The sequence below is a fragment of the Haloterrigena sp. KLK7 genome (assembly GCF_037914945.1).
Lineage (GTDB): Archaea > Halobacteriota > Halobacteria > Halobacteriales > Natrialbaceae > Haloterrigena > Haloterrigena salinisoli.
Window position 1 is genome coordinate 3198167 of the sequence record NZ_CP149787.1, and the last position, 55062, is coordinate 3253228.

The 55062-nt window shown below is 67.3% G+C and carries 55 protein-coding genes, 1 tRNA gene and 1 pseudogene (2 of these 57 only partly in view); 23 read left to right on the forward strand and 34 right to left on the reverse strand.

The genetic code is table 11. The annotated features are described in order from the left end of the window. Positions 1-129, reverse strand: partial view of an A/G-specific adenine glycosylase gene (locus WD430_RS15825; RefSeq protein WP_339103385.1) — the start only. The gene continues 831 nt to the left of window position 1, outside the view; the window shows 129 of its 960 coding nt (coding positions 1-129); its start codon is at positions 127-129; its stop codon lies beyond the left edge, outside the window. A 387-nt stretch (positions 130-516) separates the two neighbouring features. On the opposite strand from WD430_RS15825, the gene WD430_RS15830 reads away from it, so the two are divergent. Beyond that, the gene (locus WD430_RS15830; RefSeq protein WP_339103386.1) at positions 517-840 is read left to right on the forward strand and encodes a hypothetical protein; all 324 of its coding nucleotides are present in this window, start codon (positions 517-519) and stop codon (positions 838-840) included. Between the two features lie 72 nt (positions 841-912). On the opposite strand, the gene WD430_RS15835 is transcribed toward WD430_RS15830, so the two are convergent. The 3 genes from WD430_RS15835 to WD430_RS15845 form a co-directional block, all read right to left on the reverse strand. Next, on the reverse strand, positions 913-1371 hold the full coding sequence (locus tag WD430_RS15835; protein WP_339103387.1) for a response regulator: 459 nt from the start codon (positions 1369-1371) through the stop codon (positions 913-915). A gap of 277 nt (positions 1372-1648) precedes the next feature. Beyond that, positions 1649-3553 carry an OB-fold nucleic acid binding domain-containing protein gene (locus tag WD430_RS15840; RefSeq protein ID WP_339103388.1) on the reverse strand — a complete coding sequence of 635 codons (1905 nt, stop codon included), beginning with the start codon at positions 3551-3553 and terminating at the stop codon, positions 1649-1651. A 240-nt stretch (positions 3554-3793) separates the two neighbouring features. Further along, on the reverse strand, positions 3794-6046 hold the full coding sequence (locus tag WD430_RS15845) for an NADP-dependent malic enzyme (RefSeq protein ID WP_339103389.1): 2253 nt from the start codon (positions 6044-6046) through the stop codon (positions 3794-3796). A gap of 218 nt (positions 6047-6264) precedes the next feature. On the opposite strand from WD430_RS15845, the gene WD430_RS15850 reads away from it, so the two are divergent. Both WD430_RS15850 and WD430_RS15855 read left to right on the forward strand, forming a co-directional pair. Beyond that, positions 6265-6762 carry a Mov34/MPN/PAD-1 family protein gene (locus WD430_RS15850; protein WP_339103390.1) on the forward strand — a complete coding sequence of 166 codons (498 nt, stop codon included), beginning with the start codon at positions 6265-6267 and terminating at the stop codon, positions 6760-6762. A 111-nt stretch (positions 6763-6873) separates the two neighbouring features. Continuing rightward, positions 6874-7305, forward strand: coding sequence for an adenylyltransferase/cytidyltransferase family protein (locus WD430_RS15855; RefSeq protein ID WP_339103391.1), 432 nt, complete (start codon positions 6874-6876; stop codon positions 7303-7305). Between the two features lie 21 nt (positions 7306-7326). On the opposite strand, the gene WD430_RS15860 is transcribed toward WD430_RS15855, so the two are convergent. Further along, positions 7327-7482 carry a hypothetical protein gene (locus WD430_RS15860; RefSeq protein ID WP_339103392.1) on the reverse strand — a complete coding sequence of 52 codons (156 nt, stop codon included), beginning with the start codon at positions 7480-7482 and terminating at the stop codon, positions 7327-7329. 299 nt (positions 7483-7781) lie between these two features. Here WD430_RS15860 and ilvD point away from each other — a divergent pair, with 299 nt between their 5' ends. The 3 genes from ilvD (at position 7782) to WD430_RS15875 (ending at position 10392) form a co-directional block, all read left to right on the forward strand. Continuing rightward, positions 7782-9518: a dihydroxy-acid dehydratase gene (gene ilvD, locus WD430_RS15865; RefSeq protein ID WP_339103393.1), complete on the forward strand. Its 1737-nt coding sequence runs from the start codon at positions 7782-7784 to the stop codon at positions 9516-9518. A 254-nt stretch (positions 9519-9772) separates the two neighbouring features. Next, positions 9773-10180 (forward strand): hypothetical protein, encoded by a 408-nt coding sequence (locus WD430_RS15870; protein ID WP_339103394.1) that lies wholly within the window; start codon positions 9773-9775, stop codon positions 10178-10180. 5 nt (positions 10181-10185) lie between these two features. After that, positions 10186-10392: a helix-turn-helix transcriptional regulator gene (locus WD430_RS15875; protein WP_339103395.1), complete on the forward strand. Its 207-nt coding sequence runs from the start codon at positions 10186-10188 to the stop codon at positions 10390-10392. A gap of 42 nt (positions 10393-10434) precedes the next feature. On the opposite strand, the gene WD430_RS15880 is transcribed toward WD430_RS15875, so the two are convergent. From WD430_RS15880 to WD430_RS15890, 3 genes are all read right to left on the reverse strand, one after another. After that, the gene (locus tag WD430_RS15880) at positions 10435-11061 is read right to left on the reverse strand and encodes a molybdenum cofactor guanylyltransferase (protein ID WP_339103396.1); all 627 of its coding nucleotides are present in this window, start codon (positions 11059-11061) and stop codon (positions 10435-10437) included. A gap of 86 nt (positions 11062-11147) precedes the next feature. Further along, positions 11148-11954, reverse strand: coding sequence for a selenium cofactor biosynthesis protein YqeC (gene yqeC / locus WD430_RS15885; RefSeq protein ID WP_339103397.1), 807 nt, complete (start codon positions 11952-11954; stop codon positions 11148-11150). Positions 11955-12012: 58 nt separating this feature from the next. Further along, positions 12013-12717, reverse strand: a complete 705-nt coding sequence (locus WD430_RS15890) for a glycosyltransferase (RefSeq protein ID WP_339103398.1) — start codon at positions 12715-12717, stop codon at positions 12013-12015. 96 nt (positions 12718-12813) lie between these two features. On the opposite strand from WD430_RS15890, the gene WD430_RS15895 reads away from it, so the two are divergent. From WD430_RS15895 to WD430_RS15915, 5 genes are all read left to right on the forward strand, one after another. Further along, positions 12814-13797: a beta-ribofuranosylaminobenzene 5'-phosphate synthase family protein gene (locus tag WD430_RS15895; RefSeq protein ID WP_339103399.1), complete on the forward strand. Its 984-nt coding sequence runs from the start codon at positions 12814-12816 to the stop codon at positions 13795-13797. A 192-nt stretch (positions 13798-13989) separates the two neighbouring features. Next, positions 13990-14826, forward strand: a complete 837-nt coding sequence (locus WD430_RS15900; protein ID WP_339103400.1) for an HTR-like protein — start codon at positions 13990-13992, stop codon at positions 14824-14826. Between the two features lie 80 nt (positions 14827-14906). After that, positions 14907-15824, forward strand: coding sequence for a hypothetical protein (locus WD430_RS15905; RefSeq protein ID WP_339103401.1), 918 nt, complete (start codon positions 14907-14909; stop codon positions 15822-15824). Then, a complete protein-coding gene (locus WD430_RS15910; protein ID WP_339103402.1) occupies positions 15821-16273 on the forward strand; it encodes a hypothetical protein in 453 nt (150 codons plus the stop codon). The genes WD430_RS15905 and WD430_RS15910 overlap by 4 nt, the downstream gene beginning before the upstream one ends. Before the next feature lie 55 nt (positions 16274-16328). After that, complete coding sequence (locus WD430_RS15915; RefSeq protein WP_339103403.1) at positions 16329-16658, forward strand: transcription factor S; 330 nt, start codon at positions 16329-16331, stop codon at positions 16656-16658. Positions 16659-16678: 20 nt separating this feature from the next. On the opposite strand, the gene WD430_RS15920 is transcribed toward WD430_RS15915, so the two are convergent. Continuing rightward, positions 16679-17080, reverse strand: a complete 402-nt coding sequence (locus tag WD430_RS15920; RefSeq protein ID WP_339103404.1) for a DUF5518 domain-containing protein — start codon at positions 17078-17080, stop codon at positions 16679-16681. Between the two features lie 298 nt (positions 17081-17378). On the opposite strand from WD430_RS15920, the gene WD430_RS15925 reads away from it, so the two are divergent. The 3 genes from WD430_RS15925 (at position 17379) to WD430_RS15935 (ending at position 21166) form a co-directional block, all read left to right on the forward strand. Next, complete coding sequence (locus tag WD430_RS15925) at positions 17379-18140, forward strand: plastocyanin/azurin family copper-binding protein (protein ID WP_339103405.1); 762 nt, start codon at positions 17379-17381, stop codon at positions 18138-18140. A gap of 165 nt (positions 18141-18305) precedes the next feature. Continuing rightward, positions 18306-19706 carry a DNA polymerase IV gene (locus tag WD430_RS15930; protein WP_339103406.1) on the forward strand — a complete coding sequence of 467 codons (1401 nt, stop codon included), beginning with the start codon at positions 18306-18308 and terminating at the stop codon, positions 19704-19706. 143 nt (positions 19707-19849) lie between these two features. Continuing rightward, entirely contained in the window at positions 19850-21166 is a 1317-nt protein-coding gene (locus WD430_RS15935) for a DnaJ domain-containing protein (RefSeq protein WP_339103407.1), read from the forward strand. Between the two features lie 405 nt (positions 21167-21571). Here WD430_RS15935 and WD430_RS15940 read toward each other — a convergent pair whose 3' ends face one another. Next, positions 21572-22204, reverse strand: coding sequence for a uracil-DNA glycosylase family protein (locus tag WD430_RS15940; RefSeq protein ID WP_339103408.1), 633 nt, complete (start codon positions 22202-22204; stop codon positions 21572-21574). A gap of 235 nt (positions 22205-22439) precedes the next feature. Here WD430_RS15940 and WD430_RS15945 point away from each other — a divergent pair, with 235 nt between their 5' ends. Beyond that, positions 22440-23387 carry an isocitrate lyase/PEP mutase family protein gene (locus WD430_RS15945; RefSeq protein ID WP_339103409.1) on the forward strand — a complete coding sequence of 316 codons (948 nt, stop codon included), beginning with the start codon at positions 22440-22442 and terminating at the stop codon, positions 23385-23387. A 99-nt stretch (positions 23388-23486) separates the two neighbouring features. Here the strand turns inward: WD430_RS15945 and WD430_RS15950 are convergent, their stop codons facing one another. Beyond that, complete coding sequence (locus tag WD430_RS15950) at positions 23487-24203, reverse strand: bacterio-opsin activator domain-containing protein (protein WP_339103410.1); 717 nt, start codon at positions 24201-24203, stop codon at positions 23487-23489. 330 nt (positions 24204-24533) lie between these two features. On the opposite strand from WD430_RS15950, the gene WD430_RS15955 reads away from it, so the two are divergent. Continuing rightward, entirely contained in the window at positions 24534-25025 is a 492-nt protein-coding gene (locus WD430_RS15955; RefSeq protein WP_339103411.1) for a metal-dependent hydrolase, read from the forward strand. Positions 25026-25095: 70 nt separating this feature from the next. On the opposite strand, the gene WD430_RS15960 is transcribed toward WD430_RS15955, so the two are convergent. Next, the gene (locus tag WD430_RS15960) at positions 25096-25971 is read right to left on the reverse strand and encodes a cytochrome oxidase assembly protein (RefSeq protein ID WP_339103412.1); all 876 of its coding nucleotides are present in this window, start codon (positions 25969-25971) and stop codon (positions 25096-25098) included. Between the two features lie 171 nt (positions 25972-26142). Between WD430_RS15960 and WD430_RS15965 the strand changes: the two genes are divergently transcribed. After that, positions 26143-27255: a M24 family metallopeptidase gene (locus WD430_RS15965; RefSeq protein WP_339103413.1), complete on the forward strand. Its 1113-nt coding sequence runs from the start codon at positions 26143-26145 to the stop codon at positions 27253-27255. A gap of 96 nt (positions 27256-27351) precedes the next feature. Here the strand turns inward: WD430_RS15965 and WD430_RS15970 are convergent, their stop codons facing one another. From WD430_RS15970 to WD430_RS15980, 3 genes are all read right to left on the reverse strand, one after another. Then, entirely contained in the window at positions 27352-28050 is a 699-nt protein-coding gene (locus WD430_RS15970; protein WP_339103414.1) for a helix-turn-helix domain-containing protein, read from the reverse strand. 120 nt (positions 28051-28170) lie between these two features. Next, positions 28171-29256 carry a glutamate--cysteine ligase gene (locus WD430_RS15975; protein ID WP_339103415.1) on the reverse strand — a complete coding sequence of 362 codons (1086 nt, stop codon included), beginning with the start codon at positions 29254-29256 and terminating at the stop codon, positions 28171-28173. A gap of 149 nt (positions 29257-29405) precedes the next feature. Continuing rightward, positions 29406-30998, reverse strand: coding sequence for a fatty acid--CoA ligase (locus WD430_RS15980; protein WP_339103416.1), 1593 nt, complete (start codon positions 30996-30998; stop codon positions 29406-29408). Positions 30999-31402: 404 nt separating this feature from the next. Here WD430_RS15980 and WD430_RS15985 point away from each other — a divergent pair, with 404 nt between their 5' ends. Next, positions 31403-31936 carry a hypothetical protein gene (locus tag WD430_RS15985; RefSeq protein WP_339105831.1) on the forward strand — a complete coding sequence of 178 codons (534 nt, stop codon included), beginning with the start codon at positions 31403-31405 and terminating at the stop codon, positions 31934-31936. Positions 31937-32089: 153 nt separating this feature from the next. On the opposite strand, the gene WD430_RS15990 is transcribed toward WD430_RS15985, so the two are convergent. Further along, positions 32090-32725, reverse strand: coding sequence for a fibrillarin-like rRNA/tRNA 2'-O-methyltransferase (locus WD430_RS15990; protein WP_339103417.1), 636 nt, complete (start codon positions 32723-32725; stop codon positions 32090-32092). Continuing rightward, positions 32718-33611 carry an NOP5/NOP56 family protein gene (locus WD430_RS15995; RefSeq protein ID WP_339103418.1) on the reverse strand — a complete coding sequence of 298 codons (894 nt, stop codon included), beginning with the start codon at positions 33609-33611 and terminating at the stop codon, positions 32718-32720. The genes WD430_RS15990 and WD430_RS15995 overlap by 8 nt, the downstream gene beginning before the upstream one ends. Before the next feature lie 244 nt (positions 33612-33855). On the opposite strand from WD430_RS15995, the gene trkA reads away from it, so the two are divergent. Beyond that, positions 33856-35190, forward strand: coding sequence for a Trk system potassium transporter TrkA (trkA, locus tag WD430_RS16000; protein WP_339103419.1), 1335 nt, complete (start codon positions 33856-33858; stop codon positions 35188-35190). On the opposite strand, the gene WD430_RS16005 is transcribed toward trkA, so the two are convergent. The 5 genes from WD430_RS16005 to WD430_RS16025 form a co-directional block, all read right to left on the reverse strand. Then, a complete protein-coding gene (locus WD430_RS16005) occupies positions 35191-36738 on the reverse strand; it encodes a TrkH family potassium uptake protein (RefSeq protein WP_339103420.1) in 1548 nt (515 codons plus the stop codon). It lies immediately after the preceding gene. Next, complete coding sequence (locus WD430_RS16010) at positions 36735-37406, reverse strand: TrkA family potassium uptake protein (RefSeq protein ID WP_339103421.1); 672 nt, start codon at positions 37404-37406, stop codon at positions 36735-36737. The genes WD430_RS16005 and WD430_RS16010 overlap by 4 nt, the downstream gene beginning before the upstream one ends. A 14-nt stretch (positions 37407-37420) precedes the next feature. Beyond that, positions 37421-37858, reverse strand: coding sequence for a universal stress protein (locus WD430_RS16015; protein ID WP_339103422.1), 438 nt, complete (start codon positions 37856-37858; stop codon positions 37421-37423). 361 nt (positions 37859-38219) lie between these two features. Then, complete coding sequence (locus WD430_RS16020; protein WP_339103423.1) at positions 38220-39767, reverse strand: TrkH family potassium uptake protein; 1548 nt, start codon at positions 39765-39767, stop codon at positions 38220-38222. Next, entirely contained in the window at positions 39764-40435 is a 672-nt protein-coding gene (locus WD430_RS16025; RefSeq protein ID WP_339103424.1) for a TrkA family potassium uptake protein, read from the reverse strand. The genes WD430_RS16020 and WD430_RS16025 overlap by 4 nt, the downstream gene beginning before the upstream one ends. Positions 40436-40735: 300 nt before the next feature. On the opposite strand from WD430_RS16025, the gene WD430_RS16030 reads away from it, so the two are divergent. Continuing rightward, a complete protein-coding gene (locus WD430_RS16030) occupies positions 40736-41476 on the forward strand; it encodes a TrkA C-terminal domain-containing protein (protein ID WP_339103425.1) in 741 nt (246 codons plus the stop codon). 83 nt (positions 41477-41559) lie between these two features. Here WD430_RS16030 and WD430_RS16035 read toward each other — a convergent pair whose 3' ends face one another. Beyond that, a complete protein-coding gene (locus tag WD430_RS16035) occupies positions 41560-43872 on the reverse strand; it encodes an amino acid permease (RefSeq protein WP_339103426.1) in 2313 nt (770 codons plus the stop codon). A 248-nt stretch (positions 43873-44120) separates the two neighbouring features. After that, the gene (locus WD430_RS16040; protein WP_339103427.1) at positions 44121-44357 is read right to left on the reverse strand and encodes a hypothetical protein; all 237 of its coding nucleotides are present in this window, start codon (positions 44355-44357) and stop codon (positions 44121-44123) included. A gap of 199 nt (positions 44358-44556) precedes the next feature. Between WD430_RS16040 and WD430_RS16045 the strand changes: the two genes are divergently transcribed. Next, positions 44557-46095 carry a TrkH family potassium uptake protein gene (locus tag WD430_RS16045; protein WP_339103428.1) on the forward strand — a complete coding sequence of 513 codons (1539 nt, stop codon included), beginning with the start codon at positions 44557-44559 and terminating at the stop codon, positions 46093-46095. Between the two features lie 83 nt (positions 46096-46178). On the opposite strand, the gene WD430_RS16050 is transcribed toward WD430_RS16045, so the two are convergent. The 3 genes from WD430_RS16050 to WD430_RS16060 all read right to left on the reverse strand — a co-directional run bounded on the left by WD430_RS16050 (position 46179) and on the right by WD430_RS16060 (position 49310). Further along, positions 46179-47123 (reverse strand): glycoside hydrolase family 43 protein, encoded by a 945-nt coding sequence (locus WD430_RS16050; protein WP_339103429.1) that lies wholly within the window; start codon positions 47121-47123, stop codon positions 46179-46181. A 174-nt stretch (positions 47124-47297) separates the two neighbouring features. Further along, the gene (locus WD430_RS16055; RefSeq protein WP_339103430.1) at positions 47298-48422 is read right to left on the reverse strand and encodes a DUF63 family protein; all 1125 of its coding nucleotides are present in this window, start codon (positions 48420-48422) and stop codon (positions 47298-47300) included. A gap of 75 nt (positions 48423-48497) precedes the next feature. Beyond that, a complete protein-coding gene (locus tag WD430_RS16060; protein WP_339103431.1) occupies positions 48498-49310 on the reverse strand; it encodes an inositol monophosphatase family protein in 813 nt (270 codons plus the stop codon). A 332-nt stretch (positions 49311-49642) separates the two neighbouring features. On the opposite strand from WD430_RS16060, the pseudogene WD430_RS16065 reads away from it, so the two are divergent. Next, positions 49643-50602: pseudogene (locus WD430_RS16065) on the forward strand (formate/nitrite transporter family protein); the annotation flags it as partial. 128 nt (positions 50603-50730) lie between these two features. Here the strand turns inward: WD430_RS16065 and WD430_RS16070 are convergent. The 4 genes from WD430_RS16070 to WD430_RS16085 form a co-directional block, all read right to left on the reverse strand. Next, complete coding sequence (locus WD430_RS16070) at positions 50731-50940, reverse strand: dodecin family protein (RefSeq protein ID WP_339103432.1); 210 nt, start codon at positions 50938-50940, stop codon at positions 50731-50733. 227 nt (positions 50941-51167) lie between these two features. Further along, positions 51168-52517: a ribonuclease J gene (locus WD430_RS16075; RefSeq protein WP_339103433.1), complete on the reverse strand. Its 1350-nt coding sequence runs from the start codon at positions 52515-52517 to the stop codon at positions 51168-51170. Between the two features lie 313 nt (positions 52518-52830). Next, on the reverse strand, positions 52831-53241 hold the full coding sequence (locus tag WD430_RS16080; RefSeq protein WP_339103434.1) for a universal stress protein: 411 nt from the start codon (positions 53239-53241) through the stop codon (positions 52831-52833). A gap of 173 nt (positions 53242-53414) precedes the next feature. Continuing rightward, positions 53415-53497: transfer RNA gene (locus tag WD430_RS16085), tRNA-Leu, on the reverse strand. Between the two features lie 104 nt (positions 53498-53601). Here WD430_RS16085 and WD430_RS16090 point away from each other — a divergent pair. Next, the gene (locus WD430_RS16090) at positions 53602-53829 is read left to right on the forward strand and encodes a DUF5795 family protein (protein WP_339103435.1); all 228 of its coding nucleotides are present in this window, start codon (positions 53602-53604) and stop codon (positions 53827-53829) included. Positions 53830-53964: 135 nt separating this feature from the next. Here WD430_RS16090 and WD430_RS16095 read toward each other — a convergent pair whose 3' ends face one another. The 3 genes from WD430_RS16095 to WD430_RS16105 all read right to left on the reverse strand — a co-directional run. Continuing rightward, entirely contained in the window at positions 53965-54426 is a 462-nt protein-coding gene (locus WD430_RS16095; protein ID WP_339103436.1) for a hypothetical protein, read from the reverse strand. Between the two features lie 131 nt (positions 54427-54557). Next, the gene (locus tag WD430_RS16100; protein ID WP_339103437.1) at positions 54558-54869 is read right to left on the reverse strand and encodes a DUF4242 domain-containing protein; all 312 of its coding nucleotides are present in this window, start codon (positions 54867-54869) and stop codon (positions 54558-54560) included. Between the two features lie 78 nt (positions 54870-54947). Beyond that, on the reverse strand, positions 54948-55062 hold the 3' portion of the coding sequence (locus WD430_RS16105) for a UbiA family prenyltransferase (protein WP_339103438.1). The gene runs 719 nt beyond the window's last position; only the last 115 of its 834 coding nucleotides appear in the window; its start codon lies beyond the right edge, outside the window; its stop codon occupies positions 54948-54950.

Below are 55062 nucleotides of genomic sequence, written 5' to 3' on the forward strand. Positions count from 1 at the left end.
GAACTCGCGGTGGTCGTCCTCGTACCACGCGATCAGGGCCCCGCGGACGGCCTCGAGGTCGTCGGGGAGCGACCAGTCCCCGTCGCCCGCACCCGAACCGGCGTCGGCATCGTCGTCGCTCTCACTCATCGGTTGACCTAGCGACCCGCCGGTCTTACTGGTGGCGGTTCGGAATCGGTTCCGATGGCGAACCGACATCTCTCACCTCGCTCGTCCAGCGAGCCAGTGCAGTGGCGCACGCTGTCAGTCGCCCGAACGAACGTGAGGGCGACCGACGAACCCGTGCGAGGGATGAGCGAAGAAGCAACGCGACTGAGCGAATCGGCTGGGGAGGACGTGGAAGTCCCCGTTGCCACGGTAGCAGCGTGTTCGTCGCGGACCTCTCGAGTGCGCGTATCGGCCGCGTGTCGCCAGCTATGCCGTGACAGATATCCGATACTGCGATTCCGCTACCGACGATTCGAACGGCGAGTCGACCACGAAAGCCCTATCCCGTCGGCTCGAGTCCCCTCCCGTATGAGCCTCGACGATCTCAACGACGACGTGACGGACGCCTACGGCGCGCTGGACGATGACCTCACCGTCTCGCTCGACCGGGAGACGCGCAACGAACTCGCCTTACTCGAGACCGCCCTCGAGCCCGACGAGACGGACGAACTCGTCCGGCGAGCGATCCACATGCTCTTCCAGTCGACTATCGATACCGGAAAGCTGGACTTCCAGCTGCGAACGGCCTACGACGTCACCTACGACGAGTACCTCTCGGGGATGACCTTCGAGGAGATGACCGGCGCGGATCAGTACCCGGCGATGGACGACGAGCGGCGCTATCAGTTCTAATCGGGGGTCGAATCCCGCAGCCGACGCGACACGCTGCGGTTCGAATCGATCGCACCGGAGAACGATCTCTCCTTAGAGTCGATCGGTCCGGTTCGGGAGCCGTGCGGTCGCGAGCCAGAACTCGGCGACTCGCTCCATCGTCTCGGTGAGCGCCGCGGGATCTGACGGCGTCGGCAGGACGGCGTTGGCACCCCGGACGTAGGCCTCGGTGACGACATCGTCGTCGGGCGCGTCGGCGGTCGCGACGACCGGGATCCGCGCGAGTTCCGTCTGCTCGGCCGTCCGCTCGAGCACGTCGAGTCCGTCTGGACCCGGCTCCGGAAGCTCCAGCCGGAGGACGACGAGACAGGGGGCCGGCGCGTCGGCGTACTCGTCGCGTCCCTCGAGAAAGGCGAGCGCCGCGTCCCCGTCCGAGACCGCGTGAATGGCAGTCGAGCCCCCGCCCGAAAACGCGTCGCTCGTGAGGCGAGTGCGCTCGTCGGACGGCTCGACGAGCAACACGTCGGCCGCGGATGCGCTTCGATCGATCATCGGGTCCGGTCACCTCGAGCCCGTCGTCCGTCTCGCCGCTCGCTCTCGGCCGTCGACGGGACCGGGCGCTCGAGGCTGATCTCCCGTTCCCGATAGCGCCGGTCGACACGACGGTGCCGGTGCTGGTGCTGGTGCTCGTGCACGCCGATTCGGGGTGAGGCAGTCATGCTAATTCCGGTCGGTAGCCACCGCTGGGAAACGCGTCCGCCTCGAGTCGCGGACGAGCGACGACGGGCAGTCGACGGCCGGCGATCGCGACCGATTAGCGCGGGAGCCGTCAATCGTCGATCGGCGCCGCACTCGAGAGCGCTTCGTCGATCTCCGCGTCCTCCATCTTCTCGACTAAGGCGTCGATGACGTCCTCGCGTTTGCCCTTGACGAACTTGATCGAGCCGACGACGAGGTGGCCGCCGCCGGAGACGCCGCCGCCGGGGACCTCCTCCTCGAGTTCCGAGACCATGTTCGGAATGTCCAGTCGAACGCCGTCACTGCGGAGGACGGCGAAGTCCGGACCGTAGCCGACCGTGATCACCGGATCGCCGGTCTCCTCGATCTTGCGGTCGTGGATCTCGCCCGTGGTCTTGCCCGGCGCGGGGTAGGTAAAGCGGTGGGCGTAGTTCTCGACGTCGATCCGGTAGAGGTGGGCGCCGTTGTCCAGGTCCTCGTGCTCTAAGTGGGGCATCGCCGCGTCGAGTTGCTCGTCGACCTCCTCGCGGGCGCGGTCGGCGAAGAACTCGACGAGTTCGCGGTGGCGCCCCTCGTCGTCGGAGTCGATCTGGAGCAGGTCCTGAATCAGCTGGTCACCGGAGTTGTAGCGCAGCCAGAAGGCCGCGTAGTCCAGCGCCTCGCTCAAATCCTGCAGTCGATCCTCGTCGTAGCCCTCCTCGGAAGCGAGCTCGAGGTAGTCCTCCATCGCGTCGGCCTTCGAGCGGTCCGAGAGGCCCGCGACGGCGGGGACGTGTCGGAGTTCGTCGCCGAGGTCGGGGTAGATCATCCGCGCGAGTTCGACGCAGCACATCCCCGTCGTGATCCGGTAGTCCTCGTCGTGGAGGTAGGGGTTGACGTGGGCGTCGAGCAAGTCCTCGACGGCGTCGGGATCGGGGTGGTGGTGGTCGACGACCGCGATCGGGATGTCGTAGTGGGCCAGCGTCTCGTAGGCCGGGACGTCCTCGGCCGTCGAGCCGTTGTCAAGCATGAGCAGGAGGGGAAGCTGCTGGCCGTGTTTCTCGCGGTCCTCGAGGGCGAAGTTGAGGTCCCGCGTGGCGTCTTCCATCTCGTAGAACGGCGCCTTCGCGGGCAGGCGCTTGATGAGGTGGCGCGGCGCGTTCTCGTCCTCGTGGACGTCCGCGATGAATCGCTCGAGGGCGATCTGGACGGGCACTGCGGCGCACATGCCGTCGCCGTCGGCGTGGTGGCGCACCCGGATGGGCCGTCCCTCGAGGACGGTCCGACGGAGCAGTTTCGCGACCTCCCGCAGGTTCGGCCGCAGTTTCTCGAAGGCGGGCCAGTCGATCAGCGGCTCGACGTCGTGGGGCTCGGCGCGGGCCTCGAGGGCGTCCTCGAGCCGTTCGCGGGCCGCGTCGGCGTCCTCGCCCTCGAGGTTCGAGAGGCCGTCGACCTCGATCTGGATCGAGCCCTCGCGGCGCTCGGGCGTGCCGGTCACGCGGACGACGTCGCCGACCTCGACGGAGGGGTAGGCGCGGACGCCGGCCTCCTCGAAGGCGGCACAGGGGACGACGCCGTACTCGTCGGCGACGTGGAAGATCGTCGGCCCGGCGGTCTGTTTGACCTGGACGATCTTGCCCTCCAGGTGGATCTGGTCGCCGATGTTCGACTTGAGGCGGTCGGTTCCGGTGAGGGCGTAGTCGTGGGCGACGTTCTGGAGCGTGTACTCCTCGACGTCGACCGGTTCGAAGGCCATGTCACCGTTGTCGCGGACGCTCTCGAGTTCGACGACGAGTTCGTCGCCGACGGCGTAGGTGCCCTCGAGGACCGACTCGTGGACGAGCCCGGAGACGGAATCGGAGAGATCGACGAAGACGCCGTAATCGACGATACCGTTGATTTCGGCGAGATACGGTCGGTTTCGCTCTACATCTTCTGCCGTACACTCGGCAGCGAGATCGTAGACGACGGAATCCCCGTCATCTGCGCCGGGTTCCCCGGCGGACTCACGTGTCATCTTGAACCGTAGTTTGAGCCGGTCGCGTATAACCCTTGTCAAGAAGCGATACGCCGGCTCGAGAACAGTTCCGGCGAGACGTCACTCACCGAGACGCGTCGAGTATCGGCCGTCAGCTGTGTTACAACGATCTTACTCGCCGATCCGGAACGAGTTACTACCAGCAGATAATGGCACAGTTCCGATATTTGTCGGTGCCTATGGGATCGCGTTCAGCGTCGGCAAGTCGGGCCGATCCCGCTACTCGCCCTGTGCGTCGACCGTCGCGACGGCCGCGAGGTTCACGATGTCGCTGACCTCGTCGTCGCGCTGGAGGACGTGGACCGGACGATCCATCCCGACCAGCATCGGACCGATCGCCTCGGCGCCGCCCAGCCGCTGGAGCAGCTTGTAGCAGACGTTGCCCGCCTCGAGGTTGGGGAGGACGAGCACGTTCGCGGGCTCGTCGAGCTCGGCGAACTCGTAGTTGTCCTCGAGTAACTCCTCGACGACGGCGGTGTCGGCCTGCATCTCGCCGTCGACCGGGAAGTCGACGTCGGGGTCCTCGCGGAGTCGCTGCGCCGCCCGTCGGGGCTTTCGTGTCCCCTCGTTGTCGACGCTGCCGAAGTCCGAGTACGACAGGAGGGCGGCGCGGGGCTCGACGTTGAACCGCCTCGCGAGGTCGGCCGTGTGGCGCGTGATCTCGGCCAGCACGTCCTCGTCGGGGTCCTGGTTGACCGTCGCGTCGGCGAGGAAGACGACCCGATTTTTGAACGTCAGCATGTAGACGCCCGCCGCGTAGTCGGTGTCGGGCGCCGTGCCGACCACCTGCAGCGGCGGCCGCAGCGCGGACGGATAGTGGTTCGTGAGCCCGGTGAGCATCGCGTCGGCGTCGCCCTGATCGACCATCACCGACGCGAAGTAGTCGCTGTCCCGAATCCGCTCTCGCGCCTCGGTTCTCGTCACGCCCTTGCGCCGGCGGCGCTCGTAGAGCGCCTCGGCGTACTCCTCGTAGTCGCCGGTTTCCGGATCGACCACCTCGGGGTCGAACTCGAGCCCGAGATCGGCGACGGTAGCCCTGATCTCCTCGGCGTCGCCGATCAGCACCGGTCGCGCGAGGTCGCGGTCCTCGAGCTGGGCCGCCGCCCGGACGATCTTCTCGTTTTCCCCCTCGGCCAGCGCGAGCCGCTTCGGGTCGTTCTTGGCCTTGTTGAACACGGTCCGCATCATCTCGCGGGACTTGCCCAGCCGCGCCTCGAGGTCCTCGACGTAGGTATCGAGATCGAGGGCGGTGCGAGCGGCGCCGCTCTCGACCGCGGCGCGGGCGACCGCTGGCGCGACCTCGAAGAGCACGCGCGGATCGAGGGGCTTCGGAATGATGTACTCGGGGCCGAACTGCAGCGGCTGGTCGCCGTAGGCCTTGCGGACGGCGTCGGGAACGTCCGTCCGCGCGAGGTCGGCGATGGCCTCCGCGGCGGCGACCTTCATCTCCTCGTTGATCTCGCTGGCCCGAACGTCGAGCGCGCCGCGGAAGATGAAGGGGAATCCGAGGACGTTGTTGACCTGGTTCGGGTAGTCCGAGCGCCCGGTCGCCATGATGACCGTATCGTCTCGGGCGTTCTTCGCGGTCTCGTAGTCGATCTCCGGATCGGGGTTGGCCATCGCGAAGATGATCGGATTCGAGGCCATGGACCGCACCATCTCCGCGTCGACGATGCCGCCGACGGAGAGGCCGACGAAGACGTCCGCGTCCACCATCGCGTCGGCGACGCCGCCCTCGGGAACGTCGCGAGCGAACTCGCGGCTGTAGGGGTCGAGATCACCGGCTTCGGCCCGCTCGGTCGTCAGGATGCCGTCGATGTCGACCATCGTGATGTTCTCTTTCCGGACGCCCAGCGAGACGAAGAACCGGGCCGTCGCGAGGGCCGCCGCGCCCGCGCCCGCGAACGTGACCGAGAGCTCGGAGAGGTCCTTGTCGGCGATGTCGACGGCGTTGAGCAGGGCGGCGCCGGAGATGATCGCGGTACCGTGCTGGTCGTCGTGGAAGACCGGAACGTCCATCCGGTCGCGCAGGCGCTCCTCGATCTCGAAGCAGGCGGGCGCCGCGATGTCCTCGATGTTGACGCCGCCGAACGTCGGCTCCATCGCCGCGACCGACTCGACGAAGGCGTCGACGTCGTCGTGATCGAGTTCGATGTCGAAGACGTCGATGTCGGCGAAGCGCTTGAACAGGACGCCCTTCCCCTCCATGACGGGTTTCGAGGCCTGCGCGCCGATGTCGCCTAAGCCGAGGACGGCGGAGCCGTTCGAGACGACGCCCACGAGGTTACCCTTCGACGTGTACTGGTAGGCGTCGTCCTCGTCGTCGGCGATCTCGCGACACGGCGCGGCGACGCCGGGCGAGTACGCCAGCGAGAGGTCCCGCTGGGTGCTCGTCGACTTCGTCGTGCGGATCTCGATCTTGCCGGGCGGCTCTTCGCGGTGGTACTCGAGCGAATCGTCGTCTAGTGACATAAATGAGAATATGGATAGCCGCCGGAAAAACAGTACGCTAGTAGAGATAGGAAATATATACACACCTAGTTGATGTCCAATATACATCATTAACGACCGGGATAGACCGGTGGGAGGCACCGCAGTCGTCGACCTGACTCCGCCGCAGGTTCGTCGCGTCGACCGTCGCCGAGACGACCATCGGAACGTTTAGCAACCGCAAGCACGCAGGTCGTGTCATGGGGCTGTTCGACGCGCTGTTTCGCTCGAGTTCGATCCTCGGCATCGCCGAGGAGACCCTCGAGTTCGCCCTCGAGTCCTCCGAGGCCGCCCATCCCGACGAGTACATGGGATTTCTCCGGGGAACCGAGGCGGATCGACTGGGGCTGGACCGGGACGGACTCGTCATCACGGACATTCTCGTGATTCCCGGCACGGAGTCGAACAGCGTCAGCGCGACCGTCAAGACGAACCAGATCCCGAACGACGTGAAGGCGCTCGGCAGCGTCCACTCCCACCCGAACGGCGTGATCAGGCCGAGCGACGCGGATCTGGAGACGTTCGGTCGGGGCAGCGTCCACGTTATTATCGGCGCCCCGTATCGGCGCTCGGACTGGCGGGCGTTCGATTCGCAGGGCGAGCCGACCCAACTGAACGTGATCGACGTGGAACTGCCCGAGACCGAGGACTTCTTCGATTTCACGCAGGCGGATATCGACGACGAACTCCGACGATAGCATGATGCTCGAGACGACCACTGGCCCGACCCGCGGATCGACGGCGAAATCGACGCGACGAGCCGACAGACCGACAGACGAGGGAACTGCGGCGGGGATTCGGGGGACGACATGACGCGAACGGTCATCGCGCAGGGGACCTTCGACATCCTTCACCCCGGCCACGTCCACTACGTAGAGGAGGCCGCGGCGATGGGCGACGAACTGATCGTCATCGTCGCCCGCAAGGCCAACGTCGACCACAAGGCGAAGCCGATCTGTCCCGCGACCCAGCGCCGGGACGTCGTCGCCGCCCTCGAGGCCGTCGACGACGCGATCGTTGGCCACGAGGCGGACATCTTCGCGCCTATCGAAGAGATCGATCCCGACGTGATCGCGCTGGGTCACGACCAGCACCACGACGACGACGCGATCGAGGCCGAACTCGAGCGCCGCGGGATCGAGTGTACGGTCGAGCGTGCGAGCGCCCGCGAACCGGACAGCGAGGACGAACTCCTCTCGACGCGGCTGATCATCGACCGGATCCTCGAGCGCCGCGGTTGACGCCGGACGCGGGCCGCACCGTCAGTTCTCCAGGATAACCGGCGGGGGGAGCCGCATCGAATCGATCGTGTGGCCCGTCTCGACGAAGTGTTCGATGGCTCGCTCCGAGACCTCCGACTCGGTCGTGCCATCGGCGGTGCTGGCCTGCCACCCGCATTCCAGACAGTACTTATACATTCGTGGCTCTGTCAGTCACTCTGTGACACTGGCGGGAAAGACTCGTGCAGGAAATCGAAGGGCACGAGCGTGTGCAGGGCCGGGAACACCGATGCCGGGGTTCGGAGTGTTGTACTCGAGCGAGTGAATACGCTTCGACTGACAGTCGTTTCGACGACTACGTTCAGTGTCGATATCGGTCGCTTCGTTTGACGGAGGGATCGGTCACCGACGGTCGCCCGAAGGTGTTCGCTGCGCGCTTGATAGGGTTCGATACCGGTATCCGAGGACTTTAAGCGCCGAGGTAGCAATTCCCGGGTATGAGCCAACAGCCCGAGCAGCGGTCGCCCGCGGAGGGCAAACCCGACGATCTGCCGAGCAACGAGGTCACGGAGGGGGTCGAGCGAGCCCCTCACCGTGCGATGTTCCGCGCGATGGGGTACGACGACGAGGACTTCGACTCGCCGATGATCGGCGTCGCGAACCCGGCCGCGGACATCACGCCCTGTAACGTCCACCTGGACGACGTGGCCCAGTCGGCCTACGACGCCGTCGACGAGGCCGACGGGATGCCCATCGAGTTCGGTACCATCACCATCTCCGACGCCATCTCGATGGGGACCGAGGGGATGAAGGCCTCCCTCATCTCGCGGGAAGTCATCGCCGACTCCGTCGAACTGGTCGCCTTCGGCGAGCGCATGGACGGGCTGGTCACCATCGGCGGCTGCGACAAGAACATGCCCGGGATGATGATGGCCGCCATCCGAACGGATCTCCCCAGCGTCTTCCTCTACGGCGGTTCGATCATGCCCGGCGAGCACGGGGGTCGGGAGATCACGATCCAGAACGTCTTCGAGGGCGTCGGCGCCGTGGCGGACGGCGACATGTCCGAGGAGGAACTCGACGAGATGGAGCGCAACGCCTGTCCCGGCGCGGGCTCCTGTGGCGGCATGTTCACCGCCAACACCATGGCCTCGATCTCCGAGACGATCGGCTTCGCGCCGCTGGGCTCCTCGTCGCCGCCCGCCGAGGACGAGGACCGGTACGAGGTCGCCCGCGAGAGCGGCGAACTCGCCGTCGAGGCCGTCGAGGAACAGCGTAAGCCCTCGGACTTCCTCACCAAGGAATCGTTCGAGAACGCCATCGCGCTGCAGGTCGCCGTCGGCGGTTCGACCAACGCCGTGCTCCACCTGCTGGCGATGGCCGCCGAGGCCGGCATCGACCTCGACATCGAGGAGTTCAACGAGATCAGCGCGCGCACGCCCAAGATCGCCGACCTCCAGCCCGGCGGCGAGCGCGTGATGAACGACCTCCACGAGGTCGGCGGCGTCCCCGTCGTCCTCCGGGAACTGCTCGAGGCGGACCTGCTCCACGGCGACGCGCTGACGGTCACCGGCGAGACGATCGCCGAAGGGCTCGGGCGAATCGACCCGCCGGCGGTCGAGGACCTCGACGCCGACTTCCTCAACACCGTCGACGAGCCGATCCACGAGCGCGGTGCCATCCGCATCCTGACGGGCAACCTCGCGCCCGAGGGAGCGGTCATCAAGATCACCGGCGAGGACCACCTCCACCACGAGGGTCCCGTCCGGATCTTCGAGGAGGAGGAGAACGCGATGGCGTACGTCCAGGAGGGCCGGGTCGAGACCGGCGACGTCATCGGCATCCGCAACGAGGGCCCCCAGGGCGGCCCCGGCATGCGCGAGATGCTCGGCGTCACGAGCGCCGTGGCGGGACAGGGCCACGCCGAGGACGTCGCGCTGTTCACTGACGGCCGCTTCTCCGGGGCGACACGCGGGTTCTCCATCGGCCACGTCGCGCCGGAGGCCGCCGTCGGCGGCCCGATCGCCGCCCTCGAGGACGGCGACACGATCACCATCGACATCGACGATCACGAGCTCTCCGTGGACCTCTCCGACGAGGAACTCGAGGCGCGACTCGAGGAGCACGACCTGCCCGAACCCAACTACACGACGGGCGTGCTGGCGAAGTACGGGCAGATGTTCGGGTCTGCGGAGAACGGTGCCGTGACGAACCCCGGCGCGAAGCAGGACTGAAGGCGCGCGACGCCGGCTCGAGGTCGGCGTTTCGATCGGTACGCGTGACGGACGGATTTGTTTCGGTACTCGACCGTCGCTAGCAGCTCGTTTTTCGCCAGATTGGAACGTATCGCTACCTGAACATGAACTCGACCGATAGCAGCGGGACGGTCAGGAGTTCGCGAAAGTGGCCCGGAGTCGGATCCGGTGTCGTTTACTCGCTCCGAAAAGGAGTATAGTTATTACATTTTGTCGTACAAGCTTTACGTAGAATGGCTGACCTGAAACGGTACGCGGCGTTCGCGATCGGGCTGCTCGGAATCTGCGGTGCGCTCTTCGGAACCCTCGGCGGACCGGGAACGACCGGCGAACCGAACGCGGCGCTCGCCCTTGGCAGCGGCGTCGTCGGCGCGGTCTCGCTCGGCTGGCATCAACACGCGAAGGACGGACTCGAAAACGACGAGCGGTACATGGCCATCAACTACCGCGCCGGCTACGTCGCCTTCTGGGCGGTGTTCTGGTTCCTGTTCGTCTTCGCGCTGGCCGGGATCGGAGAGGGCGAAAACGGCGGCGTGAACTACGGACTCCCGATCGAGGCCCACGCGATCGTGATGACGGCCTTCGCGCTCGGGCTCGCCGCACTGATGATCTCGAAGACATGGTATAAACGGCAGTTCTGAGGCCCATGGAAAATAATCTCAAGGTCTGGCGAGCGAAGGCCGACGTCACGCAGGCCGAACTCGCGGACGAGGTGGACGTCTCCCGACAGACGATCAACGCCATCGAGCGCGGTCGCTACGACCCGAGCCTCGAGTTGGCGTTCGAACTGGCCCGCTACTTCGACTGCCGGATCGAGGACATCTTCACGTACGACCCGGAAGACGGGGACTGATCGGCGGCTCGGATCGACAATCGAGCCCGACGGTCGCGGCCGTCACTCCCCGAGTCGCCGTTCCGCCTCTGCGAGCGCTTCCTGTGTGTCGATACCCTCGAACGTCCGGTCGGAGACGCCCTCGAGGACGTCCTCGCCGACTTCCGCGACGTCGATTCGCTCGAGCGCGGCGACGATCCGTTTGTCTTCGGAGTCGAGCGTCTCTTCGCAGGCGCGGGCCATCGCGTCGGCCCGGTAGACGGCCTGCGTCGTCTGGTACCAGCCGTCCTCGAGGCGGACGACGGCGCCGTCGCGACCGCGGGCGCGCTCGTGAAGCGTCTCGAGCAGCGCGGGATCGACGAACGGCATGTCGCAGGCGACGACGGCCGCGTACTCGCGGTCGACCGCCTCGAGGCCGACCTGAATACCCGCGAGCGGCCCCCTGTCCGGGACGGGATCGGTCGCGTACCGGGGCTCGAGGTCGCTGCCCGCGAGCGCGGCGCGGATCGCCTCGAGCTGGTCGTCCCGGCAGTTGATCACGAGGTCGTCGGTCACGGTCGCGAGTCGGTCGCCGACCCGGCGGATCATCGGCGTCCCCGCGAGGTCGGCGACGGCCTTGTCCGACTCGCCGAAGCGCGTGGAGTAGCCGCCGGCGAGGACGACGCCGCCGAGCGAGCGTTCGCTGGTCACGGGCGGCGATAGGACCAGCTATCCCATAAACTACGCCCCCATTCATCGGCATCTGGGGACTCGAGGGCGGGACGGGATCGACGGCGTCACTCGAGGACGTCGACCAGCGGCTCGTCGGCGATCATGCTCGTCAGGACGACCCGCGGGATGCGGCCGTGAGCGGCCGCCTCGACGTCCGCGCTCCGCTCGAGGATCCGCGTCGCGACCTCGCGGGCGACCGCACGATCGTCGGCGTCGTCGACCATGTTGAGCACCGGGACGTACGTCGCGTCCGGCGGCACGTCCTTCAGCCCGCCGTCGGGGCTGGTGAGGACCGCCGCGACGTCGTCCGGCCGAATCGGGTCGCCGAGATCGCGTCCGGTAACGGCCGCGACGCGCTCCGGCCGGTGGACGGCCTCGTCGTCGAGGGGTCGGCCGACCGCGTCGACGCTGGCGATCGCGAGCACCGTCTCCGCGGCCGCGGGCAGTTGGGGCTCGCGCTCGTTCGGCGCCTTCAGCAGCCGCGTTCGCGCCCCGTCGGCCTTGACGAGGACGTGATCGACGCTCGAGGCCGCCGCGATTCGATCGACGATATCGGGTTCGTACCCCAGATAGCGGTCCTCGCGCTCCTGGGCCGGGACCAGTCCGAGCGGCCACTCGAGACCGTCCGCGGCGCCGTCGACCTCGCCGCCGTCGGCCCGCTCGAGCAGGTCGACTGGGTCCTGCGTGACTCGCACCGCGGCGACCTGCCGGTCGAAGATCGGAATGCGGACGGTCGCCGTCACGACCGCTCGCTCGAGTCGGCCCGCGAGCTCGTACAGCGTCGATTTCTTGCCGCCGGCGCCGACGACGCAGGTGACCGCGGCGTTCGCCTCGAGCGCGTCCACGAGATCGAGATCCGGGTCGTCGTCCATACCCGCCGGTACGACGACCGACGAGAAAGAGCCGGCGGTCGGTCGACGGGTTCGGTGGCTACGAGAAGTGCTCTCGCGTCGGCGACCGGCCCGGCAGCGCGTACTCGAGGTAGCCCACGAGGTACGCCAGCAGGAGCGGGAGATACCCCTCCCGTTCGTGGCGCCGGACCGACGTCCGAACGGGACAGTCGGGGTCGTAGGCGACCCGACCCGCCTCACGCAACCGCAGGGAGAGATCTGTGTCCTCGAGAAACGGGAGCGACTCGTCGAAGCCGTCGACCGCCTCGAACGCCGACCGGCGAACGCTGCAGTTCGGTCCCGGCTGCTGGACGAAGCCGACGGACCAGCTGATCCGGTACCACCAGTCCGAGAGGAGGCGAAAGCGGACGCGGTGGGAGAGTCCGTCCGCGAGCGGCCGGAGCGGACCGCCGACGCCGACGACCGCCGGCGTCGCGTAGTGGCGCCAGTGGCGTCGTACCCACGTCGACGGGACGATCGTGTCGGCGTCGGTAAACAGTAGGACGTCGCCCGTCGCGACCGCTGCGCCCCGGTTGCGCGCCGCGCCGGGGCCGTCGCGGCGGTCGTCGGTGAGCACGCGGTCGACCACCCCGTGTTCGCGAGCGATCCGCAGCGTCGCCGCTCCGCTCGCGACGACGATCACCTCGAGTCGCCCGTCGAACGACTGGCGTCCCAGCGAGGCGAGCGTGCGCTCGAGTCGGGCCGCCTCCTCGCGGGCGGGGACGACGACCGACGCGGTTGCCATGGGGGAACTGTCCCCGCGACCGAGATAACGCCTGCGACGACAGTCGTTGCCAGCGTCGAAACGGCCTTCCCGGGGGCCTCCCTACGGCCGGGCACGATGACCGCGACCGTCAGCGCGGGAGCCAGGCTCCACGTCGGCTTCCAGAACCTCTCGCTCGCTCGCAGACGACTCTACGGCGGGATCGGCGTCGGGCTCGAGGAGCCGCGCGTGACGGTCACCGCCGAACCCGCCGACGGCGTCGAGGGCGACGATCCGCTGGGGCGGGAGTACGCCGCCCGCGCCGTCGACGCCCTCGACGTCCCGGGGGTCGCGGTCACGATCGAGGAACGGCTGCCCCGCCACGTCGGCCTCGGCAGCGGGACCCAGCTGGCGCTCTCGGTCCTCGCCGCGACGGCGCGGGCACACGGTCTCGAGCCCCGCATCCGAGACCTCGCGCCGGCGATGGGCCGGGGCGGGCGCAGCGGTGTCGGCGTCGCAACCTTCGAAGAGGGAGGGTTCGTCGTCGACGCCGGCCATCCGACCAACCGCTTCACCACCGAGCCGCCGGCGGAGGGCGACTGGACGGTCCCCCCGGTGGTCGCCCGCCACGACCTCCCCGCGGACTGGCGATTCCTCGTCGCCGTCCCCGACGCGGATCCCGGCCGCAGCGGCGACGACGAGGACGCGAGCATGCGCGCCGTCGTCGAGCGCGCCGACCCCGCCGTCGCCGACGAGATCGCCGGCGTCGTCACCCGCAAACTGCTGCCCGCCGCCGCGGAGGGCCGTCTCGAGGCCTTCGGCGAGGCGATCGCCGAGATCGGCCGGAAGAACGGCGCCTGGTACGCCGACGCGCAGGGCGGGGTCTTCCGTCCGCCCGCGGGAACGCTCGTCGAGACGCTCGAGGACTGCCCGGTGCTGTCGGGCATCGGCCAGTCGTCGTGGGGCCCCGTCGTTTACGGCGTGACCGACCGCAGCCACGCCGCCGAGGCCGAGTCGGCGGCTCGAGACGCCCTCGCGGACAACGGCCTCGAGGGCCGGGTGTTGCTGGCCGAACCGGCGACGGACGGGGCTCGAGTGCGGGCTGGAGGGAAAGAGCAATAGAGAAAGTAACGTACCCGCGAGCGAAGCCGAAAGCTGCGCGAGCGGGCCGACGACTGACCCGAAGCGAGAGAAACGAGCGAGGGGAAGGAGAAGGCTTTTGATCGACCTTTTGTCGAGGGTGCGCCGCAGGCGCACCCGCGGCGTAAAAGGGTGGCCGCAATGGGTAAGCGGGTCCGTTCCAACGGAGTGGGTATGAAACGGCTGCCGCTCGGAATCCCGAGACTCGACCGGATGATCGGCGGGGGCGCGCCCGCCGGCAGCGTCGTGTTGCTCGCGGGCGAGGCGGGGGCCGGCGCGCGGGAGTTCTCCTACACGAGCGCAGTGATGAACGGCCTCGCCGACGCGGCGCCCGACGAGTTCGACCGCTACTACGGCGACCTCGAGTCGGGGGCCGAACTCCCCGACGCGGTCCACTACGTCTCGTTTACCGACGAGCGGGCGGCGATCGTCGACGAGATGGGGCTGGTCATGGACGACGGACTCGTCGACGCGGGGACGGACGGCGTCTCCGTCGTCGAACTCGCGGAGTCGTACTTCCAGTTGACGCCGGTGCCGACGGACTGGTACGCCGAGCGCGCGACCGATATCACCGGCCTCGGTGATCGAACCGGTCGCAGCGACGTCCTCGAGGCGCTGGGCGAGTACCTGACCGAGCACGCCGCGGGGAGTCTCGTCGTGATCGACTCCGTGACCGACCTCGTCGCGACGGCCGACGACCGGCTGGCGTGGTCGGACCTGACGGTCCTGTTGAAGGGACTCAAACGCGCCGCCCACCGCTGGGGCGGCGTCATCCTGCTGCTTGTCAACGCGGAGGCCCTCGAGCCGACGGAGCTGGGGCGCCTGAAGGAGGCCACCGACGGGACCCTGCTGTTCGAGTGGGAGAGCGGCGGCTCCGAGCGCGCCCGCACCCTCGTCGTCGAACAGTTCCGCGGCGTCCTCTCGCGACTCGAGGACGAAGACATCGTCCGGTTCGAGACGGCGATCAACGACAGCGGATTCGATATCAGTAACGTCCGCAAGATCCGTTGAGAGACGATCTCCGGCGCGTATCGAGCAGTGAGTCCGAACCAACCATTAAGCCCGTCTCGTCCGAACGACGAGTCGAACGTATGTCGAGCGAAGACGACGGCGGAATCTCGTTCGCGTTGCCCGGCGAGGTCGACGACTGGCTCGCCCGGGAGGCCGGCCGGCGCGACGAGAGCCGCGACGACGTCTGCCGGCGCCTGGTCACGGCGGCCCACGCCGTCGCGACCGACGACGAGATCGAGCCGAGCGACCTCGACGATCTCACGGCCGTTCGGGCCCGGCTCGACGCCCAGCGCGAGGAGTTCAGGGAGTTGCTCGAGGACGTCCGGAATCGCGTCGTCCAGGTCAAACGCGAGACCGACGCGAAGGCGCCCGCCGACCACGACCACGCCGAACACGTCGGCGAGGACGCGCTCGCGGCCGTCCGCGAGGACCTCGAGGCCCTCGACGCGACCGTCGACGACGGCTTCGAGAACTTCGAGACCGTTCTCGAGACCCTCCTCGGCGAGACGGCGGCGCTCGACGATCGAACGACCGCGCTCGCGAACGCTGTGGTGGACCTCCGCGAACACCGGAACGCCGCCGCCGAACGGGAGCGGCGTCGAGCGGCGGTCGACCGACTCAAACTCGCGGCCAATCGACTGGGGATCCGCACCGCCGTCTGCGACGCCTGCGACGCCGCGGTCGACCTCGCGCTGTTGACCGAACCGGCGTGTCCCCACTGCTCGACGGCGGTCACGGACGTCGTCGAGACGGACTCGTTCTTCGGCTCCCCCACGCTCGAGACGGGCGAGCCGCCGGCCCTCGAGGGACGGGTCGACGACCCGGTTTCGGCGACGTCCGAGGACGTCTTCGATGCAGTCGAGGCGGACGCGACGGAGACGAATGCGACGGCGGCGGACCGCGCCGAGCGAGACGACGGGAACGAGCGGAACGAACAGTCCAGCGACTCGAGCGCGGCGTCGGTTCTCGAGTTCGATTCGGCGGAGCCGGCCCGATGACCGATGACGAGGGGCTCGAGTCGGACACCGCGGGCGGTTCGGAGCCGTCGGCGTCCGATCCCGATAGCGTCGACCGCACGGGTCCCCTCGGCGACCTCGCCGCGTCGGTCGCCGACCGCGGAGACGTTCCCAGAGGCGGCACCGAGACCTCGAGCCCCGAGGTCGACGAACTGTTCGACCGCGAGGACGTCGCGGATATCGACCGCGACCGACTCTGGCAGCGCCTCGAGGACGACGAGACGGCGGTGCCTCCTCGCGACGAGGAGCGTGAACTCCGCGAGATCGAGGTAGACGGCTACTGTCACCAGTGCGAACACTTCGCGTCGCCGCCGACCGTCGCGTGTACCCGCGAGGGAACCGACATCCTCGAGATGCCCTCGCTGGGTCGGTTCCGGGTCGCCGACTGTCCGGTGGTCCTGGAGGACGAGGCGCTCGAGAAGCGGGAGTGACCGGGCGCGGGCCCTGAGAGGTGCACTTTTCCTGCTCGATCCGCTACACCCGGCTATGCAGTTCTGCGACGATTGCGGTTCGATGATGAAAGCCCAGGGCGATCGCATGGTCTGTACGAACGAGGACTGCGGCGCCTCGAGCGAGCGCGACCGCGAGCAGGAAGACGCGTTCGTCACCACCGAGTCCCAGACCGACGACGACGTGATCGAGTCCGACGAGAACGCCAACTTCGAGGGGAAGCCGAAGGCGACGGACGTGATCTGCGACGAGTGCGAGAATCAGGAGGCGTGGTACACGCTCAAACAGACCGCCTCGGCCGACGAACCGCCGACGCGCTTCTTCAAGTGCACCGAGTGCGGCCACCGCTGGCGCGGCTACAACTGAGGCGCCGATCGCTCACGCGCTCACAGTTCGTTTCCGAGCGCGAGTCCGATCACCGCGCCGACGATACTCAGTCCGACGGTGTACAGCGCGCTGGCCAACAGGAGGAAAACGGCCAGCACGCCGAGCGAGCCGGAGCCGGCGAATCCCAGGAAAACGAGGGCGACCAGTCCGAACAACAGGAACGGGACGAGCATGACGAGCCCCGCGAGCGTGCCGACGCGCAGGCTCTCGTCCGTCCCGCCGCCCTCGAGATAGCCGGCGACGGCCCCGCCGAGAAGCGTCGATCCCGGAAGGAACGACAGCACGATCCCGACGCCGCCGCCGATCAGGGCGTTGACGACCGCGTTCGAGTCCGACCTCGAGTTCGAATCCGTCCCGTAGGTGTCGATCGGCGGCGGCGTGTCGGTCGCGTCGGAGTCCATACCGACGGATACTGTCGCCGAATCAAAAAGTGTTCGACGCCGACACGGTCGATCGGCGTCGACGTCAACGCACGGCGGCGGCGATGACCGACCCGCGTTCGTCCGTCATCTCGAGTCGAACGCGGAACCCGCTCGTCGCGGACCGCTCGAACCGTTCGAACCGCGACGAACCGCGGTACCGAGCCGCGGTCCGTTTCGGCGCGTAATCTACAACTGTAGATGACAGTTACGACACAAGAATCGTTTATCATACTAATGTCACCTCATAACTAATCCGTGATACGGGCAGATGGCGGCCATGGATCGCAGGCAGATCCTCAAGGCGGCTGGCGTAACGTCGACGATCCCGCTCGCGTCCGGACTCGGCGCCGCACGCGGTGACGAGCGCGGACAGGGGGGCGACGGCCGAGATCACGGACGGGAACGGCGGGCGTGTTCCCAATCGCAGTGTATCCACCCGGTGCTCGGCTACTCGGGCCTCGAGGGCGAGGCGAAGATGCCGGCGCCGCTACGACCCCAGTACGAGGTCGATCTGATCACGAGACCGCCGGACGCCGAATCGGAGCGGCCGCTGCCGGAGTTCTTCTTCGAGCCGACCGGTCTGTCCGTCGAGCCCGGCGACGTGGTCCGTTTCAATCTGGAAACGCCCGATCACACCGTGACCGCGTATCATCCGCAACTCGGCCGGCAACGCCGCGTCCCCGAGGGAGTCCCGGCGTTCTCGTCGCCGGTTCTGGGCACGGGAACGTTCTGGCTCTACCGATTCGATCAGCCGGGCGTCTACGACGTCCTGTGTGCACCCCACGAGATCTTCGGGATGGTCGGACGGATCGTCGTCGGCGATCCGCCGACGGAGCCGGACTTCGGCCCGTCGGGGCCGGTCGAGATGGACGGCGAGGAAGTCGAGCTCCGACCGCCGGCGCTCACTGCGGAACTGGTGTATCAGGATCCGCTGCTGGATCCGACGACGATCGCGGAACGGGGGAGCGTCGGCTGGGACGACCTCGCTCCGGAGAGCAAAGAGGTGCTGCTCGAGTTCCCCGAGCCGCCGGCGGAGTGACGGCGCGGGGACGCTCGACGCGGCTGCGAACGCCGCAGCGACGCGGTTGACCGCATTTTTCTGGGGAGCGACGCCGACAGCGGTCGCCGTCGGTCGCGTTCGTCGGCCGAACGCGGCGCGGACACAACGTTCACAACGATTCGCGCGAACCCCACCAGTAGACGAATGTCCGAGGGGCCGCGGCTGCCGGGCGTCGAGACGGACGGAGAGGACGAGGACCGCATCGTCTGTCACGTCGACGCCGACTGCTTCTACGCCTCCTGCGAGCGGTTGCGCGAGCCCGAACTGCGGGGCGAACCCGTCGTCGTCGGGATGGGCTACGAACCCGGCGAGACGATCGGTGCCGTCGCCACCGCCAGCTACGAGGCCCGCGAGTTCGGCGTCGAGAGCGCCCAGGCCATCTCGACGGCCCTCGAGAACCTGCCCAGACGCGCCGCGCTCACGGAGGACGCCGACGACTACGACTCCGACCTCACCCGCGAGGAGACGGGCTTCTACCGACCCGTCGACATGGACTACTACGAGTCGGTCGCGAGCGAGGTCCGCGAGATCCTCCACGACTGCGCCGACGTCGTGCGGGAGGTGAGCATCGACGAGGCCTACCTCGACGTGACCGAGCGGACCGCCTGGGAGGTCGCCGACGGCTTCGCTCGCCACGTCAAGGACCGCATCCGCCGCGAGGTCGGCGTCACCGTCAGCGTGGGCGTCGCCCCGACGATGAGCGCGGCCAAGATCGCCAGCGACTTCGACAAGCCCGACGGGCTCACGGTCGTCCGGCCCGGCGAGGTGCGGGAGTTCCTGGCCCCGCTCGAGGTCGACCTGCTCCACGGCGTCGGCCCCGTGACGGCCCGGGAGTTGCGGGAGATGGGCCTCGAGACCGCGGCCGACGTCGCCGCCGCCGATCCGGAGCCGCTGGTCGAGGCGTTCGGCGAGCGCGGTCGGGAACTGTACGACCGCGCCCGCGGCGACGACGACCGCCGGGTCGAACCGAAGGGCGAACCCAAGAGCTTCTCGCGGGAATCGGCCTTCGCCGACCCCGTCTCGGACCCCGACCCGAAGTACGAACAGATCGAGACGCTCGCGTCGGCGGTCGCCGACCGAGCCCAGCGCGAAGGGGCGCTGTACCGCACCGTCGGCGTCAAGGCCGTCCTACCGCCGTACGACGTCAACACGCGCGCTCGGTCCCTCTCCGGGCCGGTCGACGACCCCGATCTCGTCGAGCGCATCGCTCGCGACCTCTTCACCGAGTTCGAAGCCGACCCCGTCCGCAAGGTCGGCGTCCGGGTCGCCAACCTCGAGTTCGCGGCCGCCGATCAGGCCAGCCTCGACGGCTGGGAGCGACGCGCCGACGAGCAGCGAGCCGACGGCAGCGGGGCGAGTGACGCCGGTTCGAGCGACGATGGGAGCGAATCGACCGACGACGAATCCGAATCGACCGAGGAGACGAGCGACGGCGACTCCGAATCGGCCGACGACTCGGGCGACGGTGACGAAGCGGCGTCTATCGACGCCGCTCGAGGCCTCGTGGACGGGCAGTCATCGCTGACCGACTTCGCTGACCGGTGACTTCGAACGTACCGTGACTGTCACCACAGCCGAAATAATCAATTGGGTGGAGCGACGAGACATACCATCCTGAGCCGAACGACACGATAATCACGTGCCGAGCCGACAACTCACATCCGACAACACGATCCCCTAACTCTCACATGACTGAGGACTTCTACGACCTTCTCGACGTCCCTTCCGACGCCTCCCAGGACGAAATCAAGACCGCCTATCGCGAACAGGTACGGGTCTACCATCCCGACCACAACGACGACGATCGGGCTCGAGCGCAGTTCACGGCGGTCAAGAAAGCCTACGACATCCTCGGCGATCCCGTCGAGCGCCAGGCCTACGACCGCCTCGGCCACGAGGACTACGTCGCGAAGCGAACCAGCGGCCTCCCCTCGGCGGACGTCTGGCGATCGAGCGACGACACGACGGACGACGGGGACGACGAGCCGGAGCGAGCGACGGCGACCGCGGGCGCATCGGCGACCGGGACGACCGGGGCGACGTCGACGTCGACGACGGGGTCGCGGTCGACCGCCGGCTCGGGGACGGGAACCGCCTCGAGCGCGTCGACCTCAAGTGCGTCGGCCTCGAGCACGTCGACCGCAACGGGATCGACCGCGAACGCGGCGGGAACGACCTCCAGCGCGGACGCCGCGACGAGTTCCAGCGCCGCGGGGACGGGTGGGACCGGTTCGACCGGAACGAGGACAGCGGGTCGAACGACGACCGAGACAACGGGAACGACGGGAACGGCCACGTCGAACGCGGACACCGAAACCGGCTGGCTCGGCGACAACGCCGTCGCCCGCTGGTGGCGCCGCCAGAACTTCTCGCTGCCGCTGATCTGGCTGTCGGTCCTCGTCTATCTCACCGGGCTCGGCCACTTCGCGCTGGCCAACCGATCGGGCCTCGAGACCCTGCGCGCCGAACTGGCCGCCGCCGGCACCGAGCCCGATGCCATCGCGGCGACGCTCTCGAGCGGACGCTACGGGATCGACTCGAGCGTCGCGTATCTGACGGCGTTCGAACTCGTCGCGCCGCCGCTCGAGGAGCCGCTGTGGCCCGCCGCGCTGGCCGGCGCGGTCTGCCTGACGCTCCTGACGTTGCTCGGCGTGCGCGCCTATCGGGACGGCGAAACGTGGGGGCCGGTGTCGATCGACGAGACGATCGTCGTCGCGCTCGCCGTGACCGCGGCGACCGTCCTCGTCGGCGGCCCGCTGCTGGCCGGCGCGGTGCTCATGCCGATGCTGTTCGCCGTGATCGTCCGTCACACCAGACGTGGGCCGGGCTGGAAACCGTCGTACCTGTACGTCCTGCCCGTGCTCGCGCCGCTGGCCGGATTCGGCGCGGCGATGATCGGCGAGGCAACGCTGGCGATCGATCTCGCGACGCTGGTCGCGCTGCCGATCGTCGGCGGGCTGGGGCTGCCGCTGCGAGCGACGATCCGGAAACACTTCGGCTGGTAGTCGAGCGATCGATCCGATCGCTCGAGTGTCGATGAACGAACCGTTCCGTCTCTCGGTCGATTTCCGCTACTCCTGCTCCCGCTCGAGCCTGCGAGCGGATGTCGGTCACCGATTCGTTCCGAGCGCGTCGAACCCGCCGCGGTACGTCAGGAGATACGAGATCACCGGCGCGAGGAACAACAGCGGAACGGCGTACAGAAGCATCGTGAACGGGTCGAGCGGCGAAACAATTCCCGCGATCAGGACCGCGAGCAGACACGCCCCAGGGTCGTCTGCAGAAATCGAACGAGATCGGCAGTTCTCATAACGCTACTAATACCGAGAATATGATATTTGTTGCCATCTTCGCGCACCGATCTCGAGTTCCGTGCCTGCCGGAACTGCCGACGCCTGACCGAGCCGCCCTCAGCCGACCAGCGTCGCGACGCCCTTCGTCTGGCGGTAATCGCGTCCCAGGATCGCCTCGAGTCGCGCGACGATCGCCTCTTCGTCGGTGTCCTCCCACTCGGTGGGGTCCCGGATCGGAACGATCAGGAACCCTCGTCCGCGGATCTCGCGGGCGTGCAGCGCGGCCATGTCGAGGTCGAGTCGCCCCCGTTGGGTGGTGTACTCCCGGAGGACGTGGTCGGTCGCCCGCTCGCCGACCGGCAGCAGGATGTGGGCGTTGATCGCCCGGAGTTCGGCGTCGAAGAACCGCTCGAGGTCGGCGTAGGAATCGTCGCTCGGCGTCTCCCCGGCCGGGAGACAGCACATGTGGATGTAGCTGTAGTACAGGTTCTCGAGGTCGGGGCGATCGGTCGGCCCGCTGGCGAAGCCGACCTCGCGAGCGAGCTCCTGAATCGCGACGCCGGCCTCGGTTTCGGTGAACGGTACGCCCGTCGACCGCCCGCCGTGGACGTCGGGGTGGTCGCCGATCACGTGGAAGTCGGCGTTGGCGTCGCCGTAGCCGAAGACGGCCGTCCGCTCGTCGGGACCGGTCCGATCGAACGGTGGTCGCAGTCCGAACGGGTTGCTCGTCCGCTCTGTAACGTTCTTCACGGCTGTCGAAAGTCCATCGAGCGGCTTAACCGCCCCGGTTGCCACAGTTGAGACGGTCTTTCGCGGACGACCGATTCGCGAGCGTCACCGCTGCTCGAGTTCGATGCGTTCGAACCGTCTACTCTCGATTCGTTGGGAGTCAGGGTTGAGTCGGCCTCGCTGGATGGTGTACCGTCCGTCAGCGTCCGCGAAACACATCGATACCGACTTCCCCGCGTCCGCCGAGTGATCGGCTATGACCGACTCCGGTGCCGCGCTCCGAGAACGCCTCGACCGCGGCGAGCTACTGGTCTGTCCCGGCGTCCACGACCCGCTCACCGCCGGCGTCGCCGACGCCGTCGGCTTCGACGCGATTTACATGACCGGGTACGGGACGTCGCTATCGACGACCGGCTATCCCGACGCCGGCTTCGTCACGATGCCGGAGATGATCGGCAACGCCGGGAACATCCAGGAGCGTATCGACGTTCCGCTCATCGCCGACGCGGATAACGGGTACGGGAACGCGACGAACGTCGTCCGGACGGTGCGGGAGTACATCAAGGCCGGCGTCGGCGCTATCCACATCGAAGACCAGACGTTCCCGAAGCGCTGTGGCCACACGAAAGGGCGGCAGGTCGTCCCGCGGGCGGAAGCGATCGGCAAGATCGAAGCCGCGGCCGACGTTCGAGACGATCGGGCCGAGGACTTCGTTCTCATCGCTCGAACTGACGCCCGCGGAACCGGTGACGGCTCCCTCGACGAGGCGATCGGCCGCGCCAACGATTTCCTCGAGGCCGGCGCCGACGTCGCGTTCGTCGAGGGACCCACCGACGAATCGGAACTGGAACGCATCGGTCGAGCGGTCGACGGCCCGCTCGTGTACAACTTCGTCGGCGATCTCGGCTCGTCGCCGTACGTCGAACTGTCGGCGCTCGACGAGTGGGGCTTCGACCTCGCGTTGTTCCCGATCGCGTCGACGCTGTCGACGATCGCGAACGTCTACGCGGACCTCAGTGCGTTCGCCGACGACCCCGTCGCGGCGATGCGCGGCATCGACGACGACTTCAACGACCAACCGGTCGGTAGCCTCCACGAGTTCGCCGGGTTTCCCGAGGTCGTCGACTGGGAGCGACGGTACCTCCCGGACGACGAGCGGGACAAATACGAGGGCTCGCTCGGCGACAACCCCGGATCCGAGTAGTCGCGCCCGTCGAATCTCTGCCAGCGGGTTCCGGGATCGCCGTCCGGTCACCGTCGCGTGCCGACAGTCGACGAGGAACCCGAAGGCGACTCGAGACGGTCAGTGATCCTGCTGCGCGTCGATCTCGAGTTCCGCGTCCAGTCGACGCGAGAGCGGCGTCGGTCCGCTGCCGGCCTCGGCTGCGATCGTCGAGCCGATGAGTTCCGCGAGGCCGCGGCGCAGTCGCTGCGAGACCGCCGAGTCGGAGACGTCGAGTCGGTCGCCCAGTTCGACCAGCGTCGTCCGCCGCGGCACGTCGAAATAGCCGGCCTCGTAGGCGGCGATCAGCAGTTCCCGCTGCGCCGTCGTCAGGCCGAACCCGCGGCCGCCGCTCGGCTCGCCGGTCTCGTGGAGCCGGACGAGTTCGATCGAGATGTCCCGCTCGAGGCAACTGCTGTAGAAGGCCGACAGATCCTCGGAGGACGGAAACCGGAGGCGGAACGTCCAGCGGGTCTCGGTGCCGACGGCGCTCGTGACGATCACGTCGCGCTCGCGGATCGACTCGAGGACGCCGTTGACGCTGTCGTCCCACGCGATCTTGACGAGGACGTGATCGTCGGTTTCGTCGACGATCGAGACGGCAGCGACCGTCTGGTCGGACTCGAGGGTGTCGACGATCGAGTCGGCGACGTCGGCCGGCGCCCAGAAGTACGGGACGACCGACTCGCCGGTCGGGACCGTCGTCTCGACGGTCAGCGTCACGTCCTCGTCCAGGTCGAGCAGCGACCCGAGCGGGAACGCCGCGGCCGGGACGACGACCGTCGCGACGAGACTCATCGGTCGCTCCGTTCCGCCGGCGACGCGCCGGCGCGGTCGGCGCGGCCGTCGCGGTCCGTTCCTCGACCTCGATTCGACTGCCTCGACGCGCGCGGCGTCCGTCCGGTAGCAGAGTCCATGGAGGGTCAGTCGGTGGAACATCCACAGGTGCTTACAAGGAGTAGCGGGTTAGGTATCGAAGTGATTTAACTAGCGGGTACTATCGATGTGGGGACTCGAGCGGATAGACGAGAGGGGAGTCGACCGCGATCGAAACCGGTCGAAGAACGGCGCGCGAACGGCCCCCTATAGCGGTGTGTTTATCCTTCGAGGGGTTGTGTCACCGAATATATGTATCAGGTCGGCCACTACGGGACGGCGCTGGTCGCGTACGCGCCACTCGGCACCGCCGTCGCCCTCGCCGGACACGAGACGACGGCGATACTCGGGGCGCTCGCCTGCGTCGCGCTCTCGACGCTTCCCGACTGCGACCACAGAGTGCCGCTCGTCGAGCACCGCGGTCCGACCCACTCGCTGGCGTTCGCCCTGCTGGTCGGCGCCGGCCTCGCCGGGATCGCCGCGATGCTCGTCGACGCCGGCTCGCCGCTGCTCGGCGTCGGCCTCGTCGGCTTCGCCTTCGCCGTCGGCGCGCTCTCGATCTGCTCGCATCTCCTCGCGGACGCGCTGACGCCGATGGGGATCCGTCCCCTCTGGCCGCTCTCGAATCGTCGCTACACGCTCGCGGTCACGAGAGCGGCGAATCCGCTGGCCAACTACGCGCTGCTCGGCGTCGGCGTCGGAGCGGTACTCGCGGGTGCGGTCGTCGTCGCCGCGCTCGGCTGACGGGACTCGAACCCTCCGTGCGCCCGAGGGAATCGGAGGCGACGAACAGCGGAACGAGGAATGGACGGCGTTACCGCGACAGCGACGTTCGCGAGGTCCTCGAGGCGCGACGCGTCAGTCCGACGCCCGCGAGGAAGGCGACGAAGAGCAGTCCGGCGCCGACGGCGTAGAGGTAGTCGAACGCGGGGTTAACGGCCTGTCGGCCGAGGTAGGCGACGGCGAGCGCGAGCACCGCCGTCGCGCTCAGGAAGCCGGTCAGTCGGGCCTCGTCGAACCGCCGGCGGCCGATGATCGCGGCGACGATGACGGCCGCGAGGATGACGAGCGTGACGCCGTACTGGGCCATCTGCATCGACGGTCCGTACGTCGTGACGTCGCTGATCACCGTCGGGCTGAGCACGACGTGAGCCGGGAGCGCGACCGCACCCAGCGCGAGCGCGCCGGTGACGTGCGTCGCCGTCAGCCGCGGCGCCCAGACGAGGACGGTCGCGACAGTGAACACCACGAAGATCGAGATCGCCGTCCAGAAGTGGAGTCCGAGAATGTCCATCGTGTAGGTCGTGACCGTTTCGCGACCGAGGGCGACCTGAATCGGCGTCAGCACCAGTCCGGCGACGACGAGGCCGGCGACGCGACGGTCGACGTCCGGCAGGCGGACGGCGGCGATGGCAGTCCCGATGATCGCGAAGCCGGCGAACATGGCGACGAAGCGGTGGAACCACTCGTAGAAGCTCGGGAGGTTCGCCGGGAGCAGGTTGTACGGCCCGGCGTCGCACTGGGGCCAGTTGGCCTCGCAGGCCAGCCCCGACCCGGTCGCCTTCGCGGCGATGCCGAGGAGGATCGTCGCCGCGACCATCACGAGCGTCACCGCGAGCAGGTGCGGAAAGCCGAACCGTTCGATCAGCGGACGAACTACGGGACGAGAGGTCTGACTGTTGGTCGACACGGACGTTCGAGGATGAGTTGGGACGGACCGTACTTAGGTTGCCCGAGTCGTTCTTACCGCGCTGGAATCGGCCTGCTGACCCCGAATTACGTGCGATTACGATGCCGTCAGACGGCTCACCGACGGCTTCGCGTTCGTCGCATTCAAGAGTCGGCCACGCCAGCACTCGGCATGGAGAAACGCGAACGCCTCGAGGCCTACCTCGAGTCGAACGATCTCAATTCGGTCTGGTTCGCCCGACCGAACTCGTTCGCCTGGCTGACCGGGGGGAACAACGTCGTCGACCGCGAGACCGACGCCGGCGTCGCCGCCGTCGGCTACGACGGGACGGACCTGCGAATCGTGACGGACACCATCGAAGCCGATCGCATCGCCGCCGAGGAGCTACCGGACCTCGACGCGGACGAGGTCTCGATCGAGCGGTTCCCGTGGCACGATTCGTCGCTCGAGGCGGCCATCGCGGCCCGCGTCGGCGACGACGAACGGGCCGCCGCGGACGTCGACGCGCCGGGCCTCGAGCGCGTCGATCCGACGACGCTCCGCCAGCCGTTGACGAAGCGCGACCGCGAGCGCTACCGACGGCTGGGTCAGGAGACGGCCGCCGCCGTCGAGTCGGTCTGTCGGGAACTGCGGAGCGAGGACACGGAACACGAGGTCGCCTCGGCCCTGCGAGTCGCACTCTCCGCCCGGGACGTCGAGGCGCCCGTCGTCCTCGTCGGCGGCGCCGAACGCGCCCAGCGGTACCGCCACTACACGCCGACCGAGGCCGAACTCGGCGACTACGCGCTCGTCTCCGTGACGACCCAGCGGGCCGGCCTCCACGCGAGCTGTACGCGAACCGTCGCCTTCGATCCGCCGTCGTGGCTCGAGGACCGCCACGCGACCGCGGCCCGCGTCGAGGCGACGGCGCTGGCGGCGACGCAGACGGCGGCCGGGGACGGCGGGGACGCGGCGACGGCCGGGGACGTCTTCGCGGCGATTCAGGACGCCTACGACGCGCTCGGCTACGCGGGCGAGTGGGAACGTCATCACCAGGGCGGCGCCGCCGGCTTCGCGGGCCGGGAATGGATCGCGACGCCCGACCACGACGCGCCGGTGACGGCGCCGATGGCCTACGCCTGGAACCCGACCGTCGAGGGCGCGAAGAGCGAAGACACCCACCTCGTCACCGAGGACGAGGTCGAGTCGCTGACGGACACGGACGACTGGCCGACGACGACGGCCCGGGCCGTCGAGTTCGATCTGGAACTCGAGCGGCCGGACGTGCTGACGCTCGAGGACTGAGTCGCCGCACGCGGCGGGCGCCGCAGTGGCGACTCAGTCCTCGAGTCGAGAAATCGAGAGAACGGGGGCGGAGGAGCGGCCGGCGCCGCGGTGGCGTCACTCCTCGCGGTCGGGTTCCGACGCCGATTCGGCGGCATCGTCCTCGTCGGTCGGATCGGCGTCGCGCTCCGCGACGGCGTCCTCGGACTCGGAGCGCGCCGTCTCGGACGCGTCGGTCGCGGCGGGTTCGGGCGGTTCGGTGTCGTCGACGGTGATCGTCACCGGTTCGTTGCCGCCCTCGAGACCGGGGTCCGTCTCCCCGTGGCGATCGAGGAGCCGATCGAGCGTGAAGATGGTGTTCAGTTCCTGCTGGACCTGGTCGACGACGCCGCCGACGAGTTCGCTCGGTTGAATGGCCGTGTACTCGTAGGGGTTGTTTCCGGCGCCCTTGCTCGCGCGCTTCTCCCGGTTGACGCGCTCCTCCTCGTGGAGTTCCGCGAGGGCCTCTCGGACCGTGCTCGGATAGAGGCCGGTCCCCGTGGCGACCTCCTCGGAGGTGCTGCCCGGGTTGGCCAGCAGGTAGACGTAGATCTTCGCGCGGGTCTCCGTGTCGAGGATCCACGAGAGCAGATCGACGATCCGTCCGTCGACCTCCTCGACGGCGGCCGCTCGATCGCCCTCGTCTCGACGCTCCGCTGAATCGCCCTCCTCGCCGGACTCGAGGAGCGACTCCTCGAGCGGATCGGTCGGTTCGTCGCGATGCGGCTGGCCGCTCCCGTCGTCTACCCGATGCTCGTCAGTGTCATCTGAAGCCATATGTCCTCTCGTCCGAGACCAGGCCTCCCACAGGGGTAAACCTTTGCGGGGGTCGGTCGTCGTCACGCGTCGATGGCCGAATAGATCAGCTGAAGCGGACGAAACCGAACGGTATCGGGTTCACTCGGTGCCGAGCAGCAGCGACTCGCAGAGGGCGTCGGGCCCCTCCTCGAGCAGGCGCCGCTGTCGCTCGGCGCCGCTGTCGCGCTCGTAGACGCGCTTGATGCCGTCGACGCCCAGCCGCTCGCACTCGCGGTCGACGAGTTCGCCGAGGTCGATCGTCCCCTCCATCTCGCGGTCGATGAGGCTGGCCTCGTGGCCGTGGCGGATCGCCCGCCACTTGTTCTCGTCGAGGAGTTCGCGGCGGTGGTCCCGGCCGTAGCCGTCGGCGCCGTCCTCGTACTCCTCCGCGAGGGCGCAGACGAGCGCGTGGGCGTACTCGACGAACGCGAGGACGATCTCGGGATCGGCCTGTCCGTCGGGCGTCCGCAGTTCGACGGTCCCGTGGGCGGTGTGAGGCCGCACGTCGTACCAGAGTTCGCCCCGGTCGCGGATCGACTCGGTCTCGAGCATCCGGCGCTCGAAGCGATCGAAGGCCTCGTAGTCCTCGAAGTAGGTCGGCATTCCGGTGTTGGGCAGCGCCTCGAAGATCTTCGCGCGGGCCGACTGGAGCCCGGTGTCGTACCCGTTCCAGTACGGCGAGTTGGCCGACAGCGCGAGGATGATCGGGACGTACCAGCGCAGTTCGTTGGCGATCCAGACCGCCTTGTCGGCGTCGTCGACGCCGACGTGGACGTGGACGCCCGCCGTCGTGTTCCGGTGTTGCGGGTACTGAATTCGGTCGAGTTGCGACCGATAGCGGGGCTTTTCGGCGTGCTCGAGTTCCTGCCACTTCGCCAGCGGGTGCAGCCCCGCCGCGGCGATCTGGTACCCGTGATCGGTGGCGTGATCGACCAGCGCCCGTCGGATCTCGAGTAACGTCTCCCGAGCGTCTTCCGGGTCCTCGATCAGCGGCGTCTGGGTCTCGATGACGAACTTGAACAGTTCGTGATCGAGTCGGTCCCGCAGGATCTCGGGCGGATCGTGCTCGTAGACGAGCTCGTCGGTGCCGCTCGTGGGGCGGCCGTCGTCGTCGACGACGAAACACTCCTCTTCAATCCCCAGCGTGCCCATGCGCGTAAACGAATCCCGGGACCCGCGTTCCATCGTCTGCCGTTTTCGCCCGCGACGGTAAATACCGTACGACTCGGCAGTGCCGTGGTCCCCTCGACGTTCGAACCCACGGGTCGCGAGGTGACGGTATGCGCCACTTCCGAGACCGTCCGACCAGCCGCTCGCCGCGCTGTGGGCGTCGATCAGGAGGCGACGCGCTCGGCCTCGGGATCGACGTCCGCCTCGTCCTCCCGGAGCTTGAACTTCTGGATCTTGCCGCTGGGATTCTTCGGGAGTTCGTCGACGAAGTAGTACGTCCGCGGGCGCTTGAAGTCGGCGAGCCGATCGCTCTCGAGAGCGAACTCATCGAGGGCGGCCGCATCGACGCCGTCGGCGACGACGTACGCGACGACCCGTTCGCCCCACTCCTCGTCGGGTTCGCCGACGACGGCCGCCTCTTCGACGGCGTCGTGGGCGAAGAGCACGTCCTCCACCTCGGCCGGATAGACGTTCTCGCCGCCCGAGACGATCATGTCGTCCTTCCGGTCGACGACGTAGAGGTAGCCGTCCTCGTCGCGGTAGCCCAAGTCGCCGGTGTAGTACCACGTCGTCCCGTCGGCCTCGCGGAGCGATCGCGCGGTCGCCTCGGGGCGGTTCCAGTACTCGCGCATCGCGCACGGACTCGAGATCAGGATCTCCCCGATATCGCCCGCCTCGACCGCGGCGTCCGGATCGGCGTCGGGTTCGACCACGCGCACGCGGTGGTTGAGCGCGGGCAGGCCGGCCGAGCCCTGCTTCGGAATCTGGTCCTCGGGCGGCTGAAAGACCCCCGCGGGACCGATCTCGGTCATCCCGTAGGCCTGGACGTAGTCCTCACAGAGGTGATCCATGCAGTTCTCGAGGACGCGCTCGGGCATCGGCGCCGCGCCGTAGAGGCCGATCCGGAGCGAGGAGACGTCGACGTCGGCCTCGGCGGCGGTCAGCGACAGCGCGTTCCACGCGGTCGGCGCCGCGAAGAGGACCGTGACGCCGTGGGCTTCGATCGCCTCGAGGGCCGCCTCGGGCTCGAACTCGTGGTGGATGACGGTCGCCGCGCCGCGGTGGACCCGCGCGAACAGGCTGCAGTGGAGTTCGGCGCAGTGGTACAGCGGCATCATCGACAGCCCGACGTCGTCGCGGGTGAGGTCGAGCTCCGCGATACACAGCAGGTTGTGTTCCACCATACTGCGGTGCTCGTGGACGACGCCCTTCGGCCGACCCGTGGTCCCCGAGGTATAGATGAAGGCGTAGACGTCGTCCTCCTCGACGTGGACGTCGGGTCGTTCGGTAGAGCCCGACTCGAGCAGGTCGTAGAATCCCCGCGCGTACTCCGGGGCCTCCTCGCGGTCGTCGTCGATGAACACGTACTCGTCGACGGTCTCGAGGCTCGGCCGCGCCCCCTCGACCGCCTCCCGCGTCTCGGACTCGAACAGGACCAGTTGCGCCTCGGCGTCGTTGACGATGTACTCGATCTCGCCCGACGGGAGCCGGAAGTTCAGCGGGGTGAACACGGCGCCGAGCTTCGCGCACGCGTAGACGGTAAGCGCCATCTCCGACCCGTTGTACAGGACCGTCGCGACCCGATCGCCCTTCTCGATCCCGCGGTCGGCCAGCGTGTTCGCCAGTCGGTTCACGCGCTCGTCGAATTCGGCGTAGGTCCACCGCTGGTCCTTGCGCGGATAGACGATCGCGTCGCGGTCCGGATAGCGGTCGACCGTCTGCTCTACGGTGTCACCGATTGTGGGGTGTTGTGACATACCACAGCCGCGTACCACGAAGGCCCTTATATTTGTTATCGGGTACGCCGCCGTTCGTCGCTGTGACCGGGCGACCGCGCTCATCGAGGGCGTGGTACGGTCCCGAACTCGGAGCGTCCCGACGACGCGCCCGCTCAGCGATCAGGAGGTCGATCGAAACTCTCGGGAGTTCCATCAGAGATTACATGCTGTACGTCTCAACCCCGTCTCGAACGCTACCGTGGATTCGTGACTCCCTCGAGACACCCCCATAGTAGAATCCGATGTTACGCTACTGATCGCGAGACTAACGGTCGGAATAGCGCTCTTACCTCGATCGTCTCGTCCGGCGAATTCGGACGTTTCTACTCGCGAAACGCTCGAACGAAACGTCCGGTTTTTGTCGAATTATGACGGTGACATCGATGATTCCGATGCCACGTACGAGAACTATCGGCGTCGCAGTCGTCGCGGCGCTCGTCCTCCTCTCGGGGGCGAGCCTCGCGTTCGCCGCGACCGACGCCGGCACGATCCAAGAGAACGAGACGGAGAACGAAACGGCCACGGTGACGTTCGAGAATCAGACGTCCAACGGGACGGCAGTCGTGGTCAACAACACGACGCTGCCCGAGGGCGGTTTCGCCGTCATTCACGCGGCCGCGCCCGCCGACGGAAACGAGAACGAGACCGTCACGAATCTCTCCGAGGACTACGATCCCGGGGAAGTCCTGGGTAATTCCACCTTCCTGGACTCCGGCGAGCACGAGAACGTGACCGTCGAACTCAACGAATCCCTCGAGGAGAGCCAGGTGCTGATCGCGATGGCCCATCAGGACACCAACGACAACGAGACGTACGAGTTCCCCGAGGCCGACGACCCCTACACGAGCGACGACGAGCCGGTGACCGACGACGCGATGATCTCGCTCGAGGACGAGATGAACGAGACGTCCGAGTGAAGGAGAGCCATCGAAGCGATCGAGACGAGAGGATCGCAACTCCCCTCCGTTCCCGTTCGCTACGAGGAGCGGATGCGATAGCCGTTCAGCCGGGATCGAGCGGTCGCTTCGCATCGTAATCGACGCGGCGTCGATCACGACCGGTCGATTCTCTCATCGCGGCCGCGCAACGACCCCGAGATGGTCGGCGTGATAGTTTTCGAGCCGTTGCGTCTCCACAATCTCGTACCCCTCCTCGAGTTCCTCGCGGACGTCCTCGAAGACGGCCGCCGGATCCCGGGTCACGTCCTCGCTCCGCGCCTTCACGGCCAGCAGCAACCGTCCGTCGTCGGCCAAAAAGCGCCGGTTCTCGAGCGCCACGCGGGCCTGGCCCCTCGTGGCTACGTCCTGCACGATGACGTCGACGTCCGACTCGACGACGTGGGCGTACGTCTCGGGCTTCCGGGCGTCCTTCAGCAGCGGGAAGAGCCACGGCCGACTCTCCGCCGCCTCGAGCAGGTCCCGCGCCGGCCGCGCGGCGAACTCGACGGCGTAGGTCGGCCCGGCGAAGTCCGCGACGTGACTCACGGTCGTTCCGCTGGCCGCGCCGAGATAGAGGACGGTCTCGCCGCCCTCGAGGCCCGTCTCCATCCCGAGTTCGAGCATCGCCCCGAGCTTCGAGCGGTTCGGGTTCCACGCGCGCCACTCACCGTCGGTCGGTTCGCCGTAGACCGGCTCGCCGCGAGTGGCGAGACGCTCGGTGCCGTCGAACGCGCGGCGCTCGACGCCGTCCGGGAGCGTCTCACTCATCGTCATCGCCTCCGTCGCCGTCGGCGCTCGAATCACCGTCGTCGGTTCGCGCCTGAATCGTCGCGATGCGCTCCTCGAGTTCGGCCCCGAGTTCCGGCTTCAGTTCCCCCGAGTAGTGGTCGACGCGGGCGGCGATGGCGAGCTTCCCGGCCACCGCGCGGGCCGCCGAACCCCGTTCGTCGGGGTGGGTTCCCCGGACCGCGTCGTGCGTGTAGATGATCCCGTGTTTGGGCGAGGGGGCGTGCCCGCGGAGGTGGGCGAACAGCGCGTCTTCGGCGCCGAGCACCTGGACCGTGCCGCTGGGTTTCTTCGCCAAGCTCTCGAGGCCGCCGGCCAGCGAGAGCAGCCGCGCCGCGAGGACGGGGCCGGCCATCGTCGCGAGGTTGGGCGCCACCGTCGGCGCGGTCCGCTCGACGTACTCGCGCAGTTCGTCGGCCTCGTCGGCGAGGCCGGCGATGCGCTCGGCCAGCGAGACGAGCGCGTCCGGCGCGGCGTCGGGCGTCTCGTCTCGACCTGCCAACTCTCGAGCGTAGTCGACGCCCGTGCCGGCGTCGGGATCGACGGTCCCCGCCCACTCGGCGAGGCGTTCGGCGAGTTCGTTCGCCGTTCGCGTGCAGTCGTCCATCGCCCGCACCGCGTGGACGAGCTGGCGGTCGTCGGCCGCCTCGCGCTCGGTCACCGCCGCCCTCGTCGCCGCCGTCGTCGCGGCCCGCAGGGCGTCGTAGTACTCCGCCTCGTCGGCGACGACCCCCGCTTCGACCGCGAGCGCGGGCCAGTCGCGGGGGTCGTCGGCGGCCCCCTCGCGAACCGCCGTCGCGGCCGCCTCGGGACCGTCGGACTCGAGGCTCTCGAACCAGCCGTCGTCCGCTCCGGCACTGTCAGTCATGTCTCCACCTTGGAGGCCGCGGTCGTATATGCGTTCTCGAAACGACTCCGCCCGGCTCACAATGCGCTCGATCGGAACGGTGGCAAACGCGACGCAGCGGTGGACGCGGCGCGTCGTGATTCTTCGACCGGAGCGATTTCGTCCGGCTGACCACGCTTCGGAACGGTGACCAATCGTCGAAACGCCTATCGGTCCACCCCGAAAACGTCCGGGAAAGAATGTCCATGCGAAGGAGGTCCCAGCGATGTACGTACTGATCGTCGGCGCGGGACAGGTCGGCCAGATGATCGCCGCGAACCTCGCGGACACCCACGACGTCGCAGTGGTCGAACGCGATCCCGAACTCGCCGACGAGATCACGTACTCGTACGACGTACTTTCGGTCCAGGGCGACGGGACGGAACTCGAGACGCTTCGGGAGGCCGGCCTCGAGCGAGCGGATCTGGTCGTCGCGTGTACCGACAGCGACGAGACGAACATCGTCGTCTGTGGCACCGCCAAGACCGCCAGCGACGCGTTCTCCATCGCGCGCGTCCGACGGCGGACGCTGCTGAACACGTGGGAGGGGTCCCAGGGCGCCTTCGGCGTGGACTTCATGGTCTGTACGGACCTGCTGGTCGCCCAGACGATCTTCCGGATCTCCGGCTTCCCGCGGGCGCAGGACGTCGAGACGTTCGCCGGCGGCCTCGTCAGGATGGCCGAGTTCGAGATCGGCCCGGAGAGCCCGCTGGTCGGGAGCCGCGTCGAGGAGGCCGACCGGTACGACTCGATGACGTTCGCCGCCGTCTTCCGGGAGGAGGAACTGATCGTCGCCCGCGGTGACACCCAGTTCCGCGCCGGCGACCGGATCGTCGTCATCGGGAGCCCCAGTTCCGTCAAGGAGTTCGCCATGGCGATGGTTCCGGACACGACCTCGAGCGCGGACGACGTGGTCATCGTCGGCGGCAGCGAGATCGGCTTCCAGGCCGCCCGCGAGTTCGAGGCCCACGGCTTCGAGCCGCGGCTGATCGAACGGGACGAGAAGCGCGCCCGCGAGATGGCCGAGGCGCTGCCGCACACGTTCGTCATGCAGAGCGACGCGACCGACACCGACTTCCTCACCCGCGAGCACATCGACGAGGCCGACATCGTGGTCGCCGCCCTCGACAGCGACGAGAAGAACCTGCTGGTCTCCCTGCTGGCCCAGCGCGTCGGCGTCGGTCGGACGGTCGCGATCATCGAGAACACCGAGTACACCGACCTCTTCGAGGCCGTCGGGATCGACGTCGCGATCAACCCCCGCGAGGAGACCGCCGAGGAGATCGTCCGCTTTACGCGGACGGACCAGACCGAGAAGATCGCGATGTTAGAACACGACCGCGCCGAGGTCATCGAGGTCGAACTCGACGCGAACAGCGCCCTGACGGGCCGGGAGATCGCGGAGTCGATGGACGATCTGCCCGACTGCGTCGTCATCGGTGCGATCTCTCGGGGCGGCGACCTCGTCACGCCCCGCGGGACGACGGTCCCGCGGGCCGGCGACCACGTCGTGTTGTTCGTCGACGCGGCCGCCCTCGACGAAGTGTCGGCGGTGCTCTGATCACCGGTAGAGGCCGAGCCGTCGGAAGATCGCTCCCAGCAACACGGCGACGGGGATGATCTCGAGGCGGCCGACCCACATGTTGAGTATCAGCATCGCCTTCGCGGTATCGGGCATGCCCGGTCCGGTGATCCCCGAGTCGAGGCCGACGTTGCTCTGGGCGCTCATCACGTCGAAGACGACGTACTCGACGGGGTGCGCCGGCGAGAGCGTCCGCAGGAGGACGGCCACGCCGACGGCGAGGAACGCGATCCAGAGCAGGAAGACGACCGCCGCTTCGGTGTACTCCCGCTGGAACTGGTCCTCGCCGAGACTCCGCTTGCCGAGCCGGAGTCGCCGAATCGCGCTGTCCGGCTGGAAGACCGAGCCGATCTGCCAGGCCGTCCCCTTGACGAGCGTGATGACGCGGACGAGTTTGAGACCGCTGACCGTCGACCCCGCCGCGGCGCCGGTCAGCATTCCCAGACACGTCACGAACGTCGCTCCGGCCGACCAGACCGATTCCGTGCCCTCGCCGACCGTCGCCGTGCCGAAACCGGTGTTCGACGTCGCGGAGACGAACTGGAACAGCGAGATCCGGAACGTCTCCTCGAACGTCTCGTACTGTCCGTTGGCCCAGAGGATCGCGGTCAAGGCCAGCGACCCGATTCCGAACCAGAGGAAGACCCAGCGCGTCTGGACGTCCTCGTAGAAGTTCTCGAGTTCGCCCCTGAAGATCAGGTAGTGGACGGGGAAGGCGATGCTGCCCGCGACCATCACCGGAACGACCGCGTACTCGATGAGGGGGCTGCCGTAGTGGCCGATCGAGTCGGCGTGGACGGAGAATCCGCCGGTAGCGATCCCCGTCATCGCGTGATTGATCGCGTCCCACAGCGGCATGCCGACGAGGAGGAACAGCGCGATCGAGGCGAGCGTCAGTCCGAGGTAGATCTTCCAGATCTCCGTGACCGTGTTAACGATGCTGGGGTGGATCTTCTCGGAGCGGGCTTCGCTCTCGTAGAGCGTCAGCGACCCGCTGCCCGGGCGAGCGAGGATCGCGACGGTGAGGACGATGACGCCGACGCCGCCGATCCACTCCGTGAAGGAGCGCCACCAGTGCAGCGATCGAGGCAGTTCCTCCTCGACGGCGGCCACCGTCAGCCCCGTCCCGGTGAAGCCGCTCATGCACTCGAACACGGCATCGAGCGGATTCAGAAAGATATCCGTCGTGTCGTTCAACGGCGGCGTGTTCGCCCACGCCGGGAACGGGTCGATCGCGATCGTCCACGCGATCAGCAGGAACGGGAGCGCGCCGAGGACGCCGACCGCCGCCCACGCGCCGGCCGCCGTAATCATCGCCTCGAGTTTGCCGGTGGTCGACGCGTCACGGTATCGGCGGGCGAGCGCGACGCCGATCCCGCCCATCGTGACCGCGGAGACGGCGAACGCGGGGATCGCGTAGAACTCGCGGTTGATCGCGGCGACCGGGATCGAGACGACGAGCATGAGCGAGACGACCTGGACGATTCGACCGACGTCCCGTCCGACCGCCCGATATCGAACTCTCATGCTCGATCGCCGGTAAACGCCGCGACGGCGTCGGATAACGTCGCGTCGTCGGTGAACACCGTCACGTGGTCGTCCGCGTGAATCGTCGTCTCGCCCCTCGGTGCGCAGATCTCGCCGTCCCGCTGAAGCGCGACGACGAGACAGCCGTCCGGCAGCGAACCGGTCTCGATGGCCGTCTCGAGGCGCTGCCCGTTCATCGGGGCGTCCTCGGTGACGGTCAGTTCGACGAGTTCGGTCTCCTCGTCGAGATCGACGAAGTCGCTGACGCCGGGATATCGAACGGAATGATAGAGGTAGTCGGCGATCAGTCGCTGCGGGTTCTCGATGAGGTTGACACCGATCTTCTCGAAGACGGGGAGGTTCTCGGGATCGTGGACGACGCTGACGAGGTTCGGGACGTCGTGTTCCTGGGCGAGCAACATCACCATGATGTTGACCGCGTCGACGTCGGTCGTCGAAATGACCGCGTCCGCTCGGTCGACGTTCGCGTCCCGGAGCGTGTCGTGGTTCGTCGCGTCGGCGTTGAGCACGAGACAGTCGTACTCCGAGGCGACGTCGTTCGCCCGCCCCTCGTCGCTTTCGATCACGACGACGTCGTTGCCGTCGCGGACCGCGAGATCGATCAGGTTCGAGCCGATACTCCCTGCGCCGATAATGATAACATACATCGTTGGTGTCTCCGTCAGGCGTCGTTCGAGTCCAGTCGCGAGAAGACGACGACCGGACGCTCGCACTCGGTGATCAGTCTGTACGAATCGGACCCCGACAGCAGTCGGTGGAGTCGGCCGCCGGATCGGGGCCGAAACCCGATGGCGGTCGCGTCGACGTCCGCGGCCGCGGCGGCGATTTCGTCGACGACGTCGGTCCCGTACCTGAGTTCGCGTCGGATTGGGAGGCCGTCGGGCAGCCGCTCCTCGACGATCGAGAAGATCCGGTCGGCCTGCGCTCGGCGCGCCTCGAGGGGCGCCTTGTCCGGGTATCCGTCCGTCTTTTCGATGACGTGGACGACGGTGATCGTCTCGATCTCCTCGACGAACGACTCCAGCGAGTCGCACGTCGCCCGCGCGTCGCGCTCGGTCGCGACCGGGACGACCGTGTGCGTCGTGATCGAATCGGTCATCGGTTCACCACCGCCGACGGAGCCGAGCGCTCGCAGCGCCGCGCTCCCGACGTGGCTGTCGACATCGTTCCATCACTGCTGGCGTTACGGATTCAATAATATAAACCTAGCTGATTTGCGGATACAGAATCTCCCTTAAGTTCACTTATTTCGATGGTTGACTACCGAGCGGTTCTCGTCACACGCTCGAGCGCGCAACGGCTGCGAACGGTGGACTCGGCGCTCTTCGCGTGCACGTGATCGTCCGCTCACTGGGACGGGATCCGATAGCGACCGACCACCGGCGAAAACGCGCGCAGCGGTGGTCCGACGGCCGTCGGTGTCGCCGACGCGACCGTCTCGAGCGACGAGGCGCCGACGGTCAGCGATAGAGATCGAGCCGCTGGAAGAACGCGCCCAACAGCACCGCGACGGGGATGATCTCGAGGCGCCCGATCCACATATTGAACAGCAGGACGGTCTTGGCGGCCGTCGGCATTCCCGGACCGGTGATCCCGGTGTCCAGCCCCACGGTGCTCTGGGCGCTCATCACCTCGAAGATGACGTACTCGAGGGGGTATTCGGGGGGCAACGCCCACAGGAAGACCGCGACGCCGACGGCGAGCCCGGCGATCCAGAGGACGAAGACGACGGCCGCCTCGGCGTACTCGCGCTGGGCCTGTGACTGATCGAGGGTGCGCTCGCCGAGCCGGAGTCGGCGAATCGCGCTGGCCGGCGCGAAGACGCTCCTGATCTGCCAGACCGTCCCCTTGACGAGCGTGATGACGCGGACGAGTTTGAGGCCACCGACGGTCGATCCGGCGGCCGCTCCGGTCAGCATCCCGAGACAGAGCAACAGCGTCGGCCCGGCCGTCCAGACGCGGTCGGTCCCCCCGCCGATCGACGCCGTTCCGAACCCGGCGTTCGACGTCGCGGAGACGAACTGGAACAGCGCGATCCGGAACGTCTCCCCGAGCGACTCGTACTGTCCCCCTGCAGAGAGCAGCGCCATCAGTGCGACCGAACCGACGGAAAACCAGATGAACACCCACCGGGTCTGGAGATCGGCGTAGACGTTGCGCAGTTCGCCCTTGATCAGCAGGTAGTGAATCGGGAACGCGATGCTACCGGCGACCATCACCGGAACGACCGCGTACTCGATGATCGGACTGCCGTAGTGGCCGATCGAGTCGGCGTGGACGGAGAACCCGCCCGTCGCGATGGCCGTCATCGCGTGGTTGATCGCGTCCCACAGCGGCATACCGGCGACGAAGAACAGGGCGATCGCAGCGAGCGTGATCCCGAGGTAAATCTTCCAGATCTCCGTGACCGTCGAGACGATGCTGGGATGGATCTTCTCGGAGCGGGCCTCGCTCTCGTAGAGCGTCAGCGACCCGCTGCCCGGGCGGGCGAGAATCGCGACGGTGAGGACGATGACGCCGACGCCGCCGATCCACTCCGTGAACGAGCGCCACCAGTGCAGCGACCGCGGGAGGTTCTCCTCGACGGCGGCCATCGTCAGCCCGGTGCTGGTGAAGCCGCTGATGCTCTCGAAGATCCCGTTGAGGGGATGTCGAAAGACGGCGACCGTGTCGGTCATCGGCGGCGTGTTCGCCCACGCGGGATACGGATCGAGCGCGATCGTCCACGCGATGAGCAGAAAGGGGAGGCTGCCGAAGACGCCGATCGTTCCCCACGCGGCCGCCGCCGTGACCATCGCCTCGAGCCGACCGGTGTCCGACACGCCCCCGTATCGTCGCGCGAGTCCGATCCCGAGTCCGCCCATCACGACGGCCGAGCCGACGAACGCGGGGATCGCGTAGAACTCGCGGTTGATCGCGGCGACGAGGATCGAGACGAGCGCCATCAGCGAGACGACCTGCAGGATTCGACCGAGGTCCCGACCCACTGCCGAATACCGCACCCTCATGAGTGGTCGTCGGTAAACGCCGCGACCGCGTCGGCCAGCGCCGTGTCGTCGGTGAACACCGTCACCTGATCGCCGGCCCGAATCGTCGTGTCGCCCCGCGGGGCGCGGATCTCGTCGCCGCGTTTGAGCGCGACGACGAGGCAGCCGTCCGGCAGCGAACCGGTCTCGATGGCCGTCTCGAGGCGTTGGCCGTCCATCGGGGCGCCCTCGGTGACGGTCAGTTCGACGAGTTCGGTCTCCTCGTCGAGGTCGATGAAGTCGCTGACGCTGGGATACCGGACCGAGTGGTAGAGGTAGTCGGCGATCAGTCGCTGCGGGTTCTCGATGAGGTTGACACCGATCTTCTCGAAGACGGGGAGGTTCTCGGGGTCGTGGACGACGCTGACGAGGTTCGGGACGTCGTGCTCCTGGGCGAGCAACATCACCATGATGTTGACCGCGTCGATGTCGGTCGTCGAGATGACGGCGTCCGCGCGGTCGATGCTCGCATCTCGGAGCGTGTCGTGGTTCGTCGCGTCGGCGTTGAGCACGAGACAGTCGTATTCCGAGGCGACGTCGTTCGCCCGCCCCTCGTCGCTTTCGATCACGACGACGTCGTTGCCGTCGCGGACCGCGAGGTCGATCAAGTTCGAGCCGATGCTGCCGGCGCCGATGATAACGATATACATGTTCAGTCTTCCCCTGCTGATGGTTCGAGTCGCATTTCGAGCGTCCGACAACGGGTTGTTCGCTTTCGATTATTAATCTGTACGACTCGACGGCCGAAAGCAATCCGACGAGCGCGAGCGTGATACACGCCGTCCGCCGGCGACACCGGTTGCGAACGGACTGGAACGGACCGCGTACCGAACGACCGCCGTCGATAGTCCGTCATACTTCGTTCCGATTGGAGGGCAGTCACGTCGCTAGGTGTTTCGGCGGGCGATCAAAAAGCAGAAGCCTTCAGGCACGTGGGCGTACCCGGGACCATGAGTATCCGTCTCGACGAGGTGAACAAGCGAATCATCCACGCGTTGATGGACGACGCGCGGAACACGTCGGCGCCGATGATCGCCGACGAGGTCGGCGTCTCTCCGGCGACGATCCGAAACCGTATCGACCGACTCGAGGAGGCCGGGATCATCACGGGGTATCACGCGAACGTCGACTTCGACGCCGCCGACGAGATGCTCACGACGCTGTACGTGGCCACGGCGCCCGTCGAGGACCGCGCGCGACTCGCCCAGCAGGCCCGGGCGATCACCGGCGTCGTCAACGTCCGGGAGTTCGTGGCCGGGCGGGAGAACCTCCACGTGCTCGCCGTCGGGAGCGACGTCGACGCGCTCAACGGCGTCGTCCGAGAGCTCACCGCGCTGGGCCTCGAGATCGACGACGAGAAGATGATCCAGCGAGAGCAGTTTCAGGCCTACCAGCCGTTCGGGCCGGCCGAGTCCCACCAGCAGTTCTCCGACTACATCAGTCTCGCCGGCGGCAACGAGGTCGTCGAACTGACCGTCGACGACGACGCGCCGATCGTCGGGAAGACCTTAGCACAGGCCGGCCGCGACGCCGTCCTCGAGGACGGCGTGCTCGTCGTCTCGATCGAACGCGACGACACCGTACTGACGCCGACGGGAGAGAGCGAGATTCGCGCCGGCGACCTGCTGACGGTGCTCTCTCGGGGCGGGATCACGGAATCCATGCTGAACGCGTTCGAAGCCGACGACTGAGTGCGTTCTCGAGCGGACAGCACCGAGTCGAGGACGATTCGATCGGGCGCACTCGCGATCGCTCGGATCGCGAAACGAGTTCGTCAGTCCGTTCTCGTCGTCTCGGATTCGGGGTTCGGCGTCGACGGCTCCGGAGTCACGCCCGTCTCCGCGTCGCTTCGGTCGCCGTTCCCGGAGCCGAAGATCCGCTCGCGAACGGAGCGTTTGTGGCGCTTCTCGGCGAGCAGCACCGAACAGTCGACGTCTTCGAGGACGTCGAGCACGAGCGAGCCGCGAACGACCCGCGAGAGCAGCCCCTTCTCCGTCGCGCCGATGACCAGCAGCGTCGCGTCCGCCGCCGCGTCGCCGATGCTCCGCTGGACGTCGCCCGTCTCGACGGTGAGCGTCGCGTCCGACAGCTCGCGTTCGTCGGCCCACGACTCGAGGAACGCGCGTCCCTGCTGGGGATCGTCCGCGACGTGGAGGAGGGTCACCTCGGCGTCGTACTGGTCGCGCAGACAGCGCGCGACGGCCGCCGCGAGGTCGGAGTCCGGACCGCCCGCGGTCGGGAGGAGGATCCGTGACGGGTCGAACCCGCGGTCGCGGAAGACCAGGAAGTCACACGGCAGCGAGTGGGCGAGTTCGTCGGTCCTGCTCTCCACGCGGCCCGACGATCCCAGCGAGTCCGGCCCCCAGCCCATCACGCAGACGTCGGCGTCGTAGCGCGTGGCGGCGTCGAACACTTCCTCGACGCCGCGGTGGGAGAGGACCACGTGGGTCTCCACGTCGACGCCGTACGTCTCGGCGTCGGCTCGCGCCTGCTCGACCAGGTGTTCGGCCGCCTCGTAGTCCTGCTGGTCGCGTGCGGCCGTCAGCGACGTCTGGTCGGGGACCTGCTCGACGTTGACGGCGACGACCGTCCCGTCGTTCCGGTCGGCGATCGCCGAGGCGAGCGTGATCAGGTGTTTCTCGTGGGCGGGGTTCGCGAGCGGGACCATCACTCGGTAGTCGCCGCCCTCCGGTTTGACCGCCGTCGTCGCCGACACCGCCGCGTCGGGGAGTTCGTCGGACCGCTCGAGGACGTAGTCGGCGAGCACGCCCTGCGATTCGATCTCCGACCGAGCGTAGCCGAGGTACCAGACGAGTCCGAAGACGACGAACGCCATCGAGAGGAGGATGACGGTCGGCTCCATGAACGCGATCAGCGCGAGCGAGAGCACCGCGCCCAGAATCGGCGTGATGGGATACAGCGGCACTTCGAAGTCGGGCTCGTAGCCGGCGGGGTCCGCCTCGCGGAAGACGATCAGCGCGAGATTCAGGAGCCCGTAGACGATGAGATGGAGGACGCTGCCGGCCGACGCCAGCATCTCGAGGTTACCCAACGCGATGAACAGCAGGATGAGCGCGCCCGTGATCGCGATCGCGCGGTACGGCGTCGCGAACCGCGGGTGGATCTCGTTGATCTTCGGCGAGACGAGCTTGTCCCGGCCCATCGCGAAGTTGATCCGCGAGGACGCGAGGATCGAGGCGTTGGCCGACGAGGCGGTCGCCAGCAGGCCGCCGAACAGCAGCGCCGCGGCCCCCGCCGGTCCCATCAGCATCCGGGCGACGTCGACGACGGCCGTCTCGTTGTTCGCGACGACCTCGGTCTCGACGGCGGCAAGCACTGTCAGGAGGATCAGGGCGTACATCACGGTCACGATGACGACGCTTCCGATGACCGCCCGCGGCAGGTTGCGGCCGGGGTTTTGAATCTCCTCGCCGACGGACGTGATCTGAACGAACCCGAGGTAGGAAACGAAGACGAGTCCCGTCACCGGGAGGAGCGGCGCCCAGCCGAAGGGGTCGATGGGACGGAGCGTCTCCAGATCGGCGTTCAGGAGTCCGAACAGCGTGAAGACCGCCAGAATACCGACCAGCGTGACGACGATGATGTTCTGTAACCGGCCGGTCTCCTTCGCGCCGACGTAGTTGACGGTGATGAAGAAGGCGGCGCCGACCAGCCCGATCAACTGGGCCGACTCGAGGCCGACGGGACCGAGCGCCACCGCCGGGACGCTCACGAACTGGTTGACGTACTCGCCGAACCCGTACATGTAGAACGCGGAGGCGAACGCCAGCCCCATCCAGTTCCCCCAGCCGGCGATCGAGCCGAACAGCGGCCCGAGCCCCTGGTTGACGTAGTAGTAGGCCCCGCCGGAGACGGGCATCGCCGTCCCGAGTTCGGACGCCGAGAGCGCCGTGAACAGGGCGATCACGCCGCCGATGACGAACGCCAGCGACGCCAGCGGCCCGAGATCCGCGACGGCCTCCCCTGGGAGGACGAAGATACCCGCGCCGATCATCGTCCCGACGCCGATCGTTAGCGCGGCGAGCGGTCCGAGGTCCTTGGCGAGTTCCTCGTCGCTCCCGCTCATCGGTTCCCCCTCGCCGGTCTTCCGGTGAACGCGTTCTGTAGTCTTCGTTTCATTGTCGTACTGGAAACGGCGTCCGGCGTGTGACCCGCCCCGTTACCGACCGCGAACGCGGACGGGACCCGACGATACCGAGAGTCCCCGCTGTACGGAGGACCGTTCGGACATACTCGGGCGATGTCGGACACGCGCCTTAACTGGTTCGTTTGCCGCCCAGCCGCCGAGACCGGCTCTCACGTCCGCGAATCGGATCAGCGCCTCGAGTCGCGCCGCGTTCGGTCCGATCGCTGGACCGACTCCTCGAGGATTCGATTGACGGCCCAGGCGACCCAGCCGAAGACGAGGACGGTGAACACGCCCATTTCGGTGCGGACGAACGTCCCGTGCCAGATCGTCAGCACCGCAGCGACGACGACGATCGACACGGCGGTGACGGTAAAGACGTCGAAGAACGAGACCGGGCGCCGGACGCTTGGAAGTCGAGCCATGCCGGTCGAACCTACGCGGCGAGCGCATATAGATGATCGGTTGACATGGTCGTAGTCCGTACGTTCGCTCGAGACGACGATCGGTGTCTTCCGGCGACTCCGCCCGGTTCCCGCGATCGAACCACTTCAGTGGAATTATGTAGCGACGTCGAGTTCCCCCGATCATGATTCTGGCTCGAGCGGAGCCAGGCCTGAGAGTATGAATATACGAGTCGATTGGCGGGCGAGCGTCGCGCTGACTGGTACCGTTCTCAAGTATCTCGCCCTGACGCTGCTCGTACCGCTGGTCGTCGCCGTCATCTATCGCGAGGATATCCTCGTGTTCGTAGCGACGATCGGGATCGTCGTTGCCATCGGGTACGGACTCGAGCGACTCGATCCCGATCCCGACTTGCAACCGCGAGAAGCGTTGCTGCTGGTCGCGATCTCGTGGCTCGTGGTCGCGATCGTCGGTGCGATCCCGTATCTCATCGCCGGCTACGGGACCGAATCCGCGCTCAGACATCCGGTGAACGCGCTGTTCGAGTCGATGTCCGGGTTCACGACGACCGGGGCGACCGTGATGGCCGCGATCTCCGTCGAACAGCACTCCCACGCCCTCATGATGTGGCGCCAGCTCACTCAGTGGCTCGGCGGGATGGGGATCATCGTGTTGATGATCGCGATCCTGCCGGAGCTGGCGGTCAACGGCGCACAACTGATCCGCTCCGAGGCGCCGGGTCCGGAGCTGCAGAAGCTCACGCCGAAGATCGCCGAGACGGCGCGCATTCTCTGGCTCGTCTACTTCGGGTTCACGATCGTCTACATCGCGCTCCTCTACGGACTCCACCTCGGGGGGCTGGCGCCGAACATGAACTTCTACAACGCTGTCGCCCACGGCTTCACGACGCTGCCGACCGGCGGGTTCTCGCCGAAAGCAGACAGCATCGCCGCGTTCTCCGCCGCCGTCCAGTGGGTCGTCATCCCCTTCATGGCGGTCGCCGGAACTAACTTCGCGCTCTTCTGGTACGTGTTGGACGGCGAACCGGGACGACTCTTCGAGAACACCGAGTTCCGCGCCTACGCGGGTGCGATCGCCGTCGTGACCGCGATCGTGGCCGCGTTGCTCTACAGCGGCAGCGCCCCGCCGCTCGGCGACCTCGGCGGCGCGACCGAGGGATACGGCGAGAGCGCGCTGCGCCACGCGGCCTTCCAGACCGTCTCCCTGCTGAACTCGACGGGGTACGCGACGAGCGACTTCGCGCAGTGGGACCCGATCGCACAGACCGTCCTCCTGATCACGATGTTCATCGGCGGCTGCGCCGGCTCGACCGGCGGCGGCGTCAAGATCATCCGCTGGCTGGTCGTCCTGAAAGTCGCCCGCCGGGAGCTGTTCACCGCCGCCCACCCCGAGGCCGTCCAGCCGATTCGGCTCGGCGGCTACGTCGTCGACGAGGACGTCATCCGCGGCGTCCTCGGCTTCACGCTGCTGTACCTGTTCATCTTCGTGATCGCGACGGTGTTCATCGCCGTCGATTCGACCCGCGGCGCGGTCTCGCTCCAGCCGATCGACGCCATCAGCGCCAGCATCGCGACGATCGGGAACATCGGACCGGGCTTCGGCGACCTCGGTCCCTTCGGCAGCTACCGCGAGTTCCCCGTCACCTCGAAGCTCGTGATGATCTTCCTCATGTGGATCGGCCGTCTCGAGATCATTCCGGCGCTCGTGCTGTTCACCGGGGCGTTCTGGAAACGGTGAGGCGGTCGAGAGTCGACATCGCCTTCGGACGTCCGCAAGTCCCTCGGCCGGGACTCGAGAGCAACCGGTCGGCGGATCGTCGCTTATCTCTCTGACGGCTCCTTCTCGTACGCCTTCAGGCGGTCGTACTCCTCGGCCGTGATCGGAAGCACCGTGCCGTGTTTGAACCCGTACGGGAACGAGAACTCGTCGTCGGCGCGAACGAACTCGTCTTCCAGCGAATCCGCGACGAACGGGACGTAGCCCTGCGTCTCCGGGCTGCCGCCGTAGTAATCCAGGAACAGACACCAGCGTCCGTCCTCGAGTCGCACGGCGGTCGGTGCCTCGTACCGTCCGCCGTCCAGTCCCTCCATGGTGCGATCGAACGCCGCCACTCGGGAGAACGGCCCGGTCGGGCGCTCGCTCTTCAGCAGGACGATTCCGGTGGGATTCCCGTCGCTCTTCGCGAAACAGTAGTACGCCCCGTCCTCCTCGTACATCGCGGAGTCGATGACGCCGCTGTCGGCCTTCCGATACAGTAGGTCCGGCTCCGAGAACGCGTCGAACGAGTCGGTCCGCGCGTAGTAGATCGCCTTGTCTCCGTAGTCGTTGCCTCGATGTGACGACGACCAGTGAACGACGTAGTCGCCGTTCTCTCGGTCGTAGGTGATATCCGGCGCCCAGAGACAGCCGAACTCCCCGTCTCCGAACTCGACCATCCGCTGTTCGGACCACTCGACTAAGTCCTCGGACTCCCACAGCACCAGCGAGTCGCTCCCGTTGCGAGTGATCGCTTCCCACGATCCGTCGTACTGATTGGGCATCCCGTACGCCAGACTGAGGTCCGTCCCCATGATCACGAACCGCCCGTCCGTCGTCCGGGTGATCGCACAGTCCCTGACCCCCTTGTCGCCCTTATAACTCCAGAGAACGGGGTCGCCGTCGTTTACCTCCTCCCAGTGGAATCCGTCCCTGCTGATCCCGAAGTACACCTGCTCACCGTCCGGCGTCCGCTTCTCCCTGAAGTGTACGAACAAGTACGCGTCCATTGCTATCCCGTCGATTGTCAGGTGATCACGTATCCGTTTCTGTTTCCGCTCTCGCCCCCGATCGATACCGCGCCGAGGGTTTCACCGGGGCCTCGAGCGGCTATTCGGGAGTGTCCGGTCAGTCAGACGGATCCGTCGCCGGTCGAGTACGAACCCGAACCGCGACCGCGCCGCCTAGACGCCGAACGTCGCCCGGAGCATGTCGCGGGTGCCCGGACCGAGCCCGACGGCGACGACGGTGATCAGCATCAGGATGGCGAAGCGCGGCTGTTCGTCGAAGATCTCCTCGTTGAAGACCCAGACGACGAACGTGGCGGCGACGAGTTTCACGAGCAGGAACGGCCAGGCGGCGCCGATGGCGTCGACGACCCCGGCGGGCAGCACCGAGCCGGTGATGTCGACGATCGCCCCGTTGATGGGGTGTTTCGGCGTGAGATTGTTGGGGAGCCCGAAGGCGGTCGCCCAGTCGAGTCCGATGACGTTCGCGACGCCGTCGACCGCGTGCGCCCAGATGACGACCAGTCCCATGTACTCCGTTCCGCGGTTGATCTCGGGGGCGAACTCCCCGATGAGGAGCCAGGTGACGGCCGTGGCGACGGTCGCACCGACGAGCGTCGTCAGCAGGAGCAGCGGATGGAAGTCGGCGTACGGCTGTGTCGACGCGTACCCCAGATAGGCGAGCGTGAGCGTCAGGTAGGCCGTCCCGATCGCCGCGAGCGGGTACTCGTAACCCGAGACGCGGTCGGTCCGGTCGAGCCAGACCGCCACGACGACGGCGATCACCGTGAGGAGGGCGACGGTGAAGTAGATCAGCGGGCTGATCAGGAAGCCGATCCACGGCAACTCCATCATGAGTTCGCCCGTCTGCCGGTAGGCGGCGACGCTCGTGTCCTCGACGACCCGGAGGGCGCCGCCGAAGAGCATGAACGGGAACAGCGCGAAGAAGCCCGCGCGGTAGCGCTCGATCTCGAGGCGGCGAACCAGGAAGAGGACCCCGATCGCCATCAGGACGAGCGTCGGGATGTAGCCCGCGTAGGAGACGAACGTGTAGCCGGGTTCGGCGGTCGGTCCGGCGTTGGGACCGACCTCGCTACAGTGGACCGGATTCCCGTCCGCCCAGGCGACGCAGCTCCAGCCGTGGGCGTCGGCGACGACCGGGCCCCAGTAGTACTGCCAGATGAGATCCACGTAGACCCGCTGGGGGAAGAGGTACGCAGCGAGCGCCACGCCAGCGGCGAGGAGAACGACGGTCGCGGCCCAGATCCGCTCGGCCCCGTACCGTTCGATGTACTCGTCCATGCGGGAGTAGCTGTACGGGGGCCGCTTACCGTTTCCGATTTTTTGCAGCGGCGGTCGATCGGATCCCGCCGCCCGTCAGTCCCCGCCCGCGTCGATCTCCCGAGCGGCGGCGCGGAGTTCGTCGTGGAGGTGGCCGTTCGAGGCGACCAGTCCCGCGCTGTCGTGGCGCCAGCGGTTCCCCTCGAGGTCCGTCACGGTCCCGCCGGCCGCCCGGACCAGCGCGACGCCCGCGACGGTGTCCCACGGGTTGGCCCGCAGGTTCGTGATCGTCCCCTCGAGGGCCCCCGACGCGACCATCGCGAGCTCGAGCTGGGCGCAGCCGAAGCGGCGAACGTCGCCGAAGCGCTCGGTGAGACCGCGGACCGCCGCGGCGTACTGGTCGCGCTGGTCGAAGTCCCACCAGTAGGTGGGGCAGACGGTCCCGGCCTCGGGATCGGAGCGGGCGCTGACCGAGAGCGGCTCGCCGTTGCGGAACGCGCCCGTCGGCCCGACGCGATACGTGTCGCCCAGCGCGGGACAGACGGTGGCCCCGGCGACGGGTTCGCCGTCGCGGACCGCCGCGACGGCCGTCCCGAACGCGCGGATCCCGTTGACGTAGTTGTTCGTCCCGTCGATCGGATCGACGATCCAGGCCGGCCCCGTCTCGGGGACCGCCTTCAGCGCGTCCTCCTCCTCGCCGACGATCGGGTCGTCCGGGTACGACGCCTCGATCACCTCGATCACGCGCCGCTGGGCGTCGCGGTCGGCCTGCGTGACGACGTCCGTCTTGCCGTTCTTGTGGTCGACCTCGAGCTCCCCGCGAAAGGAGGCTTCGGCGACGTCCGCCCCGGCGCGGGCGGCGTGGACCGCGACGCTCGCCCGCCGAGCGGCCCCATCGTGTTCGCTCATAACGGGATATGGGGGCGACGGCGTGAAAAGGCGTTACCTTTCGGAGCGGTCGCGCTCGAGGTTCTGTGCCACGATATCGTCTTGCACTATTACGAACGCATCTGGACGACCGACTGCCACACGCGCTAGTCAATCGATTCCTGCGATCCGCTCGAACGGCGCGTTCGCGCTGACCGGCGTCGGCTCGTTCCTCGTCGTGCTGGCGCGGTTTCACGGCCCCGACGCGCTCTCCGAGTGGTGATCGACGCCGCGCCGGTCGCCGGCGATGGACAGGTCTGTTCATTTCACTCGCATGACGACAGCTTTATTCGGGTTATCGCGTACTCGCCACCATGAGCGCCGACGAGCGGTCCCGCGAGAAGCGGGGACGAGACGAGCCGGAGGCGGCGGAGGCACTCGACGACGAGACGATCCGAGAGGCCGTCGAGCAGTCCTCTCGCGGGGTTCCGGCGGCCGGCGCCGTCGTCCGCGACCGGTTCTCGGCGGACGAGATCTTCCACCGGATCGTCGCCGCGGCCGACGACGAGATCACGACCGGGATCCGGGAGCTGTTTTTCAGCGCGCTGGCGGCGGGCTTCGCGATCACGCTGACGGTCATGCTCTACGCGTCGCTGACCGACGCGACCGGCGGCGCGCCGATCGTCGGCGCGCTCCTCTACCCGCTCGGTTTCGTCTACATCATCATCGGCGACTACCAGTTGTTCACCGAGAACACGCTGCCGCCGGTCGCGCTCGTCTTCGAGCGGCTGGCGAGCGTTCCGGCGCTGCTGACCGTCTGGACGATCGTCCTGTTCGGAAACCTGGTCGGCGGCGCGATGGGCGCGTACGTGCTGGCGAACACGGGCGTCTTCTCCCCGTCCGTCATGTCCACTGCGGTCGGGATCGCCGAACAGGGCACCGCGACGCCGTGGTGGAGCCTGTTCTTCAAGGGAATGTTCGCCGGTCTGATCGTCGCGGGCGTCGTCTGGCTCGATTACGCGTCACAGGACACGACCTCGCGGCTGGTGCTGACGTATATCGCGTTCCTCGCGATCCCGCTGGGGAACCTCCACCACGGCGTGGTCTCGGCGACCGAAGTGCTGTTTCTCGTCTTTCGCGGCCAGCCGGTGCTCGCGACCGGCGTGATCGACTTCGCCCTCCCCGTGCTCCTCGGCAACACGATCGGCGGCGTGGTGCTCGTGACCGTCGTCAACTACTTCCAGGCGGTCGAACGCGAGTATCGAGAGCAGAACTACGTGCTCTCGTTTCGCGAACTGTGCTTCGGCAGGTTCGCCCGCGGCGAGTACGCGCCACCGCCGCGAGACGATTGAACGCGGTCGCGGAACCGCTCGAGGCCAGTCCGAAACGGTTCCGCCCTCCGAAGCGATCGAAACCGAGACGGCGGCGCACGGCGACATCGAGCGACCGGCCGACGGCGCTTTCAGCGGTCCGACGGGACGAGTGAGGCCTCGAGCGTGACCACGTACCGTTCGGTCTCCCTGCCCTCGTGATCGGTCAACTTCGACTCGATCTCGACCCCGCTGACGTGTTCGATCGTCTCGTCGGCGGCGTCCATCGCGTTCTGTACGGCGTCCTCCCACGATTCGGTCGAGCTTCCGACCAGCTCGACGATTTCGGCTCTCTCACCCATTGCCGTCCCGATTGACGCCTCCACCTGGTAAGTGATACGGCCAGTACGACCGACGGAGAAGACGCTCTCGAGACGCGAGTACTCGAATTTAAAGGGCCATTGTGCCTATCGATAGCCGGTAGAACGTCAGGTTTACATACGCGAGGGAGGGGAGCCGCGTCGCTCGAGCGCGTGCGCGTCTCGAGAGACTGACGAACGGATTGCGCGCAAAAGCGCGGCGGCCGCGATCAGGTGATCTGGATGATGTTTCCGTTAGACGTGACGTGCAGGTCGCGTCCGAGTTTGTACCCCTGGTTCGAGGCGAGATCGACGTACCCCGAGAACCCCTTCATGTTCTGGTGGGCGGGGATGACGTGCTGGGGCTGGAGCGCCTCCAGCATCTCGTAGTGGCCCTCCTGGCGGAGGTGACCCGAGACGTGGATGTCGGAGTAGATCCGCGCGCCCTGCATCCCGAGCAGTTTCTCGGCCTGGTAGCGCTGGCCCTCGTTGGTCGGCTCCGGAATGATCCCGGCCGAGAAGACGACCTTGTCGCCGTCGCCCAGTTCGTAGGGAGTCTCGCCGCGGCCCATCCGGGTGAGCATCGCGCGGGGCTCGCCCTGGTGGCCGGTGACGACGGGCAGGTAGTCCTCCTTCCCCTCGTTCATGATGCGCTCGAACGTGCGGTCGACGGAGTTTCGGTGGCCGAACATCCCGAGGTCGTCCGGGAAGTCGGCGAAGCCCATCCGTTCGGCGGTGCCCGAATACTGTTCCATCGAGCGGCCCAGCAGGACGGGTTGACGGCCGATGTCCTTGGCGAACTCGACGAGGCTCGTCACGCGCGAGATGTGACTCGAGAAGGTGGTGGCGACGATGCCGCCGTCGTAGTCCTCCATGCTGTAGAGGACGTCCCGGAGGTGTTCCCGGGCGACGTTCTCGGACTGGGTGCGTCCCTTCTTGTTCGCGTTGGTGCAGTCCTCGATGTAACAGAGGACGCCCTCGCCCTCGCGGCCGATCTCGCGGAACCGCTTCATGTCGATCGGATCGCCGATGACGGGCGTGTGGTCCATCCGCTTGTCCAGCCCGTAGACGACCGCGCCCTCGGGCGTGTGGAGGACCGGGTTGATCGCGTCGATGATCGAGTGCGTGACGTTGACGAACTCGAGTTCGACCTCGCCGCTGTCGCCGATCGACATCGTCTCGCCGGCGTCCATCTTCACGAGATCGTTCCCGCTGTCGAACTTCTGTTCGTCGGCGAGTTCGCCCTTGACGAGTTCGATCGTGAACGGCGTCGCGACGACCGGCGCGTCGTACCGGTGGGCCAACTTGGAGATGGCGCCGATGTGGTCGAGATGGCCGTGGGTCGGCACGATGGCCTTCACGTCGCCCTCGAGGTCGCTCATGATCCGATCGTCGGGGATCGCACCCATATCGATCAGATCCAGGCTGTGCATTCCTTCGGTGCGGAGGTTGTCGTGGATCAGCACCTTCGACAGGTTCAGCCCCATGTCGAAGATGACGATGTCGTCGCCGGCCCGGACCGCGGTCATCTGCCGCCCGACTTCCTCGTAGCCGCCAATTGTTGCGATTTCGATTTCCATAGGAAACGCCGATCATAGCGGCCTGTCACAGATGCGGTAGTCGAATTCGACTGCCGTGCGACTCCGTCGGCGGGCGCGAACGACGCTCTCGTTCCCGGCCTCGACGCAGTGTGTGAAAGACAGCGCGTCTTTCGGTCGTCCGTACAGTCGACCCTCGAACGTATATACCCGTGGGTCCGTTGGGAGTGGAAGTCAGACGCCAGTCGCGACGCGTGGGACCGTCGATCGGGAGCAGCGTGGGGACGACTCTCGAGTCGCTTCGGGACGGCGGCGACGCGACAGCCCAGCGACTCGAAACCCGAACGCCGACCCGCTACTTGACGGCCGTGACGGGGGACGGACTCTGTCGAATAACGGTTTCGGCGACGCTCCCGACGATGATTCGGGAGAGTCCCGTTCGACCGTGCGTGCCGATAACGACGTGATCGACGTCGGCGTCCTCGGCGTACTCGGTGATCGTCTCGCACGTCGGTCCGATATCGGCGACGCAGTCGATCGAGACGCCGTACTCGTCGGCGATCGCGTCGGCGGTTTCCAGCCGCTGCTTCGCACTGGCGAACAACTGCCCCGTCTCTTCGGCGGCCGCGTATTTGGTCGAATATCCGATTTCGTCGATCACCGTCAGGACGGTGATCTCCGCCTCGGGGAAGTTCTCGAGCGCGTGTTCCAGCGCGTGACGGGCCGGCAGCGACCCGTCGAACGGCACGAGAATGTGGGTGTTCATGTAGTGGTATTAGTTACCAATAGACATGGCTGTTGTGCAGGAGCGTGCCATACTGTCCACTGGCCGGAGAGATCCGTCGCTCGTCGACTCGAGCGGCGCGGAGAAGTTTGCGAGGGAAGATCGCTCCGTGTTGATCTTCCGCATCTTTACCGGTGCTTTCGCACCGCATGCGATGCGAGGGAAGGGAATCGAACCCTTGAACGTCTACACGAGCGGATCTTGAGTCCGCCGCCGTTGGCCGCTTGGCTACCCTCGCACGCAGTGGCGAATTCTCGCCTCTTCGGGTTAAATCGTCCGATTCGGACGCGAATCGCGACCGGCGTTGAAAACGCTTAGGGGGCCACACCGGGTAGCGCGACTGTGAGCGAGAATCGCGTCGTTCAGGGGCGAATGGTCACGGCCGAGAAACTGGCCGAGATGGTCGAGGACGACTCCGTCATGGAGGTCGACTCCATCGAGGAGGCCGACCGCGACTGTCCGGACTGCGGCGGCAACGTCCTCGAGGTGACCTACATGCCGTCGGTCACCGAGCTCGTCACTGGCTGGAAGTGCCAGGACTGCGACTGGAGCGAGGCCGACCGGGACTGAGCGTCTCGTCGTCGGTCGCAGGCGACCCGAACAGCGACCGCGTTTTCGATCCGGTGATCGGGGGCTAGTAGCGCGATCTGCTTCCGCAGAACGCCCTCGAGAACGCGTTCGACGATTCGGCGGCCGAGGTCCGAATCAGCCGGTTCGCCCGTCACGGCAGTGATCCGTACTGGGTATCAGGCGTCGTTTGAGAGGTGCACCCGCGCCGATGAGCACGAATAGGAACCCGCTAGCGAGCAGCAGGTACAATCCTATTTCGACGTCATACCGCTCGACCGACCGGTAGTTCCGAAAGATGGCGCCGAACACCCAGAGTACCACTCCGCCGGCACCGACGAGTGCGATATCCGGTCGCCACGCTCGGTATCGAGACAGTGCGGCGACGCCGACGACGGCCACGACGAGCAAAACGACGAACGGGTCGATACCGCGAAGGCCGGTCTCCATGCCCGACACGTATTCTGTGGTGTAGATCGGGCGCCCGTCCCTGTAGCCGACCGGACGCTTCCGAACCCACGGGAGCCACACTCCAACGACGGCCGAGACCGCCGCGACGATCGTCGCGACGAGATACGCCGGTGACGGGGCGTTCGCCATACAGTACCTTCCCCTACCTCTGGTAAGTGTCTTGCCAGTTCCGGACGCGCATTTCGCACCCCGAACCGGACGACGAAGGCGACGATTAGTGCGGACGCGTCACCGATGGGGTCTCCCGCGATCGGTGCGCGCTACTCGCCCTCGAGCGGCTCCCCTCGCCGATCGATGCGCGTCGCCGGCAGTCCGGCGCGATCGGCGTGCTCTCGAATCGCGTCCTCGCTCTCGGCCCGGTAGTGACAGAACGTGCCGGTGACGTCGCCGTCCTCGTCGGTCATCACTTCGGACTCGACCCACCGGATATCGGTGCCCTCGTCGCGGAGTTCCGCCAGCGCCTCCCCGGATTGCTCGCCGGCCGCCTCCAGTTCGTCTTCGCTGATCGGTTCGTCCAGGTCGCGGAGGATGAGGAAGTCCTCCATCTCCCCTTCTCGCGTTTGTTCGGACATGTGCTACAAGCGTTATCACACACCATGGAGACTCATAAATCCGGAGGAGCCGGTTCGCGTCGGTGACCGGTCGACCGCTCACCAGACCAGCCACTCGAGACCCACCACGACGGCCGCCAGAAAGACGTGCTCGCCGTCGACGACGAACCCGTAGTACAGCGGTCCGCGGTCGGGCGTCGCGAAGGGAATGTAA

What these genes read in the sequence shown, in the direction of transcription:
- WD430_RS15985 (WP_339105831.1), top strand. Translation starts at nt 31,403, where the DNA reads ATGATTCCGATGCCACGTACGAGAACTATCGGCGTCGCAGTCGTCGCG.
- WD430_RS15840 (WP_339103388.1), bottom strand. Translation starts at nt 3,553, where the DNA reads ATGACACGTGAGTCCGCCGGGGAACCCGGCGCAGATGACGGGGATTCC.
- WD430_RS15890 (WP_339103398.1), bottom strand. Translation starts at nt 12,717, where the DNA reads ATGGCAACCGCGTCGGTCGTCGTCCCCGCCCGCGAGGAGGCGGCCCGA.
- WD430_RS15910 (WP_339103402.1), top strand. Translation starts at nt 15,821, where the DNA reads ATGACCGATGACGAGGGGCTCGAGTCGGACACCGCGGGCGGTTCGGAG.
- yqeC (WP_339103397.1), bottom strand. Translation starts at nt 11,954, where the DNA reads ATGGACGACGACCCGGATCTCGATCTCGTGGACGCGCTCGAGGCGAAC.
- WD430_RS15850 (WP_339103390.1), top strand. Translation starts at nt 6,265, where the DNA reads ATGGGGCTGTTCGACGCGCTGTTTCGCTCGAGTTCGATCCTCGGCATC.
- WD430_RS16100 (WP_339103437.1), bottom strand. Translation starts at nt 54,869, where the DNA reads ATGTCCGAACAAACGCGAGAAGGGGAGATGGAGGACTTCCTCATCCTC.
- WD430_RS15995 (WP_339103418.1), bottom strand. Translation starts at nt 33,611, where the DNA reads ATGACTGACAGTGCCGGAGCGGACGACGGCTGGTTCGAGAGCCTCGAG.
- WD430_RS15980 (WP_339103416.1), bottom strand. Translation starts at nt 30,998, where the DNA reads ATGTCACAACACCCCACAATCGGTGACACCGTAGAGCAGACGGTCGAC.
- WD430_RS15990 (WP_339103417.1), bottom strand. Translation starts at nt 32,725, where the DNA reads ATGAGTGAGACGCTCCCGGACGGCGTCGAGCGCCGCGCGTTCGACGGC.
- WD430_RS16050 (WP_339103429.1), bottom strand. Translation starts at nt 47,123, where the DNA reads ATGGACGCGTACTTGTTCGTACACTTCAGGGAGAAGCGGACGCCGGAC.
- WD430_RS16055 (WP_339103430.1), bottom strand. Translation starts at nt 48,422, where the DNA reads ATGGACGAGTACATCGAACGGTACGGGGCCGAGCGGATCTGGGCCGCG.
- trkA (WP_339103419.1), top strand. Translation starts at nt 33,856, where the DNA reads ATGTACGTACTGATCGTCGGCGCGGGACAGGTCGGCCAGATGATCGCC.
- WD430_RS16035 (WP_339103426.1), bottom strand. Translation starts at nt 43,872, where the DNA reads ATGAGCGGGAGCGACGAGGAACTCGCCAAGGACCTCGGACCGCTCGCC.
- WD430_RS15905 (WP_339103401.1), top strand. Translation starts at nt 14,907, where the DNA reads ATGTCGAGCGAAGACGACGGCGGAATCTCGTTCGCGTTGCCCGGCGAG.
- WD430_RS15900 (WP_339103400.1), top strand. Translation starts at nt 13,990, where the DNA reads ATGAAACGGCTGCCGCTCGGAATCCCGAGACTCGACCGGATGATCGGC.
- WD430_RS15955 (WP_339103411.1), top strand. Translation starts at nt 24,534, where the DNA reads ATGTATCAGGTCGGCCACTACGGGACGGCGCTGGTCGCGTACGCGCCA.
- WD430_RS15875 (WP_339103395.1), top strand. Translation starts at nt 10,186, where the DNA reads ATGGAAAATAATCTCAAGGTCTGGCGAGCGAAGGCCGACGTCACGCAG.
- WD430_RS16070 (WP_339103432.1), bottom strand. Translation starts at nt 50,940, where the DNA reads ATGGGTGAGAGAGCCGAAATCGTCGAGCTGGTCGGAAGCTCGACCGAA.
- WD430_RS15830 (WP_339103386.1), top strand. Translation starts at nt 517, where the DNA reads ATGAGCCTCGACGATCTCAACGACGACGTGACGGACGCCTACGGCGCG.
- WD430_RS16045 (WP_339103428.1), top strand. Translation starts at nt 44,557, where the DNA reads ATGAATATACGAGTCGATTGGCGGGCGAGCGTCGCGCTGACTGGTACC.
- WD430_RS15835 (WP_339103387.1), bottom strand. Translation starts at nt 1,371, where the DNA reads ATGATCGATCGAAGCGCATCCGCGGCCGACGTGTTGCTCGTCGAGCCG.
- WD430_RS15870 (WP_339103394.1), top strand. Translation starts at nt 9,773, where the DNA reads ATGGCTGACCTGAAACGGTACGCGGCGTTCGCGATCGGGCTGCTCGGA.
- WD430_RS16010 (WP_339103421.1), bottom strand. Translation starts at nt 37,406, where the DNA reads ATGTATGTTATCATTATCGGCGCAGGGAGTATCGGCTCGAACCTGATC.
- WD430_RS15845 (WP_339103389.1), bottom strand. Translation starts at nt 6,046, where the DNA reads ATGTCACTAGACGACGATTCGCTCGAGTACCACCGCGAAGAGCCGCCC.
- WD430_RS15860 (WP_339103392.1), bottom strand. Translation starts at nt 7,482, where the DNA reads ATGTATAAGTACTGTCTGGAATGCGGGTGGCAGGCCAGCACCGCCGAT.
- WD430_RS16080 (WP_339103434.1), bottom strand. Translation starts at nt 53,241, where the DNA reads ATGAACACCCACATTCTCGTGCCGTTCGACGGGTCGCTGCCGGCCCGT.
- WD430_RS15945 (WP_339103409.1), top strand. Translation starts at nt 22,440, where the DNA reads ATGACCGACTCCGGTGCCGCGCTCCGAGAACGCCTCGACCGCGGCGAG.
- WD430_RS15965 (WP_339103413.1), top strand. Translation starts at nt 26,143, where the DNA reads ATGGAGAAACGCGAACGCCTCGAGGCCTACCTCGAGTCGAACGATCTC.
- WD430_RS15975 (WP_339103415.1), bottom strand. Translation starts at nt 29,256, where the DNA reads ATGGAACGCGGGTCCCGGGATTCGTTTACGCGCATGGGCACGCTGGGG.
- WD430_RS16015 (WP_339103422.1), bottom strand. Translation starts at nt 37,858, where the DNA reads ATGACCGATTCGATCACGACGCACACGGTCGTCCCGGTCGCGACCGAG.
- WD430_RS16040 (WP_339103427.1), bottom strand. Translation starts at nt 44,357, where the DNA reads ATGGCTCGACTTCCAAGCGTCCGGCGCCCGGTCTCGTTCTTCGACGTC.
- WD430_RS15935 (WP_339103407.1), top strand. Translation starts at nt 19,850, where the DNA reads ATGACTGAGGACTTCTACGACCTTCTCGACGTCCCTTCCGACGCCTCC.
- WD430_RS16025 (WP_339103424.1), bottom strand. Translation starts at nt 40,435, where the DNA reads ATGTATATCGTTATCATCGGCGCCGGCAGCATCGGCTCGAACTTGATC.
- WD430_RS16020 (WP_339103423.1), bottom strand. Translation starts at nt 39,767, where the DNA reads ATGAGGGTGCGGTATTCGGCAGTGGGTCGGGACCTCGGTCGAATCCTG.
- WD430_RS15855 (WP_339103391.1), top strand. Translation starts at nt 6,874, where the DNA reads ATGACGCGAACGGTCATCGCGCAGGGGACCTTCGACATCCTTCACCCC.
- WD430_RS15970 (WP_339103414.1), bottom strand. Translation starts at nt 28,050, where the DNA reads ATGGCTTCAGATGACACTGACGAGCATCGGGTAGACGACGGGAGCGGC.
- WD430_RS15950 (WP_339103410.1), bottom strand. Translation starts at nt 24,203, where the DNA reads ATGAGTCTCGTCGCGACGGTCGTCGTCCCGGCCGCGGCGTTCCCGCTC.
- WD430_RS15930 (WP_339103406.1), top strand. Translation starts at nt 18,306, where the DNA reads ATGTCCGAGGGGCCGCGGCTGCCGGGCGTCGAGACGGACGGAGAGGAC.
- WD430_RS16095 (WP_339103436.1), bottom strand. Translation starts at nt 54,426, where the DNA reads ATGGCGAACGCCCCGTCACCGGCGTATCTCGTCGCGACGATCGTCGCG.
- WD430_RS16060 (WP_339103431.1), bottom strand. Translation starts at nt 49,310, where the DNA reads ATGAGCGAACACGATGGGGCCGCTCGGCGGGCGAGCGTCGCGGTCCAC.
- WD430_RS15925 (WP_339103405.1), top strand. Translation starts at nt 17,379, where the DNA reads ATGGATCGCAGGCAGATCCTCAAGGCGGCTGGCGTAACGTCGACGATC.
- ilvD (WP_339103393.1), top strand. Translation starts at nt 7,782, where the DNA reads ATGAGCCAACAGCCCGAGCAGCGGTCGCCCGCGGAGGGCAAACCCGAC.
- WD430_RS15920 (WP_339103404.1), bottom strand. Translation starts at nt 17,080, where the DNA reads ATGGACTCCGACGCGACCGACACGCCGCCGCCGATCGACACCTACGGG.
- WD430_RS16030 (WP_339103425.1), top strand. Translation starts at nt 40,736, where the DNA reads ATGAGTATCCGTCTCGACGAGGTGAACAAGCGAATCATCCACGCGTTG.
- WD430_RS16005 (WP_339103420.1), bottom strand. Translation starts at nt 36,738, where the DNA reads ATGAGAGTTCGATATCGGGCGGTCGGACGGGACGTCGGTCGAATCGTC.
- WD430_RS16075 (WP_339103433.1), bottom strand. Translation starts at nt 52,517, where the DNA reads ATGGAAATCGAAATCGCAACAATTGGCGGCTACGAGGAAGTCGGGCGG.
- WD430_RS15895 (WP_339103399.1), top strand. Translation starts at nt 12,814, where the DNA reads ATGACCGCGACCGTCAGCGCGGGAGCCAGGCTCCACGTCGGCTTCCAG.
- WD430_RS15915 (WP_339103403.1), top strand. Translation starts at nt 16,329, where the DNA reads ATGCAGTTCTGCGACGATTGCGGTTCGATGATGAAAGCCCAGGGCGAT.